The following is a 57,216-nucleotide window of genomic DNA, read 5'->3' as shown; positions in this document are numbered from 1 at the left end:
CCGCCGAGCTGCTTTGGCAGGGCAAGCTGGCCGGCCACCCGTCGGATTATCTTGAGCAACTGTCCGCTGCCATCGCGTGCCTGGATCGCACGCAGCTAAAAATGGCCGCCCAACGTCTGCTCGAGGCTGAAGGGCGATGGCATTGCCTGAGCAACGGAACCTGCCCGGGAGGACGCTGGCAAGCGGCGCAGTGATCATTGCAGACGCTGTAATGAGCTTTCTTCGAGAATCGCGGCGAACGAATAGGTCAGATTTAGTAACATAGGCGCCTAAGCATCTGAACATCTCCGAACGGAGGTGGACTATATGTATAGGTCTCAACCGTTCTGTCTAACGAAAGCATCCCAAAGGAGTATTCCCATGTCCTGGTCCAAACCCGCATATATCGACCTGCGTATCGGTTTCGAAGTCACCATGTACTTCGCCAGCCGTTGAATGCTGCAGGCGGTTAAGCACGCAGCACTACGCCTCGGTCAGCCGAGGCGTTTTTATTTCGGTTTGCAGATGGAGCAGCCATGTTCGTCCAGATTCTAGGTTCTGCCGCCGGTGGCGGTTTCCCCCAGTGGAACTGCAACTGCGCCAATTGCGCAGGTTTTCGCGACGGCAGCCTGCGGGCCCAGGCGCGCACCCAATCGTCCATCGCCCTGTCCGATGACGGTGTGAACTGGGTGTTGTGCAACGCCTCTCCGGACATTCGCGCCCAGCTCCAGGCGTTCGCCCCGATGCAGCCCGGCCGGGCCCTGCGTGACACCGGCATTGGCGCGATCATTCTGATGGACAGCCAGATCGACCACACCACCGGCCTGCTCAGCCTGCGCGAAGGTTGCCCACATCAAGTCTGGTGCACCGACATGGTCCATGAAGACCTGAGCACCGGCTTTCCGCTGTTCAACATGCTGACCCACTGGAACGGCGGGTTGAGCTGGAATCGCATCGAGCTCGACCAGAGCTTCACCATCGCCGCCTGCCCGAACCTGCGCTTCACCCCGCTGCCCCTGCGCAGCGCCGCGCCACCCTACTCACCGCATCGCTTCGACCCGCACCCGGGCGACAACATCGGGCTGATCGTCGAAGACCTGCGTACAGGTGGCAAGCTGTTCTATGCCCCAGGCCTGGGCAAGGTCGACGAGTCGTTGTTGGAGATCATGGCCGGCAGCGATTGCCTGTTGGTGGACGGTACGATGTGGGACGACGATGAAATGCAGCGCCGTGGCGTCGGCACCCGCACCGGCCGGGAAATGGGCCACCTGGCCCAGAATGGCCCCGGCGGCATGCTGGAAGTGCTGGAACAAGTGCCTGGGCCGCGCAAGGTCCTTATCCATATCAACAACACCAACCCGATCCTGGACGAAGATTCGCCTGAACGGGCTGAGCTTGTACGTCGAAAGATTGAAGTGTCTTACGACGGAATGAGTATTGAGTTGTAGGAAGGGCGGAACGATTGTGGGGGTGAGCCTGCGGTGCATCAGCCTAGTCGATGCTGGCTGGACTGGCCTCATCGCGAGCAAGCTCGCTCCCACAGTAGTTCGAGTCGCATTGGATACCTGATTCACAGCAAAACCAGTGTGGGAGCGAGCTCGCTCGCGATGGGGCCAGCCCTGACGCCACAAAACCCACGGGCATTTCCCGGAGAACCCAAATGACTGACACCCCCCTGTCCCCCGCCGAGTTCGAAGCCGCCCTGCGTGCCAAGGGTGCGTATTACCACATCCATCACCCGTATCATGTGGCGATGTATGAAGGCCGCGCGACTCGCGAGCAGATCCAGGGCTGGGTCGCGAACCGCTTTTACTACCAGGTGAATATCCCGCTCAAGGACGCCGCGATCCTGGCCAACTGCCCGGACCGGGAGATCCGCCGCGAGTGGATCCAGCGCTTGCTCGACCATGACGGCGCTCCCGGCGAAGATGGCGGCATCGAGGCCTGGCTGCGACTGGGCCAGGCCGTGGGGCTGGACCCCGATCAACTGCGCTCCCAGGAGCTGGTACTGCCAGGTGTGCGTTTCGCCGTGGACGCCTACGTCAACTTCGCCCGCCGGGCCTGCTGGCAGGAAGCCGCCAGCAGCTCGCTGACCGAACTGTTCGCCCCGCAGATCCACCAATCGCGCCTGGACAGTTGGCCCCAGCATTACCCATGGATCGACCCGACCGGCTATGAGTACTTCCGCACCCGCCTGGGCCAGGCCCGACGTGATGTGGAACATGGCTTGGCGATCACCTTGCAGCACTACACCACCCGTGCCGGGCAGGAGCGCATGCTGGAGATTCTCCAGTTCAAGCTGGACATCCTCTGGAGCATGCTCGACGCCATGAGCATGGCCTACGAATTGAACCGCCCGCCTTACCACAGCGTGACCGAGCAACGGGTGTGGCACAAAGGGATCACCTTATGAGTTTCGACCGCAGCAAAACCCCGAACTGGCGCCCCGGCTATCGCTTCCAGTACGAACCGGCCCAGAAAGGCCACGTGCTGCTCTATCCTGAAGGCATGATCAAGCTGAACGACAGCGCTGCGCTGATCGGTGGCCTGATCGATGGTAAACGGGATGTAGCGGCCATCATCGGCGAGTTGGCCAAGCAGTTTCCCGACGTGCCGGAACTCGATGACGACATCGAGCAATTCATGGAGGTCGCTCGTGCACAGCACTGGATCGAACTTGCCTGAGACCCCTGGCCTGCCGCCCAAACCTGAAGTCGGCTTGCCGCTGTGGTTGCTGGCGGAGCTGACTTATCGCTGCCCGCTGCAATGCCCGTACTGTTCCAACCCGCTGGACTTTGCCGAGCAGGGCCAGGAGTTGAGCACCGAGCAGTGGTTCAAGGTCTTTCGCGAAGCCCGCGAGATGGGTGCCGCGCAACTGGGGTTTTCCGGTGGCGAGCCGTTGGTGCGCCAGGACCTGGCCGAGTTAATCGGCGAGGCACGCAGGCTAGGCTTCTATACCAACCTGATCACCTCCGGCATCGGCCTGACCGAACAGAAAATCAGCGACTTCAAGAAGGCTGGCCTGGACCATATCCAGATCAGTTTCCAGGCCAGCGACGAGCAGGTGAACAACCTCCTGGCCGGCTCGAAGAAAGCCTTCGCGCAAAAACTGGAAATGGCCCGGGCGGTGAAGGCCCACGGTTATCCGATGGTGCTGAACTTCGTGACCCATCGGCACAACATCGACAAGATCGACCGCATCATCGAGCTATGCATCGCCCTGGAAGCCGACTTTGTCGAGCTCGCCACGTGCCAGTTCTACGGCTGGGCGCAGCTCAACCGCGTCGGCCTGCTGCCCACCCGCGAGCAACTGGTACGCGCCGAGCGTGTCACCAACGAATACCGCGCCAAGTTGCAAGCGCAAGGCAATCCGTGCAAGTTGATCTTCGTCACGCCGGACTACTATGAAGAACGCCCCAAGGGCTGCATGAACGGTTGGGGCAGTATTTTCCTCACCGTCACGCCGGACGGCACGGCGTTACCCTGTCATGGAGCCCGCCAGCTGCCGGTGCAATTTCCCAACGTGCGCGACCACAGCATGCAGCACATCTGGTACGACTCGTTCGGCTTCAACCGCTTCCGCGGTTATGACTGGATGCGCGAACCGTGCCGCTCCTGCGATGAAAAGGAAAAAGACTTCGGCGGCTGCCGCTGCCAGGCGTTCATGCTCACAGGCGACGCCAGCAACGCCGACCCGGTGTGCAGCAAGTCCGAACATCACGGGGTGATTCTCAGAGCGCGTGAAGACGCCGAGCACGCTACGCAAACCATCGAACAATTGGCCTTTCGCAATGAACGAAACTCGCGCCTCATCGCTAAAGGCTGAGCCTTTCAGCGCCGCCCAGGCCGTTGCCGCCGGCACTGACTTCGCCGAACTGCAGCTCGGGCCTTTGGGCCTGTTCTGGAATGAATACCGCCCCGCAGACGGCGCCTGCCGGATCTGGCATTGGCAAGACGGCATGCCCCGTTGCCTGACGCCGGACGGGTTCAGCGCGCGCAGCCGGGTCTATGAATACGGCGGCGGATCATTCTGCCTGAGCCGTGACGGCGTGCTGTTCGTCAATGAGGCCGACCAGCAGCTGTACCACCAATCCCTGAGTGACGAATGCCCCGTAGCGCTGACCTTAGGTGACTGCCGTTATGGGGATCTGAGCTTCGTCGACGGTCAGGTATTGGCCGTGGAAGAACAGGCCAACCAGCATCGACTGGTGTCGATCGGGCTGGCGGATCATCAGCGGCATCTGCTGGCCGAAGGCGCAGATTTCTATGCTTCGCCAACCGTGAGCCCGGACGGTCAGCGGCTCGCCTGGATTGAGTGGAGCCGTCCGCATCAACCCTGGACCGCAACGCGCTTGATGCTGGCCGAGCGCAACGCTGCGGGTTGGGGTGAGCCGCGCTGTGTCGCGGGCAACGGTGAAGAAGAGTCCATCCAGCAACCGCGCTTCGATGCGGCCAGTCGTCTTTATTGCCTGACAGATCGCGGGGGTTATTGGCAGCCTTGGATAGAGTCGGCCCAGGGCCTGCAACCGCTGCCTGCCGCCCAAGCCGATCACGCCCCAGCGCCATGGCAACTGGGTGGCTGCACCTGGCTGCCGCTGGGCAAACACACGTACCTGGCCAGTTGGACCGAAGCGGGTTTCGGCCGTCTGGGCCTGTGCCAAGATGACGATATCGATGAGGACTTCACCGGCCCCTACACCCGCTTTCGCAGCCTGGCGCTGGATGAGCGGTTCATCTACGCCGTTGCAGCCTCGCCGACCCACCCATCGACGGTCATTGCCATTGAGCGCCATAGCCACGAAGTGTCCGTGCTGGCCGGCGGCGTCACGCCATTGCTCGTCGAACAGATCAGCCGTCCTCGAACCCTGCGCTATCCATCCGCGTCAGGGGAGGCCCATGGGTTCTTTTACCCGGCCATGAACGCACCCGCGAAGCCGCCATTGGTGGTGTTCATTCACGGCGGCCCCACCTCGGCCTGTTATCCCCTGTTCGATCCGCGTATCCAGTATTGGACCCAGCGTGGTTTTGCCGTTGCCGATCTCAATTACCGCGGCAGCAGCGGCTATGGCCGGGCCTATCGGCAGGCGTTGCATTTGAATTGGGGCGTGGTGGATGTCGAGGATGCCTGCGCGGTGGTCGCTTATCTGGATGAACAAGGCCTGATCGACGGCCGTCATGCGTTCGTTCGAGGTGGCAGTGCCGGTGGCTACACGACGCTTTGCGCACTGGCATTCCATGATGTATTCCGCGCCGGCGCCAGCCTCTATGGCGTGAGCGACCCTGTCGCCCTCGGCCGTGCCACGCACAAGTTCGAAGGTGATTATCTGGACTGGCTGATCGGCGATCCGCAACAGGACGCCGAACGCTACCGCGCCCGCACCCCGCTGCTGCACGCCGGGAACATCCGCGTGCCGATGATCTTTTTCCAGGGTGAGCTGGACGCCGTGGTCGTGCCGCAGCAAACCCGCGACATGGTCAGTGCTTTACAGGCCAACGGCGTGGCGGTCGAGGCGCACTACTATCCCGATGAGCGCCACGGTTTTCGCAAGGCTGCGAACCAGGCCCATGCGCTGGAGCATGAGTGGTTGTTCTATCGCAAGGTGATGGACGCGCGCCTATAGGAAGTGGCGAACATTTGTGGCGAGGGGATTTATCCCCGCTGGGCTGCGTAGCAGCCCTGAAACCAGACACCGCGGTGTGTCAGATTCATTGAGTCCAACCTTCAAAGGGCCGCTGCGCAGCCAGCGGGCGAGCGCTTCCTCGCCACAGGTACGTCCAACAACAAAAGCTTCAGCGCTTGGCGATGATGTACACCGCATGCACGATGCCAGGGATATAACCCAGCAGCGTCAGCAGGATATTCAGCCAGAAAGCCCCGCCGAAGCCGACCTGTAGGAATACCCCGAGTGGCGGCAGCAGGATGGCGATAATGATGCGAATGAAATCCATGGGTGACTCCCTGATCGACGATGGCCAAATTGCCATATAGCTCATTGACCCCAGGCCGTTCGCCAGGGTTCAGTGAAACGTAACCAGAAGCAGCCCCGATGGCGGGCGCCTGCAAGAAACAAAAAACGCAGGCAAAAGAAAACCCCGCCGAAGCGGGGCTTTGCAGACTGTTTCCCTGACATCCATTTCACTCCGCCATCCTGGCAGAATCCTACGTATCCGTGTTGTTACTTTGCGCGTCCTGCGCTACATCCATGGAAGCTAGATTAGCCGTGGATCCAATCCGCCGATAGAGGGAAAACGCCAGCACGACGTGTAAGAGAATGCTTACACATCGTCATGATTTCAGAACTGGCCGGCTTCCAGCAGGAACAGCGACTCGCTGCCCGCCTTGACCGAAGCGCTCAAGGAATGAATACGCGGCAGCAGGCGGGCGAAATAGAACCGCGCCGTCCCCAGTTTGCTCGCGTAGAAATCATCCTGGCTTTCTTTGCCCAAGGCCGCCCTGGCCATCAGCGCCCACATGTAGGCATACGCGGTGTAGCCAAACGCCTGGAGATACTCCACCGACGCCGCGCCGATTTCGTTCGGGTTGCTTTTCGCCCGGTCCAGCAACCAATCGGTCAACGCGTCCAGTGTGTCGACAGCGCTGTTCAATGGCTTGATGAACTCCGCCAGGTCGCTGTTCGCGGTGGCCGTGAAGTGACGGATTTCATCAGCAAACAACTTGTAGAACGCACCGCCGCTGCCGACGATCTTGCGCCCCACCAGGTCCAGCGCCTGGATACCGTTGGTGCCTTCGTAGATCTGGGTGATACGCACGTCGCGCACCAGTTGCTCCTGGCCCCATTCACGAATGTAACCGTGGCCGCCGAACACCTGTTGACCATGGACGGTGGTTTCCAGGCCCAGGTCGGTCAGGAAGGCCTTGGCCACTGGCGTCAGCAACGCCACCAAGTCTTCGGCGCGCTTGCGGGTGACTGGGTCTTCGCTGAACTTGGCGGTATCGAGTTGCATCGCCACGTAGGTGGAAAATGCCCGGCCGCCCTCGTTCGAAGCCTTCATGGTCAGCAGCATCCGACGCACGTCGGGGTGGACGATGATCGGGTCAGCGACCTTGTCCTTGTTCTGCGCACCGGTTGGCGAACGGCTTTGCAGGCGGTCACGGGCATATTCGACGGCGTTCTGATAGGAGCGCTCGCCGGAGGCCAGGCCTTGGATGCCAACCCCCAGGCGCTCGTAGTTCATCATGGTGAACATCGCCGCCAGGCCTTTGTTCGGCTCGCCCACCAGGTAACCCACGGCGTCGTCGAAGTTCATCACGCAGGTGGCGGACGCCTGGATGCCCATCTTGTGTTCGATCGAGCCGCAGTTGGCCGCGTTGCGCGCGCCCAGGCTGCCGTCGGCATTGACCATGAACTTGGGCACCAGGAACAGCGAGATGCCCTTGGGACCTGCCGGCGCGTCCGGCAGTTTCGCCAGCACCAGGTGAATGATGTTCTCGGTGAGGTCGTGCTCACCGCCGGTGATGAAAATCTTCGTGCCGCTGACCTTGTAGGACCCGTCGGCCTGGGGTTCGGCCTTGGTGCGGATGATCCCTAGGTCCGTACCGGCGTGAGGCTCGGTCAGGCACATGGAACCGGCCCAGACGCCGGCGTACATGTTCGGCAGGTACGCCGCTTTCAGCTCTTCACTGGCGTGGGCATTGATCGACAGGCAGGCACCGGCGGTCAGCATCGGGTACAAGCCGAAAGACAGGCTGGCGGAGTTGACCATTTCCTCGACCTGAGCCGAAACGGCCTTGGGCATGCCCATGCCGCCGTATACCGGGTCACCGCCGACACCGACCCAACCGCCCTCAGCGTAAGTCTTGTAGGCCTGTGGGAAACCTGCCGGCGTGGTGACAACGCCGTCAGCCCAGTGGCAACCTTCTTCGTCAGCGGCGCGGCTGAGGGGCGCGATACTTTTGCTGGTGACTTTACCGGCTTCTTCAAGGATCGCTTCGACCGTTTCGGCATCCACGGTGTCGGCCAGCGCCGGCAATTGGGCCCAGAGTTTCGCCACCTCGAACACTTCATTGAGGACGAAGCGCATATCGCGCAGGGGCGCTTTGTAGTCAGCCATGGCAAACCTCGCAGGATCTAAACAGTTGGTTCGTAAAAGACGGTTTTCGCAATGGCCTGAGTGTACCTCAACAACTTTTGCGACACATAGGGTCAACCCATGACCGTTTTGTTATTTTTGGTCACCAAGAAAGATCGCAGGCTTCGCCAGCTCCTACAGGGAATACGCATTTCCATGTAGGAGCTGGCGAAGCCTGCGATCTATTGGCATTTCCTCTAAATCAAAGCGCAAACAACTCCGCCGGCAGCTTCATCAGACAATCACTCCCCGCCTCGACGGCAGCCCGATGGGCGGTCGTGCGCGGTAGCAGGCGCTTGAAGTAAAACTCACACGTCGCCAATTTACCCCGGCAAAAATCCCCATCACCCTGGCCGCTGTCGAGTTGCGCCTGGGCCACCAAGGCCATGCGCAGCCACAGGTAGGCCAGGATGATGTAGCCGCTGTACATCAGGTAATCCACCGAGGCGGCACCCACTTCATCCGGGTTCTTCATGGCCGCCATGCCGACCCGGGTGGTCAGTTCGCCCCATTGCTGGTTGAGCCCGTCGAGTTGCGCGACGTAATCGTTGAGCTGCGGATGTCCAGCGTTGGCAGCGCAAAATTCATGGACGATTTTGGTGAAGCCACGCAGCAACTTGCCTTGGCTGCCCAGCACCTTGCGCCCCAGTAGATCCAAGGCCTGGATGCCGTTGGTGCCCTCGTAGATCGGCGCAATGCGGCAATCTCGCACCAATTGCTCCATGCCCCACTCGCGAATGAAGCCGTGACCACCGAACACTTGCATGCCGTGGTTGGTCACCTCCAGCCCCGTGTCGGTCATGAAGGCCTTGCAGATCGGGGTGAGGAACGCCAGCAGGTCCTCGGCCTCCTGGCGGGCGGTTTCGTCCGGGCTCAGGTGCGCGGTGTCCAGCAGTTGCGCGGTGAAATATGTCAGCGCCCGGTTGCCTTCGTTGAAGGCTTTCATGGTCAGCAACATCCTGCGCACATCGGGATGGACAATGATCGGGTCGGCGACCTTTTCCGGTGCCTTGGGGCCGGTCAGCGCGCGCATCTGCAAACGGTCGTTGGCATATTTGATCGCGCCCTGGAAGCTCGCCTCACCCAGGCACAGGCCCTGCATGCCGGTGCCGAGCCGGGCGTGGTTCATCATGGTGAACATGCAATTGAGGCCCTTGTTCGGCTCGCCGATCAGGAACCCCTTGGCCCCGTCGAAATTCAGCACGCAGGTGGCTGATGCCTTGATGCCCATCTTGTGTTCGATCGAGCCACAGGACACGCCATTGCGCGCCCCTGCCTCACCCGTGGCGTCGGGCAGGAACTTGGGCACGATGAACAGCGAGATGCCCTTGGTCCCGGCCGGGGCGTCCGGCAACTTGGCCAGCACCAGGTGGATGATGTTATCGCTCATGTCGTGTTCGCCGGCGGAAATGAAGATCTTGCTGCCAGAGATCGCGTAGCTGCCGTCGGCCTGGGGCACAGCGCGGGTCTTGATGATGCCCAGGTCGGTGCCGCAGTGGGCTTCGGTCAGGCACATGGTGCCGGTCCACTGGCCGGCGGTGAGTTTGCTCAGGTAGGTCTGCTTCTGTTCTGCAGTGCCATGGGCGTGAATCGCCGACATGGCGCCGTGAGTCAGGCCGGGGTACATGCCCCAGGAGGTGTTGCTGGAGCCGATCATCTCGCTGATGACCAGGCCCAGGGAGCTGGGCAAGCCCTGGCCGCCATATGCCGGGTCCGCCGCCAGCCCATGCCAGCCGCCCTCCACATACTGGGCGAAAGCCTGCTTGAAGCCTGTCGGTGTGGTGACTACGCCGTTGTCGAAATGGCAACCTTCTTCATCACCGGAGCGATTGAGCGGCGCCAGCACGTTCTCGCAGAACCTGGCGCCTTCCTCGAGAATCGCGCTGATCATGTCCGGGCTGGCATCGCTGGCGCCCAGCTCGGCGTAGCGGCCATGGAAATCGAAGACGTGATCAATCAGAAAGCGCATGTCGCGCAGGGGGGCTTTGTACTCGGGCATGGTGGTTTTCTCCGGTAGCAGGTCGTTTCAACCTACTGCTGGCCACCCAGGCCCACAATAACAGTCCAGACGCTGAATGCGCCGTCATCACTCAACCCGCGGCGGCTTCCATGCGCACCGCGCCGCGGCGGTTCTGCCCGAAGGCAATCACACAGTTGCGCCCCGCTCCCTTGGCGTTATAAAGCGCCTGGTCGGCGGACTTGAGCACTTCTTCAGGCGTGCGTTGCTCGAGGCGCTCCGCGACGCCGATGCTGACCGTCACCGAGACGCTGGAGGCGCCTGCGCCGGAGCGACGCTGACGACCTTGTTGATCATCCTGGGGACGGCTGTCGGGATTGCGCAGCTGGATGGCATACGTTTCGATGGACTGACGGATGACCTCCAGATGGGGCATGCACTCGTCGATGGTCTTGCCTGCAAACACCAGGGCAAATTCCTCGCCGCCGTAGCGATACGCCCTACCGCCACCGCCGATCTTCGACAATTTGCTGGCGACCAGGCGCAGCACCTGGTCGCCCACGTCATGGCCGTGGGTGTCGTTGAATTTCTTGAAGTGGTCCACATCGCTCATCGCCAACACATAATTGCGCCCCAGGCGCTGCATGCGTTCATTCAACGCCCGGCGCCCAGGCAGGCCGGTGAGTTCGTCACGGAACGCCATTTGGTAGGCCTCGTGGGCGACCGCGGCGGCGATCATCAACATCACCTGGCTGCACATGATGTTCAGGGTGAACGGCAGGATGAAGGTTTTCGGCAACATCCAGAACAACCCCAGCAACCCCACCAATTGCGCAGCATGCAATGGCCGAGGGTGACGCCAGTATTGCCAGGCCAGCAACAGGAATGCGGCTGCGAACATCGGGTAAGACAATTGGATCAAGCTCATCCAGGCGCCGTGCAACGCCGGCCAGCGGATCTCCGAAAGCCACAACAGCAGGGCCTGGGGAAAGCGCTGCTCCAGGGCCAGCGCCACACTGCCGAAAACCAGCAGCACAGCGAACCGCGCCACCATGTCCTGGAACAGGTGGGTGCGCTCCTGCCACGCCGCGAACAAGCCGAACAACAGCGGCAGCAACAGGCAAACGAGATGGAACACCACCGCCGCGTCTTCGCGCACCTTGCCGTTATCGCGGTAGAAGTCAGTCTGGGTGTCCAAGAGGAAGTAGGCGATATACACCGTGACCATCAGAAACAGCTCACGTTGACGTCGGTAAACGGCGCAATACGCTCCGCCCAGCAATAACACCAGCGTCGGCAGGACGTTGAACAGCGAGGTGAAGAAAACGTTGAGATCCTTGACGTACGCAGCCGCAAGCCCCGCCAGCAATAGCAGTAATGACGGTAGGAAATGGCTTAGACGTACAGCGGAAGAACGCGGCAAGGGTAAAGCTCCGACCCGGCTAATCAAAGATGGCATTGTGCCTGCAACTGGCGCAGTAAGGCACGCCAGATGTGACAGATGTCACACTGCCATCCCTGTAACGGCAGGAGGGAATGTTTTCTTAGGGTTCTGTTTGATGAATGTTTTTTCGAAATATTTAGAGATCCGCTGTGTGCGGGCTTGCTCGCGAAAGCGGTGGGTCAGCTTGCATTGATGTTGGATGTGCCGCCTTCGCGAGCAGGCCCGCTCCCACAAGGGGATTTGCGACAGGCATGAAAAAGCCGCTGCTCCCGAAGAAGCAGCGGCTTTTAGAAGAAGCGCGTGAGGCTTAGTAGCCCAGCGCGAAGTCCTCTTCCTTCATGTCCATCAGGTTGTTGGCGCCCGACAGCATGGTTGCCACGTGGGTACGGGTACGCGGCAGGATGCGCTGGAAGTAGAAGCGCGCGGTCTGCAGCTTGGCGGTGTAGAAGGCTTCTTCAGTGGTGCCGGCAGCGAGTTTTTCCGCCGCCAGGCGCGCCATGTCGGCCCAGAAATAGGCCAGGCAGGCGTAACCGGAGTACATCAGGTAATCCACCGATGCTGCGCCGACTTCTTCGCGATCCTTCATGGCCGCCATGCCGACCTTCATGGTCAGCTCGCCCCACTCCTTGTTCAGCGCAGCCAGGGGCTCTACGAACTCCTTGATCGCCTCGTTGCCTTCGTTGCCCTGGCAAAACTTGTGGACGATCTTGGTGAAGCCCTTGAGTGCCTCGCCCTGGGTCATCAGCACTTTACGGCCCAGCAGGTCGAGGGCCTGGATGCCCGTGGTGCCTTCGTACAGCATCGAGATACGGCTGTCGCGAACGTTCTGCTCCATGCCCCACTCGGCGATGAAGCCGTGGCCGCCATAGATCTGCACGCCATGGTTGGCCGATTCGAAGCCGACTTCAGTCATGAACGCCTTGGCGATCGGCGTCATGAACGCCAGTAGCGCATCGGCCTTTTTCTTCTCTTCTTCATCCACGCCGTACTTGACGATGTCGACCTGCTTGGCGGTGAAGTAGACCATCGCCCGGTTACCTTCGGCGAAAGCCTTCATGGTCAGCAGCATGCGACGCACGTCAGGGTGGACGATGATCGGATCGGCAGCCTTGTCTGGCGCTTTCGGGCCAGTCAGGGAACGCATCTGCAGGCGATCGCGGGCATATTTCAGACCACCCTGGAAGCCGATCTCGGCGTGGGCCAAGCCTTGCAGCGCGGTACCCAGGCGTGCGGTGTTCATGAAGGTGAACATGCAGTTCAGGCCTTTGTTCGCCGGGCCGATCAGGAAACCGGTGGCCGCGTCGAAGTTCATCACGCAAGTGGCGTTGCCGTGGATGCCCATCTTGTGTTCCAGGGAACCGCAGCTCACCGCGTTGCGCTGGCCGATGGAGCCGTCGGCGTTAGGCAGGAACTTGGGAACGATGAACAGCGAGATGCCCTTGGTGCCAGCTGGTGCGTCCGGCAGGCGTGCCAGCACAATGTGGACAATGTTGTCGGCCATGTCGTGTTCGCCGGCCGAAATGAAGATCTTCGTACCGGAAACCTTGTAGGAACCGTCGGCCTGAGGCTCGGCCTTGGTGCGCAGCATGCCCAGGTCGGTGCCGCAGTGCGGTTCGGTCAGGCACATGGTGCCGGTCCATTCACCGGAAACCAGCTTGGTCAGGTAGGCCTCTTGCTGTTCGGGCGTACCGTGCTCGGAAATCGTGTTCATCGCGCCATGGGACAGGCCCGGGTACATGCCCCACGACCAGTTGGCTTCACCGACCATCTCGCTGACCGCCAGGCCCAGGGACTCCGGCAGGCCTTGACCACCATGCTCGACGTCGTGGGCCAGGCTTGGCCAGCCGCCTTCGACGAATTGCTTGTAGGCTTGCTTGAAACCCGTCGGGGTTTTCACGCCGGACTCGCTCCAGGTGCAACCTTCGATGTCGCCCACGCGGTTCAGCGGAGCCAGCACCTGCTCACAAAACTTGGCGCCTTCTTCGAGAATGGCGTCAACCATGTCCGGAGTTGCGTCCTGGCAAGCCGGAAGGCTTTGATAATGCGCTTCGTAGCCAAGCAGTTCGTCACGAACGAAGCGAATATCACGCAAGGGGGCCTTGTAGTCAGGCATAGCGATAAACCTCTGCTGTTATAACCGGGAATGAGCGACCGCGTGAATTTGTTGTAGCGGTCAAACAGTTGTTTGAAACATACGTTTACGCCCAAATCTTGTCAAGCGCCGATCTTTTGCCATTCGTCATCAGCCAGAGAAAAATGTCGGACACAGGAAATCCATCGCGCTGAAGAATTCAGCGATGCACGTAGGAAAAGATTAGTTGAGCAATAAGACGTTAGAGACAAGAACGCCGCGAATAATCGCGGCGTTTTCGTACAATCTGAAGCACAGGATCAAGCGAAGGTATCGATCAACGTACCAAGCATTTCATCGGATGCCTTGGCGACATTCACGCCCAGTTGCACCTGGAACTTGCCTTGGGCCATTTCGACCATGTTGCTGGCCGTGTCCGACTGCTGGCTGCGATCCACTGAACGCAGGCGATCGACCTGCAATTCAGACGACTGGCTGGTGACCGAACGCTCGATCGTGGTGTTGGCAATCTGGCCGGCCGCCTGATCGACACGGTTCTGCCCCGTCTGAATCGTGCTCAGACCGGCATAGAACGCGGTGTTTCCTGAGATTTCCATAGCAGAGCTCGTCTTCTTGAAGGGTCGACTGTGGCCATTGAATCAGAACCCCGAGGAAAAGACCCGACAAAAACACTAATGGCACAGTGCCTTGCCATAGTAAAAACCTTCCCTTGGATGATTAATCCAGTAGATCCAGGTGCAGATGCTCAGCCACGATATCGGCAGTGATGCCTTTGACCCTAGGCACGCGCCCCAGGCACGGCGCAGGGAGGCGTTCGGCCAGGGTGGCGAGATTTTCTTCCAGGCGCGAGGTCTTGGGATCGATGATATTCGCCACCCAGCCGGCCAGTTGCAGGCCGTCCCGGGCGATGGCCTCGGCGGTCAGCAGCGCATGGCTGATGCACCCCAGGCGCACGCCCACCACCAGGATCACCGGCAGGCCCAGGGCAATTGCCAGGTCCGAGAGATTGTCCTGATCGGCCAACGGCACGCGCCAACCGCCCGCGCCCTCTATCAAGGTGAAATCGGCCTTCAGGGCCAGCAACTCACGCATCGGTCCCAGCAAGGATTGCACCGTCAGCGCCACGCCGGCCTCCCGGGCGGCCAGATGCGGCGCTATTGCCGGTTCGAACGCCACCGGATTGACCTGTGCATAAGTCAGCGGTATCGAGCATTCGGCCAGCAAGGCCAAGGCATCGGCGTTGCGCAGCCCCTTGGGCGTTACGTCGCAACCCGAGGCCACGGGTTTTCCGGCAGCCGTGCTCATGCCAGCCTGCCGCGCAGCATGCAGCAGACCCGCCGCGACGGTGGTCTTGCCCACGTCGGTGTCAGTGCCGGTAATGAAATAGGCCTGGCTCATAGCGGTTTCTCCAAAACGGCGTAGACCACCTGGTAAGTCGCCGGCAGCCCCTGCACCTGACGAAACTGCTCATAGGCTTCGACCAGCGCCAGGATTCGCGCCCTGCCGGTCAAGCCGCCGGGACGGCCGGGGTTCAGATTGTGGGCGCCCAAGGCTTTCAATTCGTGAGTCAGGCTGCGCACGTCGGGGTAATGCAACACATGGGGACGGTTTTCAAGACTGACGACATTCAGCCCGCTGTCCGCGCAAAGGTGTTGATATGTCTCGAACGCCCGGAAACGGTTGACGTGCACCAAGCCATCCACCTGACGCCAACTATCACGCAATTCGTACAGAGTGCCCACGCAGAGGCTGGTGAAGGCAAACACCCCACCCGGTTTCAACACACGATGGGCCTCGCTCAGCACCGAGGCAAAATCCGCACACCACTGCACTGCCAGGCTGGAAAATACCAGGTCGCAGCTCGCCGCTTGCAAAGGCAACCGCTCCGCGTCGCCAGCAACAAAATGCGCGGCGCCACCTTGGGGACGAGCATGGTTGAGCATGCCTTCGGCAATGTCCAATGCCAGGCCGGAGGTCACGCCAAAACGCACGCCCAGGGCCCGGGTGAAATAGCCGGTGCCGCACCCCAGGTCCAGCCAACGCGGCGGGATGAACGAAGTCGGCAAGCGCCCGAGCAACTGTTGGCCCACGTCACGCTGCAGTTCGGCCACGCTGTCATAGCTGGTTGCCGCCCGGGAAAACGAAGCCGCCACCTGGCGCTTGTCGGGCAAGGCACCGGGCAATTTGGGAAGAGACAGATCAGTCATCGCCGGACTCATGCAAAAAAGCCTGGATCGCCCCCGCTACACCGTGCGGGTCCTCCAGAAGGAATCCGTGGCTGGCCTGTTCGATCAGACCGATTTCAACATCCGGCAGCAAAACCAGCAATTGAGTCGCGGCCTCAGCCGGCACCAGGGCATCGAGCCCGGCAAACAGATGCAGTTGCGGGCCACGAAAGCTTTGCAATGCGGCGCGCGTGTCCAATTGCGCCAGCAGTTCGAGCCCGGCCATCAAGACCTCGGGCGACGTACTCGGCGCCCCGGCCAATAACAACCGCGACAACCCGCGTGGATCGCTGCCGCCCTGGGCGCACAGCAAACTGAAGCGCTTGAGGGTCTGGCGAGGGTCGGCCGCACAGCTGGCGAGAAAGCCATCGAAGGTCTGGCCGTCCATCGCGCTCGGCCACTGTTCATGGGCGACAAACGACGGATTGCTCGCCAGGGTCAACAGGCCGCAGCAGCGCTCACCCCGACGCGCCGCCAACGCCGAGGCCAACATGCCGCCCAGGGACCAACCGCCCAACCAAGCGTCCTGGGGCACGGTGGCGTCCAATTCTTCGAGCCATTCACCCGGATCGTTCGAGACCAACGCCGGCAACGGTTCGATTTCCACTCGCAGGTGTTCGTCGAGCCCTTGCAACGCCGCCGCCAGCGGCTCCAGCGGTGAAACGCCCAAGCCCCAGCCCGGCAACAATATCAGTCGATCACGCATCGCTTGGCTCCGGTCCCAACAGGGCAAAACACTCGGCCAGTGCATTCAACAATAGCTGCACCTGGGCCTCGCTGTGGGCGGCGGTCAGGGTCACGCGCAAACGGGCGCTGCCGGCCGGCACGGTGGGCGGGCGGATCGCCGTGACCATCAACCCGCGCTCACGCAGCATCTGCGACAGGCGCATGGCCCGCCCCGCATCGCCAATCAGGATCGGCTGGATCGGCGTGAAGCTGTCCATCAAGTGCAGGCCGATCTGCTCGGCGCCCTGGCGGAACTGGCGGATCAGCAGCTGCAAATGCTCACGCCGCCAATGCTCGCTGCGCAGCAGTTCAAGGCTCTTGAGCGTGGCACAGGCCAGGGCCGGCGGTTGGCTGGTGGTGTAGATGTAGGGGCGAGCGAACTGGATCAGGCTCTCGATCAACTCTTCACTGCCGGCGACAAAAGCCCCGGCGGTACCAAAGGCCTTGCCCAGGGTGCCCACCAACACCGGCACGTCATCCTGGCTCAAGCCAAAATGCTCGACGATACCGCCGCCATGAGCCCCCAATGGACCGAAGCCGTGGGCATCGTCGACCATCAGCCAGGCGCCCTTGGCCTTGGCTTCACGGGCCAGGGCGGGCAGGTCGGCAATGTCGCCGTCCATGCTGAAGACGCCGTCGGTGACCACCAGGGTATTGCCGGTGGCTTTCTCCAGGCGGCTGGCCAGGCTCTGGGCATCGTTGTGCAGGTAACGGTTGAAACGCGCACCGGACAACAGCCCGGCGTCGAGCAGCGACGCATGATTGAGGCGGTCTTCCAGCACCGTGTCGCCCTGCCCCACCAGCGCGGTGACCGCGCCGAGGTTGGCCATGTAACCGGTGGTGAACAGCAACGCCCGCGGGCGGCCGGTCAGGTCGGCCAAGGCTTCTTCCAGGGCGTGATGAGGGCTGCTGTGGCCGATCACCAAATGAGAGGCGCCACCACCGACACCCCAACGCAGCGCCCCGGCGCGCCAAGCTTCGATCACTTGCGGGTGATTGGCCAAGCCCAGGTAATCGTTGTTGCAGAACGCCAGCAACGGCTGGCCGTCCACCACCACTTCCGGGCCCTGCGGGCTTTCGAGCAGCGGGCGCTGGCGATAGAGGTTGTCGGCACGACGGGCAGCCAGGCGTGCGGCGAGATCGAAGGGCATGCAGGCCTCAACTGTTTAAAGATTGGCCAAAGCCCCTTGCGGGAGCGAGCTTGCTCGCGATGAGGCCATTACATTCAACATTTCTGTCGGCTGTTATACCGCCATCGCGAGCAAGCTCGCTCCCACAGGGTCTTGCATTCCAATCCGGGAATCGGTGAGTGGTCAAACAGCGGCGTTATAGAACTGCTCGCTGCTCTTTTGCTCCACCAGCGCCTGTTCAATCGCTGCCTGGTGCACTTCGTCGGCATGTTCTTCGCGGGCTTCGGGCTGGATGCCCAGGCGTGCGAACAACTGCATGTCCTTGTCAGCTTGCGGGTTGGCGGTGGTCAACAGCTTGTCGCCATAGAAAATCGAGTTCGCACCGGCCAGGAACGCCAAGGACTGCATCTGCTCGTTCATCGCTTCACGGCCAGCGGACAGGCGCACATGGGACTGGGGCATCATGATTCGCGCCACGGCGAGCATGCGGATGAAGTCGAATGGATCGACGTCCTCGGCATTCTCCAGCGGCGTGCCGACGACTTTGACCAGCATGTTGATCGGCACCGATTCCGGGTGTTCCGGCAGGTTCGCCAGTTGGATCAGCAGGTTGGCGCGGTCGTCCAGGGATTCGCCCATGCCGAGGATGCCGCCGGAGCAGATCTTCATCCCCGAATCACGCACATAGGCCAGGGTTTGCAGGCGCTCGCTGTAGGTGCGCGTGGTGATGATGCTGCCGTAGAACTCCGGCGAGGTGTCGAGGTTGTGGTTGTAGTAATCCAGGCCGGCCTGGGCCAGCGCTTCGGTCTGTTCCTGGTCGAGGCGGCCCAGGGTCATGCAGGTTTCCAGGCCCATGGCCTTCACGCCTTTGACCATTTCCAGCACATAAGGCATGTCCTTGGCCGACGGGTGCTTCCAGGCCGCGCCCATGCAGAAACGGGTCGAACCGATGGCCTTGGCGCGCGCGGCCTCTTCGAGGACCTTCTGCACTTCGAGCAATTTCTCTTTATCCAGGCCGGTGTTGTAGTGACCGGACTGCGGACAATATTTGCAATCTTCCGGGCATGCGCCGGTCTTGATCGACAGCAGCGTGGAAACCTGGACGCGGTTGGCGTCGAAGTGCGCGCGGTGCACGGTCTGCGCCTGGAACAGCAAGTCATTGAATGGCTGGACGAAGAGTGCTTTGACTTCGGCCAAAGACCAGTCATGACGCAGGTTGGCAGTGGTGCTGGCGCTCATGGGCAATTCCTTGATTATGCTTGGCTGGCCCCTGGAGGATGGAATACCCACAGGGGCGACACGGATGTTCGGCATATTTAAGGAAGAGTCATGCGCTGTCAACCACGATACAAAGGACCGGTTTACATCTGGTTAAAAAACAAACAATTCTGTTTGCTGTGTGGCGAAAGCACCGATACGCCGCAGCCCATCTGCACGCCCTGTGAAAGCGAGCTGCCCTGGCTCGGCGATCAATGCAGCGTCTGCGCCCTGCCGCTGCCCATGGCCGGACTGCGTTGCGGACAATGCGCCTCACAGCCGCCGGCCTTCGAGCGGGTCCTGGCGCCCTGGGCCTACGACTTCCCGGTGGACAGCCTGATCACCCGCTTCAAGCATCAAGCGAAATGGCCCCTGGGCCGGCTGCTGGGCGAACTGCTGGCGCAGTCGCTGCAACATCATTTCGACGAAGGGCTGGAACGGCCCGACGCACTGGTACCGGTGCCACTGGCAACCCGACGTTTGCGCCAGCGCGGTTTCAACCAGGCGGCGCTGCTGGCCCGCTGGCTCAGTGGGCCGCTGGCGATCCCTTGCGAAGAACACCTGCTGCGACGCACCCAGGACACCCCCGCCCAACAGGCACTCGATGCCAGGGCCCGACGGCGAAACCTGCGTCAGGCCTTTGCCCTGGCACCCCAGGCTGCGTTGCGCAACCGTCACCTGGCGTTGGTCGACGACGTGCTCACCACGGGGGCCACCGCCCAGGCACTGGCCGCCCTGCTGCTCGATGCCGGCGCTGCGCGGGTCGATGTGTACTGCCTGGCCCGCACGCCGAAACCCGGTGACTTGGCTTGACGCGCCACGCCCGAGGCGCCAACGTCCATTCATCGACCTTTACACGCAGTTTTCCGTCATGTCCTTGCCCACGCTTTTGACCCAGCACATCGTTCGACGCCCGCAACGCATCGCCCTGTTGCAGCACATCGCCGAACAAGGCTCGATCACCCGCGCCGCCAAGAGCGCGGGCCTGAGCTACAAAGCGGCGTGGGACGCCATCGATGAATTGAACAACCTGGCGGACCAGCCGTTGGTGGAGCGCAGTGTCGGCGGCAAGGGCGGTGGCGGCGCCAAGCTGTCGGAGGAAGGCCAACGCGTACTGCGCCTGTATCTGCGCCTGCAAGCACTGCAGGCGCAACTGCTGGAAGCGAGCGAGGATGCCGGCGACCTGGGCCTGCTCAGTCGCCTGATGCTGCGCACCAGCGCCCGCAATCAATTGCACGGCAAGGTCCTGGGTATCGAGGCCCAGGGGCACAACGACCGGGTACGCCTGGAGCTGGCCCGGGGCCTGGTCATCGAAGCCCAGATCACCCACGACAGTACGCTGCGCCTGGAGCTGGATGTTGGCACCAACGTGGTGGCGCTGATCAAGGCCGGCTGGCTGCAATTGCACCCCGTCGAACAAGCGGAGAAAACGGGAGTGAATACGCTGCGCGGCGTGATCGAGCATATCGCCGCCGCCGAAGACGGCCCCAGTGAGGTGCGCATCGGCCTGCCCAACGGCCAGACGCTGTGCGCCCTGGCCGACGCGCTTGAGCTACAAAAGCAGCATCTGGAAGGCGGCTCACCGGTGCAAGTGACATTTTCAGCGACAAATGTGCTGCTCGGCACACCGCTGTAGCGCGCTGCAACAATAGTTTCATCGACCCGCTTTAAGGTGACTGCCAAAACCAGCAGGGAGCCTGATGATGAGCCTATTAGAAGAAAACCAATCCACCGACCTGGAAAAGATCGTCGGCCTGAGCCGTCGCAGTTTCATCAGCGCCGGCGCCCTGTGCGGCGCGGCGATGTTCCTGGGCGGCAACCTGCTGAGCCGCAGCGTGCTGGCCGCCGCCGTGAGCGAAGGCAACAGCCGGCTGCTGGGCTTCAACAGCATCGCCGCCGCCACGGCCGACACCATCACGTTGCCGCCAGACTATAAAGCCTCGGTGCTGATCAGTTGGGGCCAGCCGCTGCACAAAAATGCACCGGCCTTCGACCCCAGCGGCAACGGCACCGCCCGCGCACAGGAAATGCAGTTCGGCGACAACAACGACGGCATGAGCCTGTTCCCGTTCCCCGACGACAAGAACCGGGCGCTGATGGCGATCAACAACGAGTACACCAACTACCAATACCTGTTCCCTCATGGCGGCCAGCCGCAGTCGGCCGAGGACGTGCGCAAGGCCCAGGCCAGCGAAGGGGTGTCAGTGATCGAGATTCAGCGTCGTCGCGGCCAGTGGCAGTTTGTCCAGGAGTCGCGCTACAACCGCAGAATCCACGGCAACACGCCGATTCGCCTGCGTGGCCCAGCCGCCGGGCACGACCTGCTGAAAACCAGTGCTGACAAGAGTGGCAAGAAAGTGCTGGGGACTTTCCAGAACTGCGCCAACGGCATGACGCCTTGGGGTACTTACCTGACCTGCGAAGAAAACTTCACTGACTGCTTCGGCAGCAGCAAGTCAGACCTGCAGTTCGACGCTGCACAGAAACGCTATGGCGCCACTGTCACCAGCAGTGAAATCAACTGGCACTTGCACGACCCGCGCTTTGACCTGGCGAAAAACCCCAACGAACTCAATCGCCACGGCTGGGTGGTGGAAATAGACCCGTTCGATCCGCAATCCACTCCGGTAAAACGCACCGCCCTGGGCCGCTTCAAACACGAAAACGCCGCCCTGGCGCAGACTAATGACGGTCGCGCCGTGGTGTACATGGGCGATGACGAACGTGGCGAGTTCATTTACAAGTTCGTCAGCCGCGACCGTATCAATCACCGCAATGCCAAGGCCAATCGCAACCTGCTGGACCATGGCACTTTGTACGTAGCGCGGTTCGATGCCGGCGACGGCAATCCTGACCATCCCAAAGGCAAAGGCCAGTGGATCGAGCTGACCCATGGCAAGAACGGCCTCGACGCCAGCAGTGGTTTCGCCGACCAGGCCGAAGTGCTCATCCATGCGCGCCTGGCCGCCAGTGCCGTTGGCGCCACCCGCATGGACCGCCCGGAGTGGATCGTGGTCAGCCCCAAGGATGGCCAGGTCTATTGCACCCTGACCAACAACTCCAAGCGCGGCGACGCCGGCCAACCGGTGGACGGGCCGAACCCTCGGGCCAAGAACGTCTACGGGCAGATCCTGCGCTGGAAAACCGACCGCGACGATCACGCCTCCAAGACCTTCGCCTGGGACCTGTTCGTGGTCGCCGGCAACCCGACGGTACACGCCGGCACGCCGAAAGCCGGTTCGTCCAACATCAACCCGCAGAACATGTTCAACAGCCCTGATGGCCTGGGCTTCGACAAAGCCGGCCGGCTCTGGATTCTCACCGACGGCGACTCCAGCAACGCCGGGGACTTCGCAGGCATGGGCAACAACCAGATGCTCTGCGCCGACCCCAACAGCGGTGAAATCCGCCGTTTCATGGTCGGGCCGGTGGGCTGCGAAGTGACCGGAATCAGCTTCTCGCCGGACTACAAGGCTATGTTCGTCGGGATTCAGCATCCCAGCGGCGGCTCGACCTTCCCAGAGCACCTGCCCAACGGCAAGCCGCGGTCTTCGGTGATGGTGATTACCCGGGAAGATGGCGGGGTGATCGGGGCCTGACACTTTGTGGCGAGGGAGCTTGCTCCCGCTGGGTTGCGCAGCGACCCCATTTTTTATGGGCGCTTCGCACCCAAGCGGGAGCAAGCTCCCTCGCCACGAAGATCGATGCAAGTCTCACCGATCAATCCCGACTGCTTTGCGCTACCATGCTGGGCCGGACGCGGCAGCCCTGCCGCTGCGCAGGAGTCAGCATGTCCCATCCGTTTGAAACCCTCACGCCCGACCTGGTGCTCGATGCCGTTGAAAGCATTGGCTTTCTCAGCGACGCCCGCGTGTTGGCCCTCAACAGCTACGAGAATCGCGTCTACCAGGTGGGCATCGAAGACGCCGAGCCGCTGATCGCCAAGTTCTATCGCCCTCAGCGCTGGACCAACGAAGCGATCCTGGAAGAGCACAGCTTTACCTTCGAACTGGCCGAATACGAAGTGCCCGTGGTCGCACCGCTGATCCACAACGGCACCAGCCTGCACGAACATGCCGGGTTTCGTTTCACCCTGTTTCCCCGTCGTGGCGGCCGTGCACCGGAGCCGGGCAACCTCGATCAGCTCTATCGCCTGGGACAACTGCTCGGACGCCTGCACGCGGTCGGGGCGACCCGTCCGTTCGAACACCGTGAAGCCCTGGGCGTAAAGAACTTCGGCCACGATTCGCTGGCCACCGTGCTGGCAAGCGGCTTTGTACCCCGCAGCCTGCTGCCGGCCTACGAGTCGGTCGCCCGGGACCTGCTCAAGCGCGTCGAAGAGGTCTACGCTGCCACGCCCCACCAGAACATCCGCATGCACGGCGATTGCCACCCGGGCAACATGATGTGCCGCGACGAGGTGTTCCACATCGTCGACCTGGACGACTGTCGCATGGGCCCAGCGGTGCAGGACTTGTGGATGATGCTCGCCGGCGATCGCCAGGAATGCCTAGGGCAATTGTCGGAATTGATGGACGGCTACCGTGAGTTCCACGACTTCGACCCGCGTGAACTGGCGCTGATCGAGCCGCTGCGGGCCCTGCGCCTGATGCACTACAGCGCCTGGCTGGCGCGACGCTGGGACGACCCGGCGTTCCCACGCAGCTTCCCGTGGTTCGGCAGCGAACGCTACTGGGGCGACCAGGTATTGGCGTTGCGCGAACAACTGGCGGCGCTCAATGAAGAGCCGTTGAAGTTGTTCTGACTGGAACTGGCTCCAATAGCCACCGCAGGCCCGCTCCCACAAAGGGATTTGCTGTGAAACGCTCACAAAGGTTCACAGCACAACCAGACAAATCTCCTTACAATCATCCCTTTGTTAGCTGCCTAAGCAAGGATTCTGCATGCAAGCCGCCAACCCGCGTCGCGGGTACATCCTGGGCCTGAGTGCCTATATCATCTGGGGTCTGTTCCCGATCTACTTCAAAGCCATCGCCAGCGTGCCATCGGTGGAGATCATCATCCACCGGGTGCTGTGGTCGGCCTTGTTCGGCGCGGCGTTGCTGATGGTCTGGAAACACCCGGGCTGGTGGCGCGAGTTGCGGGACAATCCACAGCGCCTGGCAATCCTGGCCCTGAGCGGGACGCTGATCGCGGCCAACTGGCTGACATACGTCTGGGCAGTGAACAACGGCCGCATGCTCGAAGCCAGCCTGGGTTACTACATCAACCCGCTGGTGAACGTATTGCTGGGCATGTTGCTGTTGGGTGAGCGCCTGCGCCGCATGCAATGGCTGGCGGTGGGGTTGGCGGCGGTCGGCGTGGCCCAGCAGGTCTGGCAAGTGGGCAGCCTGCCTTGGGTGTCGCTGGTGCTGGCGCTGACCTTCGGTTTCTATGGGTTGATCCGCAAGCAGGCGCCGGTCAAGGCATTGCCGGGGCTGGTGGTGGAAACCTGGATGCTGGTGCCGATCGCCATCGCCTGGTTGCTGTTCAATCCCACGGCCACCAGTGCCCAGGCGGCATTCTGGACCACCTCCGAAGCCTGGTGGCTGGTGGCGGCCGGCCCCGTGACGTTGGTGCCGTTAGTGTGTTTCAACGCCGCAACACGGCATTTGCCCTACACCACCATCGGTTTTCTCCAGTACATCGCGCCGACGCTGGTGCTGCTGCTCGCCGTGATGCTGTTCGGTGAGCACCTGTCGTCCAGCACACTGGTGGCGTTCCTGTTCATCTGGGCCGGGCTGGCGGTGTACAGCGTCGATGCCGTGATCAGCATGCGCCGACGCAGCTGATCAAAAAACGCACAAATCTCTACAGGCCACGTCTGGCGTGGCCTGCGCTTATCCTTCCCAAGGTTATCCACAGCGTGATCCCCGCCGTTTGTGCACAAGCCCTTGAAAACTGGTGTTTTTTTGATCATTGACCGCTGAGCCCCGGCGGGCCTGGGCTGGCGCCGGGTCTCTACAGGTTATCCACAGGCAGGCGCAGTTTTTCCTTGGATAACCTTCGTCACGCTTCGTCGCTGAGCTTGAGCTCCACCATCAACTCATCGGCCAGGGTCTCCAGGCGTTCCTGCAACGTCTCCAGCGACAGGGTCAACGGCACCCCCAGGATCGCTTCGGCGTGGAACAGCAGCTCGCTGCTCATCGGCGCCGGTCGCACATCGGTCACCAAGCGCTCGACGTTCACCCCCTGCTCACTCAACAACCGCGTGATGTCCCGCACGATGCCGGGACGATCATTGCCCACCAGTTCCATGGCGATGGGTTTCCAGGTGCAGGACTCTTCAACGGCGCTTTCAGCGATCAACACGCGGATGCCGTGAGTCGATAGCCCCTGCAAGGCTTCGATCAGTTCCTCATGGGCCTCGGCCGGGGCGCTGAGGCGCAGGATCCCGGCAAACTGCCCGGCCAGGTGCGACATGCGGCTTTCCAGCCAGTTACCGCCGTGTTCGGCGATGCAATCGGCAATGCGCTCGACCTGCCCGGGTTTGTCCGGGGCGAAAACAGTGATGACGAGGTGGTCCATGGCGCAGTCCTCTTGTTGGGGAAGGGACAGTATAGGCAAGGCTGAAGCTCAACACGGTCGCGCTTTCGTGATGAGGGAGCTTGCTCCCGCTGGACTGTGTAGGAACTGTGTAGGAGCTGTCGAGTACAACGAGGCTGCGATCTTGCCCCTGTCAATTGAGTCTAAAGCGAAAGGTCAAAAGATCGCAGCCTTCGGCAGCTCCTACAAGGGAGTCTCTGCAGCGATATGTGTACGAACTACAGATTTATCTGGAACAATCTATCAGTTTTTTGAGAACATCCCGTGTCCCGACGTGACCGTAACACTTTAGTCGGTCGCGGAACGACGCAATTAGTCTAATTTTCACAACCGCAATTGATCATGTAGTATGCCGCAGCGAGCACTACATAGCGTTGTACCGATGTCTGCTTAAGGCGCAGTCGCATCCCTGAAAAGCCCCGTCAGCAAGGCTTACCACCCAGCCGCCAGCGATGGCATGTACTGGTTCCGGGGTTTGTGGTTTAAATGTCCCGAGGCTTCATTGTCAAAATCGAAGAGCTGAAAAGCGAAATAGCTGAGCAGAGTGAGGCAAGCAATGACTGAACACGTTCAAGTCGGTGGCCTGCAGGTCGCCAAAGTCCTGTTCGACTTCGTGAATAACGAAGCCATTCCCGGAACCGGCCTCACCGCCGACGCGTTCTGGGCCGGTGCCGACAAGGTCATTCACGACCTGGCGCCGAAGAACAAAGCCCTACTCGCCAAACGCGATGATCTCCAGGCGCGGATCGACGCCTGGCACCAGGCCCGTGCCGGCCAGGCCCACGACGCCGTGGCTTACAAAGCCTTCCTGCAAGACATTGGATACCTGCTGCCAGAAGCGGCGGATTTCCAGGCTACGACCCAAAACGTCGATGACGAAATCGCCCGCATGGCCGGCCCGCAGCTGGTGGTGCCGGTGATGAACGCCCGCTTCGCCCTCAACGCATCGAACGCCCGCTGGGGTTCGCTGTATGACGCGCTGTACGGCACCGATGCCATCAGCGAAGCCGATGGCGCGGAAAAGGGCAAAGGCTACAACAAGGTGCGCGGCGACAAGGTCATCGCCTTCGCGCGCGCCTTTCTCGACGAAGCCGCGCCCCTGGCGGCCGGCTCCCATGTCGACTCCACCGCTTACAAGATCGTCGACGGCAAACTGGTGGTCACCCTCAAGGGCGGCAGCAACAGCGGCCTGCGTGACGATGCCCAGTTGGTCGGCTTCCAGGGCGATGCCTCGGCACCGACCACCGTGCTGTTGAAACACAACGGCCTGCATTTCGAAATCCAGATCGATGCCAGCACCCCGGTCGGCCAGACCGACGCGGCCGGCGTCAAAGACATCCTGATGGAAGCCGCGCTGACCACCATCATGGACTGCGAAGACTCGGTCGCCGCCGTCGATGCCGATGACAAAGTGGTGATCTACCGCAACTGGCTCGGCCTGATGAAAGGCGACCTGGCTGAAGAAGTCGCCAAAGGCGGCCAGACGTTTACCCGCACCATGAACCCCGACCGTGTCTACACCGCCGTCGACGGTTCGAGCGTGACCCTGCACGGCCGCTCGCTGTTGTTCGTGCGTAACGTCGGCCACTTGATGACCATCGATGCGATCCTGGACAAGCATGGCAACGAAGTGCCCGAAGGCATTCTCGACGGCCTGATCACCAGCCTGGCAGCGATCCACAGCCTCAATGGCAACACCAGCCGCCGCAACAGCCGCACCGGTTCGGTGTATATCGTCAAGCCGAAGATGCACGGCCCGGAAGAAGCCGCGTTCACCAACGAGCTGTTCGGTCGCGTCGAGGACGTGCTGAACCTGCCGCGCAACACCCTCAAGGTCGGGATCATGGACGAGGAGCGCCGTACCACGGTCAACCTCAAGGCCTGCATCAAGGCTGCCAGCGAGCGCGTGGTGTTCATCAACACCGGCTTCCTCGACCGCACGGGCGATGAAATCCACACCTCCATGGAAGCCGGCCCGATGGTGCGTAAAGCTGACATGAAGGCTGAGAAGTGGATCGGTGCGTACGAGAACTGGAACGTCGATATCGGCTTGAGCACTGGCTTGCAAGGCCGTGCGCAAATCGGCAAGGGCATGTGGGCCATGCCGGACCTGATGGCCGCGATGCTCGAACAGAAAATCGCCCATCCAATGGCCGGTGCCAACACTGCATGGGTGCCATCGCCGACCGCCGCTGCCCTGCACGCGCTGCATTACCACAAGGTCGACGTGTTCGCCCGCCAGGCCGAACTGGCCAAGCGCACGCGTGCATCGGTGGACGACATCCTGACCATCCCGCTGGCCGTCAACCCGAACTGGACACCGGAGCAGATCAAGAACGAACTGGACAACAATGCCCAGGGCATCCTTGGCTACGTGGTGCGCTGGATCGACCAGGGCGTGGGCTGCTCCAAGGTGCCGGACATCAACGACATCGGCCTGATGGAAGACCGTGCGACGCTGCGTATCTCCAGCCAGCACATCGCCAACTGGCTGCGCCACGGCATCGTCACCCAAGACCAGGTAATGGAAAGCCTCAAGCGCATGGCGCCGGTGGTGGACCGCCAGAACGCCAGCGACCCGCTATACCGTCCGCTGGCACCGGACTTCGACCGCAACATCGCCTTCCAGGCAGCGGTCGAGCTGGTGATCGAAGGCACAAAGCAGCCTAACGGCTACACCGAGCCGGTACTGCACCGTCGTCGTCGCGAGTTCAAGGCAGCCAATGGGTTGTGATTGAGCGGTAGACGCGGCACAAAAAAAAGCCCTGATCGAAAGATCAGGGCTTTTTCATTTGCAACACCTGACTGCCTTTGTGGCGAGGGAGCTTGCTCCCGCTCGGTTGCGCAGCGACTGCAATACAGGTCAATGAGATTCCCAGGTCTGGAAAAGGGTCTGCTTCGCAGCCCAGCGGGAGCAAGCTCCCTCGCCACAAAAGCGATCTCGCCATGGTTTCGTTCCTGGAGGAAGACGATGGGCTAGAGATCCATCCCCAACTCACGCTTGACCAACCCCAGCAGCTTGTCGGTATCGATCGGCTTGAGCAAAAAGTCCACCACGCGCAGGTGCATGGCTTCGATGGCGTCCTTCACGTCAGCATCGCCCGACACGATGATGATCGGCAACTCCGCCCGCTCGGACTCGCGCACCAGGCGAACCAGTTCCAGGCCATCGACATTGCCCATGCGCAGGTCGGTGATCAACAGGCCGATCGATGGCCTGGTCTCCAGCATCTTGAGTGCCGTTTCGCCACTGGCGGCGGTCATGCAGTGAATGCCATCCAACGCCAGGATCTCCGACAGCAGCTCACGAGCGTCCTTGTCGTCATCGACGATCAAGACGCGCTGCGGCGGCAGGTCAGGTTCCAGCATGACGGCACTCAGCGCCTCGCGCTCGGCGTCACTCAAAATATCGTGGTCGGACATGGTGCTCTCTACGTTCTTTAAATCGATCCCCTGGCACAGTGGTCAGACATCGTTCTGCGTCGCTTCAATGTGCACTTCGTCGGATTTTTTTCCAAGTACATTCAACGAGGATTTTTCCGGCGCCTGGCGTAGGATTTTTCCGTAAGCCGACCCCTGCTCAGCGACCTAGACTTACGTCCAATGGGCACCCCGCGCTGAGGGGCCGACCATGGAACAGATCCGACCACAACAATTCAAAAAAAGACTGCGCAATGGTTATGAAAAAAGCGGACGCCTTCACCCAGGCAGGGAAAACCGCGGTGTTGCAGAACATCCAGGGGACGCTGCAGTTTCTCCAGCGCTTCCCCCCGTTCAACCAGATGGAAAATGCCCACCTGGCCTATCTGGTGGAGCAATGCCTGCTGCGTTTTTACGCGCCGGGCGAAACCATCATCAAACCGGCCGACGGCCCGGTGGAACACTTCTACATCGTCAAGCAAGGCCGGGTGATAGGCGAACGTCCGCATTCGGCCAAGGGTGGCACCGAAACCACCTTCGAAATCACCACCGGCGAATGCTTCCCCCTCGCCGCGCTGCTGGGCGAACGGGCCACGCGCACCGAACACCGGGCCGGCGAGGACACGTTCTGCCTGCAACTGAACAAGCAGGCCTTCATCAAGCTGTTTGCCCTGTCCGGCCCGTTTCGCGACTTCGCCCTGCGTGGGGTCAGCAGCCTGCTCGACCAAGTCAACCAACAGGTCCAGCAAAAGTCCGCACAAACCCTGGGTACCCAGTACTCCCTCAACACGCGGCTGGGTGAACTGGCGATGCGCCATCCGGTCAGTTGCAGCCCGGACACGCCGCTGCGCGAAGCCGTGAAGCTGATGCACGACCAGCAAGTGGGCAGCATCGTGGTGGTGAATGAACAGAAAGCCCCGGTGGGGATCTTCACCTTGCGCGACCTGCGGCACGTGGTGGCGGATGGGGCCGGGGATTTTTCCCAGGCCATTGTCGGACACATGACCCAGGCACCGTTTTTTCTCTCGCCGGACCACAGCGCCTTCGATGCGGCCATCGCCATGACCGAACGGCACATCGCCCATGTCTGCCTGGTCAAGGACCATCGCCTGTGTGGCGTGGTGTCGGAGCGCGATCTGTTTTCCCTGCAGCGCGTCGACCTGGTGCACCTGGCCCGGACCATTCGCAACGCGCCCAGGGTGGAAAACCTCGTGGCCCTGCGTGGCGAGATCGGCCAACTGGTGGAGCGCATGCTGGCCCACGGTGCGTCGTCGACCCAGATCACCCATATCATCACCCTGCTCAACGATCACACCGTGTGCCGCGTCATCGAACTGACCCTGGCCGAGAAAGGCGACCCGGGGGTGCCGTTCAGTTGGCTGTGTTTCGGCAGTGAAGGCCGGCGCGAGCAAACCCTGCACACCGATCAGGACAACGGCATTTTGTTCGAAGCCCGGGACGCCGCCCATGCCGCACAGATTCGTGGCTTGCTGCTGCCCATCGCCCAGCAGATCAACCAGAGCCTGGCCCTGTGCGGCTTCACGTTGTGCAAGGGCAACATCATGGCCGGCAACCCCGAGTTGTGCCTGTCCCGCGCTGAATGGGCCCGGCGCTTTTCGGCATTCATTCGCGAAGCGACTCCGGAAAACCTGCTGGGCTCGAGCATCTATTTCGACCTGCGGGTGGTCTGGGGCGATGAGCAAGGCTGCGAACAGTTGCGCCGGCAGATCCTCGATCAAGTGGCCGACAATCGTTTGTTCCAGCGCCTGATGGCCGAAAACGCCCTGCGCCACCGCCCGCCCGTGGGGCGCTTCAGGGATTTCGTACTGAGCCGCAAGAATGGCGAAAAGGCCACCCTCGACCTGAAAGTGCAAGGCCTGACGCCCTTCGTCGACGGCGCCCGCCTGCTGGCGCTGGCCAACGGCATCGAAGCCAACAATACCCTGGAGCGCTTGCGGCAATTGGTCGACAAGCAAGTGATCGAACCGCTCGATGGCGCGGCCTATGAAGAGGCCTATCACTTCATCCAGCAGACCCGCATGCAGCAGCACCAACTGCAAACCCGCGAGAACCTGCCCTACTCCAACCGCGTCGACCCCGACAGCCTCAACCATCTGGACCGGCGCATCCTGCGCGAGTCCCTGCGCCAGGCCCAACGCCTGCAAAGCAGCCTGACGCTGAGGTACCAGTTGTGAGCATTTTTTCCTGGTTGCGCCCAGCCCAGCCCATGTTGTCCGAAGACATGCAAAGGCGCCTGGAATGCCTGCCGACGGCTTCAGCCTTGGGTGAATGCGACCTGCGCGAACAACGCTGGGTCGTGCTGGACCTGGAGACCACCGGGTTGAACCTGAACAAAGACCAGGTGCTGTCCATCGGCGCGGTGGTCATCGAAGACGGCGCCATCGACTTCAGCCAACAGTTCGAACGAACCTTGCAATGCGATAAGCAGAAACTCGGGCCGAGTGTGTTGATCCATGGCCTGGCGCCCAGCGCCATTGCCGCCGGCAGCGACCCGGCCGAGGCGCTGCTGGCGTTCATGGAGTTCGTGGGCGACAGTCCGCTGCTGGCTTTTCACGCGCCGTTCGATTCCCACATGCTTGGGCGGGCCTTGAAAGACTACCTGGGCTATCGCCTGCAGCATTCGTTCCTCGACGTGGCTGACCTGGCACCGATGCTTTGCCCACAAGCCCATCTGCGCAAGTCAGGCCTGGATGAGTGGATTGACTGGTTCAAGCTGCAAGTCTTCGATCGCCACAACGCCAGTGCCGATGCCCTGGCCACGGCGGAACTGGCGCTGATCCTGTTCAGCCGCGCCCGCCAGCAACAGCTCCACAGCCCACTTGAGCTGCAACAACGCCTGAGCCAGTGGAAACGGCGGCAACAGGCGCCTTCGCTCTAAATCCCCTGCTCCAAGGGTGGTCACCTGTGGGAGCAAGGCTTGCCCGCGATGGCATCGCCGGGTTTGACAGGCAAATCGAGTCGCCTGCATCGCGGGCAAGCCTTGCTCCCACAGACCTCTTTGGCCCACAGACTTATTTGGCCCCACAAAATCGGGTCCCGACCAGCGCCAATTGCTTTCCCTCCCCACCCTCTGCCACAATCGCGAACAATTCTCGTTACTTAAAACATCGGTGATGCTTCGTGTCGTCAGTTCCTAGTGCCCGGTCTCACAGTGATTTGGTTGGTGCGTTGTACCGTGACCATCGCGCTTGGCTATTGGCATGGCTGCGACGCAACGTGGCGTGTGCGCACCGGGCCGAGGACCTGAGCCAGGACACCTTCGTGCGCTTGCTGGGTCGTGAGGAGCTGAAGGCGCCCCGCGAGCCGCGGGCGTTTCTGGTGGCCATCGCCAAGGGCCTGTTGTTCGATTATTTCCGTCGAGCGGCCCTGGAGCAGGCCTACCTCACCGAACTGATGCTGATCCCCGAGGCCGAGCAGCCCTCGGTGGAAGAACAGCAAATCATCCTCGAAGACCTCAAGGCCATTGACCGTCTGCTCGGCAAACTGTCGAGCAAGGCCCGCGCAGCCTTCCTCTATAACCGCCTCGACGGCCTCGGCCACGCCGAAATTGCCGAGCGCCTGGGGGTTTCGGTGCCACGTGTACGGCAGTATCTGGCCCAAGGCATCCGCCAGTGCTACATCGCACTTTATGGTGAACCGACATGAGCCAGGCCCATGCCAAACCGGTCTCGGCCAGCGTGCTGGATGCCGCCATTGCCTGGCAGTTGTCCCTGGACTCGAGCAGCGCCCAGGAACGTGAAGCCTTCGCCCGCTGGCATGCCGCCGACGAAGAACACGCCCGGGCCTGGCGGCAGTTGGGCATGCTTGACCAGCGCTTCAGTGTGGCCACCGGGCCGGCGCGCGCCGCGTTGCTGCAATCGCGGGTGAGCATTCGCCGCCGGATACGCAAGATCGGCAGCGGCCTGGCCAGTGTTGTCGCGGTCATCGGCCTGGCCTTGTTTGCCGGCGATCGTTACCTGCCGCTGGATTACTGGCTGGCCGATCAGCGCACCGCGACAGGCGAACAGCGCACCCTGCGCCTGGCCGATGGCATGCTGATCAACCTCAACACCCACAGTGCCCTGGATGTGCGTTTCGATGACAAGCAGCGACGCATCGTCCTGCAGGAAGGCGAGATCCTGGTGGAAACCGGTCACAACGACCCTCGCCCATTTATCGTCGAGACCCGCGAAGGCAGCCTGCGCGCCTTGGGCACACGGTTCCTGGTCAAGCGTGAAGACAAAGGCACGCGCCTGAGCGTGTTGAAATCCGCTGTGGCCGCCCATCCACAGGCCACGGACAAGGAACAGATCCTGCGCGAAGGCCAACAAGTGCTGATGCGCCGCGACGGCCTCGGCCCGACCCTTGCCTTGAAGCCCGGCGCCGATGCCTGGACCCGCGGCATGCTGGTGGTGGACAACGCGCGCCTTGAAGACCTGGTCCACGAACTGGGACGTTACCGGCGAGGCTACTTGGGGGTCGCGCCGCAAGTGGCAGACCTGCGCATCACCGGCAGTTTCCCGCTGCACGACACTGACCTGGCCTTGACCGCCCTGCTGCCGACCTTGCCGGTGCAGGTCGAGCATCACACGCGATGGTGGGTAGTGGTGGGGCCGAGCATGGCGCCGAAACCCTGATGTGAACGGCACGCCGTTGTAGGGGCTGCCGAAGGCTGCGATCTTTTGATTCTGATCTTTCGCTTGAGACTCAATGTCTGGAGAAAGATCGCAGCCTCGCTTCGCTCGGCAGCTCCTACAGAAGGGTTTTCCGCTTTATCTGAATCTAAATTATTTTCATCCAGCCCTATCACTTTTCGATTTTCATCCGGCACCCAGGCAATTGAGAAATATTTTCATTCAGGAGCCGCCGTATGTCCCGCCCGCTAGACACCCTGTTGCGCCCCAGCCTGTTGGCCATCGCCATTGCCCTCGCCACTCCCTTAGCCAGCGGCCCGTTGCTGGCCGCCGAACAGGCCTCCAGCGTGCGCACCTACAACCTGCCCGCCGCACCACTGGCCAGCACCTTGAACCAGATCGCCAGCCAGGCCGGCCTCGCCCTGAGCCTGAATCCGTCGCTGGCCTCGGGCAAGACCTCAGCCCCGGTCCAGGGCCAGTTCGACGCCACGGGCGCATTGCGCGAAGCCTTGCGCGGTACCGGCCTGCAACTGGAACAAAGCAGCGCCGGCACCTACAGCCTGGTGGCGGTGCCTGAAGGCGTCATGGCCTTGCCGGAAACCAGTGTGATCGGGTCCGGCCTCAGCGAAACCGCGTGGGGCCCGACCGAGGGCTACGTCGCCACCCGCACCGCCGCCGGAACCAAGACGGATACGCCGATTGTCGAACTGCCGCGTTCAGTCTCCGTGGTCACGCGCCAACAGATGGAAGACCGTTCGGTCCTCAACCTCAATGACGCCCTGCGCTACACCGCTGGCGTGCAGAGCAGCGGCTACGGTTCGGATTCGCGCAACGACTGGCTGCTGGTTCGCGGTTTCATACCGACCCAGTTCCTCGATGGCCTGCCGCTGCCCAAGGGCAACTACATCACGCCAAAAATCGAGCCCTGGAACCTTGAGCGCATCGCCGTGCTGCGTGGCCCGGCCTCCTCGGTCTACGGCCAGACACCACCCGGTGGCATGCTGGACATGGTCAGCCGTCGTCCACAGGCCGAAAGCAGCAATGAGGTCGAGTTGCAGGCCGGCAGCAACGAACACAAGCAGATCAACTTCGACAGCACCGGCAAAGTCGATGACGAAGGCCAGTTCCTCTATCGAGTCAGCGGTACCGTGCGCGACAGCAATGCCCAGGTCGATCACATCCCGGACAAGCGCTACAACCTCGCGCCGAGCCTGACCTGGAACATCAACGACGACACCCGCCTGACCTTCCTGTCCCAGTACACCCGCGACGACACCGGCATCACCGGGCAATTCTTGCCGCTGCAGGGCACCAAGCTGTCCTCGCCAGCGGGCAAGATTTCCCATCACAAGAACCTCGGCGACCCGGACTGGGAATTCTACGACCGTACCTACTACGCACTCGGCTATGCGTTTGAACATCGGCTGAACGACACCTGGCAGTTCCGCCAGAACCTGCGCTACACCAAGAGCGACCTGGAAACCCAAGGCATTTCCGCTGGCGGGCAATTCTGGCCAGCGGGGCCTGAGCAAGCAGTGAGCGCCGATGGCACCGTCAAGCGCAGCGCCAGCGTCATTGACGAAGACATCAGCCAGTTCGCCGTGGACAACAACTTCCAGGCCGACTTCCAGACCGGCGCCCTCAGCCACACCCTGCTGCTGGGCCTGGATCACCAGCGCTCCAACAGCAATTCGCGCTGGGATTGGGGTTCGACTGGCGTGCCGACCAGCAACATCCACAACCCGATCTACGGACAGGATTTCTCCAACGTCCAGTACTTCACCATGTACGACTACAACCAGAAAACCAATCAGACCGGCCTGTATGTCCAGGACCAGATCGCCCTGGACAACTGGCGCCTGACCCTCGGAGGTCGTGAAGACTGGATTCACACCGGCACCGTGTTCCACAACCTGAACAACGTCACCAACACCCAGCGTGACAAGAAATTCAGCGGCAACGCGGCGTTGAGCTACGTCTTCGATAACGGCGTGACGCCCTACATTTCCTTCGCCCAATCGTTCCAGGCGGCGGCAGGTTCAACCGTCAACAGCACCGAAGCGTTCAAGCCTACCGAAGGCGAACAGTACGAAGCAGGCATCAAGTACCAGCCACCCGGCACCAAGACCCTGCTGACCGCCGCGGTGTTCGACCTGACCCAGAAAAATAACTCTGTCACCGAAAACAACGTCACCCGCCAGGTGGGTGAAGTCCAGGTGCGTGGCCTGGAACTGGAAGCTTCGGGCGACGTGACCGACAACCTCAAGCTCATCGGCTCCTATACCTACAACGACAGCGAAATCACCAAGGGCACGGCGGCGGAAAAAGGCAAGCGCATGGCCCAGGTGCCGCGCAACCAGGCCACTGCCTGGGCGGATTACACCTGGCATAACGGCCCACTGGACGGCTTCGGCGTCGGCGCCGGTGTGCGTTACGTCGGCGACACCTACGGCAACACCACCAACACCGACTGGGGCCATGTCGGGTCCTACACCGTGTATGACGCCTCGGCCCATTACGACCTGGGTCGTCTGAACCAGACCCTCAAAGGGGTCACGGTGGCGGTGGATGCGAAGAACCTCTTCAACAAGGACTACCTGTCCACTTGCGACGGTTTCTACTGCTACTACGGTGACCAACGCAATGTCGTCGCCAGCGTGAATTACAAATGGTAAACGGTTAGCATTTGCAAAACCTTTTGAGGGCACCTCTAACTGAGATCCATCAGTCAGATGAAATCCCTGTGGGAGCGGGCTTGCTCGCGAAGACGGCGTAACAATCAACAATGATGTTGTCTGGCACACCGCTTTCGCGAGCAAGCCCGCTCCCACAGGTTTCTCGGCTGATATCAGGCATCGTGGCCCTCTTGCATTCGGATCGATCATGAAAAGCAAAACCATCCGCCGCTGGTCTTTCGTCCACACCTGGACCAGCCTGATCTGTACGGTGTTCCTGCTGATGCTGGCAATCACCGGGCTGCCGTTGATCTTCCACCATGAAATCGAACACCTGTTGGACGACGCCCCGCAGCTTCGGGAAATGCCGGCCGACACGCCGCCGCTGGACCTGCAACAACTGGTGGAAAAAGCCAAGGCTCACCGCCCGGGTGAAGTGGTCCAGTATTTTGGCTGGGACGATGACGAGCCCAACGGCGTCATCACCATCATGGCGCCGACGCCGGGCACCGAACCCAACTCGTCCCACACCTTCATGCTCGATGGGCGTACCGGCGAGGCCCTGGAAATGCCCTCGGCCAATGGCGGTTTCATGATGGTCATGCTGCGCCTGCACGTGGACATGTTCGCCGGGCTGCCGGGCAAGTTGTTGCTGGCGTTCATGGGCCTGCTGTTCGTGATCGCCATCGTCTCCGGGGTGGTCCTGTACCTGCCGTTCATGCGTCGCTTGAAGTTCGCCACGGTGCGCCAGGACAAATCCACGCGCCTGCGCTGGCTCGACCTGCACAACCTGATCGGCGTGGTCACGCTGGTCTGGGCACTGACCGTGGGCGTCACCGGCGTGATCGCCGCGTGCGCCGACCTGATCATCGCCGCGTGGCGCAACGACAGCCTCAGCGCCATGGTCGAACCCTACCGCAACGCCCCGCCACTGACCCAACTGGCGCCGGCCACCCGGCTACTGGACATCGCCAAGGACGTCGCTCCGGGCATGGAACCGAGTTTCATTGCCTTCCCCGGCACGTTGTTCTCCAGCGAGCACCACTACAGCGTCTTCATGAAGGGTGACACCCACCTGACCTCGCACCTGCTCACGCCCGTGCTGATCGATGCCACCACCCTGGACGTCACCGCCGTCGCCGAACGGCCGTGGTACATGGACATGATGAGCCTGTCCCTGCCGCTGCACTTCGGCGACTACGGTGGCCGGCCGATGCAGATCTTCTGGGCGACCCTCGATGTACTGACCATCATCGTCCTGGGCAGCGGCGTTTACTTGTGGTTGGTGCGGCGTAAAGCGGCCAGGCGGGCAACCGTTGGTACGGAGGTCGCCTCGTGAGGCCTCGGCAGTCGAGTTTCTGGAAGGTGTTTGGTATTCCCCTGATGATCGGTGCGCTTAGTGCGGCGGGGTTGTTCAGCGCGTTGCTCGGTGACGGAGCCTGGGATGCGGTGAGCTGGGTGGGTTTGGGGGTGCCGACGGTCCTGGGAACGTGGGGATTGATCAAGCGCGGATAACTCCAGACGGACGCTCCCACACTGGAACTCGCCAGTTGCCTTGGAACTGTCTAGGCTAAGCCCCTGGCCGTTTATCGAGGATGCCTGCATGTCCACTCCCAGCATGACGCTGTTCCACAACCCCGCTTCGCCCTTCGTTCGCAAAGTCCTGGTGCTGCTGCACGAAACCGGCCAGCAAGACCGCGTGGCGTTGCAGCTCAGCCAGCTCTCGCCGGTCAAGCCAGACCGGGCGCTCATCGATGACAACCCGTTGAGCAAGATCCCGGCCCTGCGCCTGGCCAACGGGACGGTGATCCACGACAGCCGCGTCATCCTCGACTACCTCGATCACCAGCACGTCGGCAACCCTCTGATCCCCCGGGACGGCGCGGCCCGCTGGCGGCGCCTGACCCTGGCCTCCCTGGCCGATGGAATCATGGATGCGGCTGTGATGATCCGCTACGAAACTGCGCTACGTCCTGTGGAAAAACACTGGGACCAATGGCTTGATGCGCAACGGGACAAGATTCGCCGGGCCCTGGGCATGCTCGAAGCCGAAGCGATTGCCGAACTGACCTGCCATTTCGACGTAGCCTCCATCAGCGTGGCCTGCGCCCTGGGCTACCTGGACCTGCGCCATCCGGACCTGGAATGGCGCAAGGCCAACCCGCAATTGGCAGCGTGGTTTGCCGAAGTGAGCTTGCGGCCGTCGATGCTCGAGACAGTGCCCAGGGTCTAGCTTTGCGTTAGCTGTACCGGCCTCATCGCGGGCAAGCCTTGCTCCCACATGGACCACCGCTCGACCTGTGGGAGCAGGTTGGCTCCCACATGGACCCGCTCGACCTGTGGGAGCAAGGCTTGCCCGCGATGGCAGCGCACCGGATCCAAAGGAAACAACCCGGCAATCTGCATCACCAACACCTCCCGCACCCGCTGATCCTCCCGCAACCCCAACGACCGGCTCATTTCACCTCTCCCAGCTCAAAGCTCATCGCCACCGCCGGCTTCGCCCCAACCCCATACCAGTCCAACTTGCGGGTCAGCACCATGAACACGCCCAGCAGGCCGAACAGCAACAGCGAGCCCATCAACAGCGCGTAGTCCTCGGCGCTCAACAGGCCGTAGAGCAAACCGTACAAGCCCGCCAGCCCTGCCGAGAATCCCAGGCCATGGCTGACGCTGCGCAGCACATGGCAGACATAGAAGCCGATCAGCAAGACACAGGCGCTGGCCGACACCAGGTACGCCAGGGTGAAGCCGATGTGCTCCGACAGCGACAACAGCAGCAGATAAAAGAACGCCAGCGCCACACCCACCAGGGCGTACTGGACCGGATGCACCGCCAGGCTCTTGAGCACTTCGAAGAGGAAGAAGCCGGCGAAGGTCAGGGCGACAAACAGCAGCGCATATTTGATCGCCCGGTCGCTCTTGAGGTACTGGTCCACCGGGTCGATGAAGCTCACGCCGAAGGCCCGGCTGCGGAACGCGTCACAACCATCGCTCGGTTCGCAGGCTTGTAGTGTTTCCAGCAGGTTGGTGGAAAAAAACGACGTCTGCCAGTCGGCACTGAAACCCTGTTCATTGATCTCACGCTGGCTGGGCAGGTAGTTGCCGATGAAGCTGGGGTGTGGCCAGTCGGCCGACAGGTGCACCTTGGTGGATTTGCCCACTGGCAGAATCTGGAACTCGCCAGTGCCTTGCAGGCGCAGGTCGAAACCGAAGGTCAGCTCAGGGCTGCCCTGGGCGGTGATCATCGGCAGCGGCACATGCACACCCTGCCCCAGCCAACCGAGCCGCGAGCCTGGCAGGAAGTCGACGGTCTGCTGGTTCAGCGTCAGGGTCAGCGCATTCTCGATGCCGCGAATATCGCTGATACCGACGCTCAGGTACGGTTCATCGAAGCGATAGTCGGCAAAGTCCTTGGCGGCGACACCGTAGCGCTCAGGCACCTTGAAGCGGCCATCGATCCGGTTATCGGCATGGAACAACCGCGCTTCGTAGATGCCCCGGGCACGGGTTTCGGTGCGGACCTGGCCGTCGAGTTCGAATTGCTCCGGCAAAAAATACAACTCGCCGGTTCGCTCGACGGTTTCCAGGAAACGCACACCGGTCTTCTCGTTGGTGTTCCAGACCTTCACGCTCTTGCGAAACGGCACCACGATCATCGGCCCGATCAGTTGCTGGCTGTAGCTGGAGCTGCGGGCGATGTCCTGCAGCACACCGTCGCGCAACTCCTGGCGCTCATCGATGAGGCCGTTGATCATCAACAGCGGGATCATCAGCAAGAGAATCAAGAGGGCGATCATGCCCAGTTTTATGGCGAGGCTGCGGTTCATGTGGGGCTCTCCCTGTTCGAATGCGGGAGAGTCTGGAATGGCTGTGTGAGGGATTTATGGGGAGAATATGGAGATTGTGTGGAGACTGGAATCCGCCTGATCAATGAAACCTGTGGCGAGGGAGCTCGCTCCCGTTGCGCCCTGTAGGAGCTGGCGAAGCCTGCGATCTTTTGATCTTTTGATCTTTTGATCTTTTGATCTTTTGATCTTTCGCTTGAGATTCAAGTGTCTGGGGAAAGATCGCAGCCTCGTTGCACTCGACAGCTCCTACGCAGCTCCTACGCAGTTCCTACGCAGCTCTTGCACAGTTTCTACAGGCGCAACCCAGCGGGAGCAAGCGCCTTCGCCACAATAGGGTTCCAGACCGAGTAACGGGGTGTTCAGGGCAACCGCAGAACCACTTCCACCCCGCCCTCGACATTGCCAATACTGAACTGCCCTCCATGCAACTGCACCACCTCCTCCACGAAGTTGAGCCCCAGGCCGGTGCTCTTGCGGCCGCTGTCCGGGCGCGGCAGAGAATAGAAACGCTCGCTCAAGCGCGGCAGCGCGTAGTCGGGGATCGGCGCGGCCTGATTGAACAGGCGGATCTCGACACGCTTCCCACGGCGCTCAGCGCTGACCCGTAGCAGGCCGTTGACGGGGGTAAAGTCCAGGGCGTTTTCCAGCAGATTGCCCAAGGCCTGGCGCAACAGGAACGGCTCTCCGGTCAACGTCAGGTCAGCAGCGATGCGCTGTTCGATCCTCAATTGCCGACTTTCAATCCAGCCGCCGCGGGCCTCCAGCAGCTCGTCCATCAACGCCGCCAGCGGCACCGCGACTTCTTCCTCCAGTCCCTGGCGCTGCTCGATCTGGGCCAGGTTGAGCAAGCGTTCGATCAACTGCTGCATGCGCGCACTTTCGTTGTCGATGTTGCTGACAAAGCGCTGATGCTGGGCGGCGGGCATGTCGCTTTGCAGCAGTTCGGCGGCGCCGCGAATCGCCGCCAGCGGGCTCTTGAGTTCGTGGGTCAACGTGTGCACGTAACGCTCGACGTAAGCCTTGCCTTCCAACTGAGTGCGCATGTGTTCCACCGCGCCCGCCAGTTGCTCGAACTCGCCGCCGCGATAATGCGGCACCTCCACCCGCCGCCCCTGGCTGACCGCCTGGGCATAGGCCGTCAACCGGCGCAATGCCGCGCTCAGCCACCACGACAGCAAGCCCCCCAGCAACAGGCCCAGGCCGATCAACCCGGCGCCATAGGCCAACAGCCGCCGCTCGGTGCGATCGACATAAGGCTGCAATGAACTGTTGGGCTTGGCGACGGTGACGACCCCGATGATGTGGCCGTTGTCGCGGATCGGCGCGCCGACGTGCATCACCGAAGACGTCGGATCATCCGGATCGCTGCGGCTCGAACGGGCGCCGTAGTGGCCGCGCAAGGTCAGGTAGACGTCGTTCCAGCGCGAATAATCCTGCCCCACCGCCACACCACTGGAATCGAGCACCACGATGCCATTGGCATCGGTGACGTAAATGCGGTGGCTGACCTGGTTTTTCGGCAAGCCCCAGATCGTCGCCGCCGGCTGACGCTCGCCATAGGCCTTGAGCAGCTGCGGCCAGCGATTCTGATTGAGGGTGCCGGCCTTGAAATCGTCCCGCAGGATCTCGGCCATCAGGTTGGCCGTGTCCACCAGGGTTTCTTCGGTGGACTGACGCACGCCGGGGCGGATCTCCTCCATGACCGTGTTGAGCACGAAATAGCCGGTCAAGGCGATAAACAGCACATACACCAGGAAAATCCGGATCCCCAGCGACATCAGCTGTGCCCCGGGCTGTAGCTATAGCCCAGGCCCCGATGCGTCTGGATCGGCTCGGCCTCGGCCCGAACCAGGCGCAGCTTGGCGCGCACGCTCTTGATGTGGCTGTCGATGCTGCGCTCGTAGCCGGCATCGCTGGGCACCCCCAGGGCATCGAGCAACTGTTCGCGGCTGAAGACCCGTTCGGGTTGCTCCAGCAGGCAATTGAGCAGGCGGAATTCGTGGCGGGTGAGGTTCAGCGGTTTGCCGCGATAGTTGATCTGCACACGCTCGGCATCGACCTGAAACAGCGCCATGCCCGGCTCCACCAACGGCCTCGGTGCCACGCGCTTGAGAATCGCCCGGACCCTGGCCGCCACCTCGCGGGGGCTGAAGGGTTTGACCACGTAATCGTCGGCACCGATCTCCAGGCCCACCACCCGGTCTATCTCGCCATCCCGTGCTGTCAGAAAGATGACCGGAACGTCGCTGAAACGTCTGAGATTTTTACATGTCTCGAATCCGCTAATATCCGGCAGCCCCACATCGAGGATGATCAGGTCCGCCGGGGTGCTTTTCTGGTGCTCGAGGGCCGCCGCGCCAAGGCTCAGCCACGTGGTGTCGAAACCCTCCCCTTGCAGGGCAAACACCAGCGTATCGGCGATGGCGGCTTCGTCTTCGACAATCAGGATATGAGGCATGGCTTGCGAGCCTGGCAGTAAAGTTGCCGGAACGGTGCCGCAAGCCTTGGGGTGAGTCAATCAGGGAAATCAGCAGTCAGGCTTATCCGCCGTAAACCGCCGCGCCGGGTTCACTGCCGCGCCGAATTCACGTAACGCCTTGGCGCCAATCAGCAGCGGGTAATTGAAACTGCTGCGGTCCGTCAGGTTGACCTCGACCGTGCGCTTGACGTTACCCAGGCACAACTCCAGATCGACCACCGGGCGCTTGGTGGGCGCGATCTTTTCATCGTCGTCTTCATCCTCCTCGGAGCGGGTCTTGATCTTGCTGATGCGCGCAATCTTGTGTTCGTAGACCTTGTTGCTCGCATCCTTGGTCGCCAGACGGAAGCGCACCCAATCATCGCCGTCGCGGGTGAAGGTTTCGATGTCCTTGGCTGACAGCGAGGCGGTCAAGGCACCGGTGTCCATCTTGGCCTTGAGCACCTCACCGCCGATTTCCGGCAGCGCGATGTATTCGTAGCGCCCGTACAGGGTCGGCTCGGCGGCCAACACTGGAAGGGCCACCAGGGAAAGCAGGGCGAGAAAGGATTTCATGCAATAGGGCTTCCTGTGTGGGTGGTTTTTTAGACCGTGGCTGATGAATTCGTTCGGTTGAACACACCTGTGGCCTGCTCGGACCTGTAGGAGCTGTCGCGTGACACGAGGCTGCGATCTTTCCCCAGCCACTTGAGTCTCAAGCGAAAGATCAAAAGATCGTCCGAACGCGGCCCGAGCCTTCGCCAGCTCCTACAGAGCCCAGCGGGAGCAAACTGTGGCCCACAAAAACCGACCCAGTTTAGCCAGGCCAAAGTGAAACTTTCGTTCCAGCCGATTTGGCCTGCTGCCCGAAGCTTGCTTATCATGGCCCGCCCATCTGTTTGCAAGAGTCATCTATGCGCCGCCTGCTCACCGGCTGTTTCGTCACGCTGCTGTTGTTGCTCAATACCCTGGTGCTGTTCGGACCGTTGATGGTGTTCGCGGTACTCAAACTGGTCCTGCCCGGGCGTTTTCGCGACTACGCCTCATGGGCGGTGATGTGGATCGCCGAAACCTGGGCCGAGATCGACAAGCTGATCTTTGCCCTGTGCATCCCCACGCGCTGGGACATCCGTGGCGGCGCCGACCTGCGCGGCGACACGTCTTATCTGGTAATCAGCAATCACCAATCCTGGGTAGACATCCCCGCCCTCATCCAGACCCTCAACCGGCGCACACCGTTCTTCAAATTCTTCCTCAAGAAAGAGCTGATCTGGGTGCCGTTCCTGGGCTTGGCCTGGTGGGCACTGGACTACCCGTTCATGAAGCGCTACACCAAGGCTTTCCTGGCAAAGAACCCGGAACTGGCCGGCAAGGACCTGGAAATCACCAAGGCCGCCTGCGAGCTGTTCAAGCGCCAACCGGTCACCGTGGTCAACTACCTCGAAGGCACCCGCTTCACCGCCACCAAAAGCCAACAACAGCAATCGCCCTTCACCCACCTGCTCAAGCCCAAGGCCGGCGGCGTGGCGTTCGTGCTGGCGGCCATGGGCGAACAGCTGGACGCGGTGCTGGACGTGACGGTGGTGTACCCGCAGGCACGCATTCCCGGTTTTTGGGATTTGATCAGCGGCGCGGTGCCCAGGGTCATCATCGACATCCAGACCCGCGAACTGGACCCGGCACTGTGGCAGGGCGACTACGAAAACGACCCGGTGTTCCGCCAGTACGTGCAGGACTGGGTCAACCGGCTCTGGACTGAAAAGGATCGGCGCATCGCGGCTTTACGCAACAAGGGGAGCTGATCAGGCTCCGGCTCCCCAAATACCCCCCAGGTTCTGCAGCAACGAACCCGCCACCCCCTGTTGGCCGAGGTACTGCAAGATGATCGGGGCAAACTGGCCGATCATGCCGCTGTCCATGCCCAACGCACTGAAGGCATTGTTCAGGTCATCGGTGTCCTTGACGTTACCCAGCAACCCGTCGAGCAGTGCGTTTTTGTCCGACCCGCCCCCGAGCAAACCGCCCAGGCCATTGAGCCCGCCGATGGCGCTGTTCCCGGCGATCTGATCCAGGCCCGGCACACTTTTGCTCAACTCGGAGAACTGCGGCTCGCTGAGTCGGTTCTTCGCCAGCCCCAGCATCGCACCGGCACCGCCGATGGCCTGTTCCGGCGTGATCTTGAGTTCCGATCCCAGCGTGTTGAGCAACCCGGCGGCTTTCGGCGCGGCGGCCACAACGCCCTCGCCCTGCTCGCCTTGGTTGCCCTGCATGGCCGACACCACATTGGCCGCATCATTGAGGCTGAACTGCGCGAAGGCTGGGCTGGCAGCCAGCGTCAACAGGCAAGACAGAGCAAAACCGCGTGAAACCTTCATCCTGGAGATCCTCTTGAGCATGAAAAAGCCGCCCATGAAGAGCGGCGTGAAGCGTGCGTTGGACTGGCGTGGACGGAGATTGTTCCTACATGTATTACATAAATGGCCGATAGCCATTACAGAAAAATCTTTCAAGGCCGTCAGAAACATCCGATTCAAGGAAAACTGCACTTTTTTATATAGCTAAAAGTTACCAAATATCCATATACAGTTCTGAATTGACATAAATAACTGTCAACATTGACAGTGGCCCGCCCGACCAAAGTCATGAAATCGTCGAACTGAGCCTTGGAGGTTGGTAAATGAAAAAAATACTGGCTGGAGGCGCGGCATTATTTTTGCTGCTCATTGGCCACGCCCATGCCGGTGAAATAACGTGCCCTGCCGTCACTGACATCCATAGAAACATTGAATCGGTGGAAGATGTTTTCTTCGTCGATGTACAGGACGGTCACGAATGGGAAAGCGAAAGCCTGGTGGACGTGGTCAACCCGACCTCGTTGCGATTCGAAGGTGCCGAGTACGTTATCCATGAGGCCGACGAGGACCAACAGGCAGCCACAACGGCGACCATCACGTGCCGGTACGGGGATATCAATCTGAATCTGGAGTATCAGCAGATCCTGGAACCGGCATTTTCAGGATGGGCGAATAGTCGCTGTGACAGCCCGGACATCAGAATGTGCAGGTTAATGGACAGCGACTACTTCAACCTGACTTTCTGATCGGCAATGGCAACCGCGTCACTGTTCCTGCACAACGTCTCAAGGCGTCCTGCCATCACCTGCTCCGTTACCGTACAGTGCGGCCTCCTCGCCGACGATGATCAGCCTGGCGTTCAGCTTCCTGGCCCTGACCTGGGCACAAAATGATTGCCGCGACCCGAACACCCAGGGTGTTCTGCCCGCAGTTCTGCGAGCGGGTCAGGATGGCAGTCGCTCGCGATTAACCGTAGCGAGCGTGGGTTCTGCAGGAACTGGCGAAGCCTGCGATCTGTTGACCTTTCGCTTGCATGACAGCTGCGCCAGTCATCCAACTATCAACGCAAAATCCGTTATTTCTTCTCGGTATTGCCTACTGTCAACTCTGACAGTAGGCAACTGGATATGGCGATTCTAATCTCCAGCCGAGACAGCGAAAAACAAGGCTCTGGGCAAACTACAGTCCCTGTGCCTTTCTTCATTCGGGCAAGCAGGACAATAAAAATGAACGACCGAATCAAAGGAACCGTTAAATGGTTTAACGATGCAAAAGGCTATGGTTTCATCACCTGCGGCAACGACGGCGAGGAACTGTTCGTTCATTATTCGGCGATAGCAGGTGAAGGTTATAAAACGTTAAAACAGAAGCAAATGGTCTCCTTCGAAATCGAGAAGGGGGATAAAGGCATGCAAGCCACGAGGGTGACGCCGGAATAACGTTCGGTCCGAGCTACCACGATCAGCGTGTGGCGCAACAACAGGGCCAGGGCAACGTTTTCGAAACATAAAAAAGGGCGACATCACTGTCGCCCTTCTCCCGTCTTGCTTCCAACCTTACGCCGCACTAAACAACTTATGCGGATCGATCACAAACTTCTTCGGCACGCCCGCATCGAACTCGCCATAGCCCTTCGGCGCGTCATCCAGGCTGATCACCTGCACGCCTACGATTTCAGCAATGTTGATACGGTCCCACATGATCGCCTGCATCAACTGGCGGTTGTACTTCATCACCGGGGTCTGGCCGGTGTGGAAGCTGTGGGATTTAGCCCAGCCCAAGCCGAAGCGAATGCTCAGGCTGCCCATTTTCGCCGCGGCATCGACAGCGCCCGGGTCTTCGGTGACGTAGAGGCCAGGGATGCCGATTTTGCCGGCCACGCGCACCACGCCCATCAACGAGTTGAGCACGGTGGCCGGGGCTTCGTGCTTGACGCCGTCATGACCGTGGCCGCGAGCTTCGAAGCCTACCGCATCGACGGCGCAATCGACTTCAGGCTCGCCCAGCAAGGCGGCGATCTGTTCGTGCAATGGGGTGTCCTGGGACAGGTCGGCGATTTCAAAACCCTGGGCCTTGGCATGGGCCAGGCGAACCGGGTTGACGTCGCCAATGATCACCACCGCCGCGCCCAGCAGGCGGGCGGAAGCAGCGGCCGCCAGGCCAACCGGGCCGGCACCGGCGATGTAGACGGTGCTGCCAGGACCAACGCCGGCGGTGACGGCGCCATGGTAGCCGGTCGGCAGGATGTCGGACAGGCAGGTCAGGTCGCGGATTTTCTCCATGGCCTTGTCGCGGTCCGGCAGTTTCAACAGGTTGAAGTCGGCGTACGGCACCAGTACGTATTCGGCCTGGCCGCCGGTCCAGTCACCCATGTCCACATAACCGTAGGCACCGCCGGCACGGGCCGGGTTGACGGTCAGGCACACGCCAGTGTGTTGCTCCTTGCAGGAACGGCAGCGCCCGCAAGCCACGTTGAACGGCACCGACACCAGATCACCGATTTTCAGGTTCTCGACGTCGCTGCCCTTTTCGATCACTTCACCGGTGATTTCGTGACCCAGGACCAGGCCGGTCTGGGCAGTGGTACGGCCGCGCACCATGTGCTGGTCGGAGCCGCAGATGTTGGTGGAGACCACGCGCAGGATGACACCGTGCTCAATCTTCCTGCCGCGCGGGTCCTGCATTTTTGGATAGTCGATTTTCTGTACTTCGACCTTGCCGTTGCCGAGATACACGACACCACGATTACCAGACATGCTTTCACCTCGCTGTTGTTTTTGTGGAACTGCGTTGCCCAGGCAGGCAGCGCGTTGATTGCTCGGGTTACAGATGCTGTTTTTTGCGTTGTTAGTAATGGCCTCTTCGCGAGCAAGCCCGCTCCCACATTCGAGTGCATTCCAAAGGTGGAACGCGCTCGAATGTGGGAGCGGGCTTGCTCGCGAAGGCGTCCATCACAGCACCACAGTACGATTGGCGTTCAAGAACACTCTTCGCTCGATGTGATACCCCACCGCCCGGGCCAGCGTCAGCCCTTCGATGTCCCGGCCCTTGGCGATCAGGTCTTCGGGATAGTGGCTGTGGTCCACCACTTCCACGCCCTGGGCGATGATCGGGCCTTCGTCCAGGTCGTTGTTGATGTAGTGCGCCGTGGCACCCACCAGTTTCACGCCTTTGTTGTAGGCCTGGTGGTACGGCTTGGCGCCCTTGAAGCCCGGCAGCAGCGAGTGGTGGATGTTGATCGCCTTGCCGTCGAGCTTGCGGCACAACTCCGGCGACAGCACTTGCATGTAGCGCGCAAGGATCACCAACTCGGCGCCGGTGTCTTCGATCACCTGCCACACCTGCCGCTCCTGGGAAGGCTTGTCGTTCGGGTCCAGGGGGAAGTGGTAGTAGGGAATCTGGTGCCAGTCGGCCAGCGGCTTGAGGTCCGGGTGGTTGGACACCACGGCCACCACGTCCATGGACAACTGGCCGATGCGCTGGCGGTAGAGCAAGTCGTTGAGGCAGTGATCGGCCTTGGAGACCATGATCACCACTTTGGGCCGGTAGTTGGGCGGCGTCAGTTCGAAAATCATGCCGAAGGCTTCGGCACGCTCGGCCAGGCCGGTGCGGAAATTCTGCTCGTCAAAACCTTCCGGTTGGCGAAACTCCACGCGAATGAAGAAGCGTCCGGAGAGGCGGTCGTCGAAGGAGTGGTGCTCGGTGACGTAGCAGCCCTGCTCGAACAGAAAGCGGGTCACCGCGTCCACCGTGCCGAGCACGCTGGGGCAGTCGGCAGTCAAGATCCATGTGTCTGGGGCGCGGCTCATTGCGGTGACTCCTGTTTGTTATGGATAACCCCCCCGCCGGACACAGAACCTGTGGCGGAGGATTTATCTGTGGGAGCAAAGCTTGCTCGCGATAAAAACAACGCGGTCTATCTGGAACTCAAGCGCCCGCATCGCGAGCAAGCTTTGCTCCCACAGTTTTGCTTCCACAAGGACTGCAGTGTTTCAGCCCTGCACGCTCAACCCATACTCAGCCGCGGCATCCTGCAACCACAGCCACCAGTAATCGGAGAAGCTGCGGCGGATCACCAGTTCCCAAGTGTCTTCGCCCGTGTGGCGGATCACCAGTTGCGACTTGGCAAACACCGTGCCCACGGCCTTGCCCACCGGAAAGTTGTTTGGGTGAACGTCGTAGCTGGTGGATTTCATCAGCACGTCGCGCACGTTCGGGCCGGACAGTTCGAGAATCTGCTGGCCGCCGCTGACGTTAACGATCTGGATATGCAGCTCGCCCAGGGCTTCGCGCAGTTTCTTCTCGGCGGCGAATTCTTCGCCAGTGGGCACCACCAGCAGCCACTCGTCCGGGCCGAGCCATTGCAGGCTGGTTTCACCCTTGACGATGACGGTCAGCGCACCTGGCAATTCCAGGCCCAAGGCCTTGTGCACGCCGGCGGCGAACGCCGGGTCGTGACCGTCGCCACGAAGGGTCAGGTGACCCAGGAGTTTTTTCTCGCGCACGGTCACGCCGGCGTTCTTGCGGCCCTTGCCCACCCTGCTTGCGAGGTCGGCATGGTGCAGCGACGACTCGGCCTTGGCCCCGGTGGTTGGGCGTTGTTGGTACACGTTGACTGCGGTCATATGGAGCACCTGTCTTGAATGCTTGCTCGACCTGCCGGTGCGTGGCGCTGCGGGAGCAAGCCTTGCTCCCACATGCCCCCACCACAGGGCTTGAATGTTAGATGTTCTGCCGATCCCCCTTCGGATCGAAGAACACCGAAGAAACAATCTCTGCCTCGATCACGCTGCCGTCGGCCAATGGTGCGAACACGCGCTCGCCCATCCGCTTGAGGCCGCCCTTGACCACGCCCATGGCAAATGAATAACCCAGGGAGTTGTGGGCATAGCTGGAGGTCACGTGGCCAACCATGGTCATCGGGATCGCCTGCTTGGTGTTGAACACCAGTTGCGCACCTTCCGGCAGCCAGACATTCGGGTCGATCGGCTTGAGGCCCACCAGTTGCTTGCGGTCTTCACGCACGCAATCCTCGCGATTCATGCCGCGCCAGCCGATCCACGAGAACGGTTTGGTCCGGCCTACGCACCAGCCCATGTTCAGGTCGTCCGGGGTCATCGAGCTGTCAGTATCCTGACCGACGATGATGAAGCCCTTCTCGGCCCGCAACACGTGCATGGTCTCGGTGCCATACGGGGTCAGGTTGTACTTCTTGCCGGCCTCGACGATCTGCTCGAGCACGCCCATGGCGTAGTCGGCCTGCACGTTGATTTCGTACGACAGTTCACCGGTGAACGAGATCCGGAACACCCGCGCCGGCACGCCGCCCACCAGGCCTTCTTTCCAGGTCATGAACGGGAAAGCGTCCTTGTCCAGGTCGATGTCGGTGACTTCGCTCAGCAGCTTACGGCTGTTGGGGCCCGACAAGGTCATGGTCGCCCAGTGGTCGGTGACCGAGGTGAAGTACACCTTCAGGTCCGGCCATTCGGTCTGGTGATAGATCTCCAGCCATTGCAGCACGCGCGCCGCGCCGCCCGTGGTGGTGGTCATCAGGAAGTGGTTGTCCGCCAGACAGGCCGTCACGCCGTCGTCGAAGACCATGCCGTCTTCCTTGCACATCAGGCCGTAGCGGGCCTTGCCCACGTCGAGTTTGGTCCAGGCGTTGGTGTAGACGCGGTTGAGGAACTCACGGGCGTCCGGGCCCTGGATGTCGATCTTGCCCAGGGTCGAGGCGTCCAGCAGGCCAACGCTGTCGCGCACGGCCTTGCATTCGCGCTTGACCGCGGCATGCATGTCTTCGCCGTTCTTCGGGAAGTACCAAGGGCGCTTCCATTGGCCGACGTCCTCGAATTCGGCACCGTTCTTCACATGCCAGGCATGCAGTGCGGTGTAACGCACCGGCTCGAAGATGTGCCCACAGTGCCGGCCAGCCACCGCGCCGAAGGTCACCGGCGTGTAGTTCGGACGGAACATGGTGGTGCCCATCTGCGGGATGCTCACGTTCAGCGAACGGGCCGCGATGGCCAGGCCGTTGACGTTGCCCAGCTTGCCCTGGTCGGTGCCGAAGCCCAGTGCGGTGTAGCGCTTGACGTGTTCCACCGATTCGAAGCCTTCGCGGGTGGCGAGTTCGATGGCGGCGGCGGTGACGTCGTTCTGCAGGTCGACGAATTGCTTCGGCGCTCGTGCAGTGGATTTTTCGTGGGGCACCTGGAACAGCGCCAGGGTTGGCTCTTCATGACGGCTCAAAGCTTTGGGCAACACGCCCTCAACCGCTTTGAAGCCGGCTTCGCTGGCCGCGCGCACGCCGCCTTCGAAACCGTCGGCCAAGCTGTCGCCGAGGCTGTAGACGCCGTTCACACCACCGACACACACACGTTTTTGCGGTGCTTCGCCCGGTACGAAACCGAGGATGTCTTCACGCCAGATCGGCTTGCCACCCAGGTGCGAAGCCAGGTGAACCACCGGGCTGTAGCCGCCGGAGCTGGCCACCAGGTCGCAGTCCAGCCATTCGCCGGGGCTGGTGACTTTGTGGGCGCGAACGTCGATCGCGGCAACACGTGCCCCGGTGACGCGCTTGCTGCCACGGGCCTCGATCACGGCGCTGCCGGTGAGGATGCGGATGCCCTTGGCGCGGGCTTCTTCCACCAGCGCACCACGCGGATTGCTACGGGCATCGGCCACGGCCACCACTTGCAGGCCAGCGTCGAACCAGTCCAGGGCCACGCGGTAGGCGTGGTCGTTGTTGGTGCTCAGCACCAGTTTCTTGCCCGGTGCCACGCCGTAGCGACGCACGTAGGTGGACACCGCACCGGCCAGCATGTTGCCCGGCACGTCGTTGTTGCCGTAGACCAGCGGACGCTCGCAGGCGCCGGTCGCCAGGACCACGCGCTTGGCGCGAACGCGGTTGATGCGCTGGCGGACCTGGCCGATCGGTGCGCGGTCGCCGAGGTGGTCGGTGAGGCGCTCGTGGATGGTCAGGAAGTTATGGTCGTGGTAACCGTTCACCGTGGCGCGAGGCAGCAGCACCACGTCCGGCATCGATTTGAGTTCAGCCACGACAGCAGCCACCCATTCGGTCGCAGGCTTGCCGTCCAGGCTCTCGCGGGAGTCAAGCAGGCTGCCGCCAAACTCTTCCTGCTCATCGGCCAGGATGACACGCGCACCGCTGCGGGCCGCGGCCAGTGCGGCGGCCAGGCCAGCAGGGCCGGCGCCGACGATCAGCACGTCGCAGTGACGGTTCATGTAGTCGTAGGTGTCCGGATCGTTCTCGGTCGGCGAGCGACCCAGGCCTGCGGCCTTGCGGATGTACTTCTCGTAGGTCATCCAGAACGATTGCGGGTACATGAAGGTTTTGTAGTAGAAGCCCGGCGGCATCAGTTTGCCACCGACCTTGCCGAGGATGCCCATCATGTCGTTGTTCACGTTCGGCCAGCCGTTGGTGCTGGTGGCGACCAGACCTTGGTACAGCGCCTGTTGCGTGGCACGCACGTTAGGGATTTGCGTGGCTTCGGTGGCACCGATCTGCAGCACAGCGTTCGGCTCTTCGGCACCGGCGGCGTAGATGCCGCGCGGCCGGGAATACTTGAAGCTGCGGCCGATGATGTCGACACCGTTGGCCAGCAGCGCAGCGGCCAGGGAATCGCCCTCGAAGCCTTTGTAAGTCTGGCCGTTGAAGGTGAAGCTCAGCACTTTGTTGCGGTCGATCCGTCCGCCGTTGGACAGGCGATTGATCTGGCTCATACCTTCTCTCCCAGAGCCTGTGCAGCCGCTTTCGGACTGTCAGCCTTGTCGGTGAACTGCGGCTTTTGGCCGATCTTGTAGGTTTCGAGAATTTCGTAGGTCACGGTGTCACGGGTCACGTTGAAGTACTGGCGGCAACCGGCGACGTGATCCCACAGTTCATGGTGCAACCCGCGTGGGTTGTCACGGAAGAACATGTAGTCGCCCCACTGCTCGTCGGTGCAGGCATTCGGATCCAGCGGACGCGGGATATGCGCCTGGCCGGATGCATGGAATTCCTCTTCGGAGCGCAGTTCGCCGCAGTGAGGACAGAAGATGTGCAACATGGGGATTTCTCCTGTTAGTGGGCAACCGCAGCAGCGCCGTGTTCATCGATCAACGCACCGTTATGGAAACGGTCGATGGAGAAAGGTGCAGCCAATGGGTGCATTTCACCCTTGGCCAGGCTCGCGGCAAATACGTTGCCCGAGCCAGGTGTTGCCTTGAAGCCACCGGTGCCCCAACCGCAGTTGAAGAACATGTTCGGCACCGGGGTCTTGGAGATGATCGGGCAGGCGTCCGGCGTGGTGTCGACGATGCCGCCCCACTGGCGGTTCATGCGTACGCGGGAGAGCACCGGGAACATCTCGACGATGGCCTGGACCGTGTGTTCGATCACCGGGTACGAGCCGCGCTGGCCGTAGCCGTTGTAGCCGTCGATACCGGCGCCGATCACCAGGTCGCCCTTGTCGGACTGGCTGATGTAACCGTGCACGGCGTTGGACATGATCACGCTGTCGATGATTGGCTTGATCGGCTCCGACACCAGCGCTTGCAGCGGGTGGGATTCGATCGGCAGGCGGAAGCCCGCGAGCTTGGCCATGTGCCCGGAGTTACCGGCCGTCACCACGCCGACACGCTTGGCGCCGATGAAGCCCTTGTTGGTTTCCACGCCGATGCATACGCCGTTTTCCTTGCGGAAACCGATCACTTCGGTCTGCTGGATCAGGTCCACGCCCAACGCGTCCGCCGCCCGGGCAAAGCCCCAGGCCACGGCATCGTGACGGGCCACGCCGCCGCGACGCTGGACGGTGGCACCCATCACCGGGTAGCGGGTGTTCTTCGAGCAATCCAGGTACGGGATCTCGTCGGCCACTTGCTTGGCGTCGAGCAGCTCGCCGTCCACGCCGTTGAGGCGGTTGGCGCTGACACGACGCTCGGAATCACGGATGTCCTGCAGGGTGTGGCACAGGTTGTAGACGCCACGCTGGGAGAACATCACGTTGTAGTTCAGGTCCTGGGACAGGCCTTCCCACAATTTCATCGCGTGTTCGTACAGGTGGGCCGATTCGTCCCACAGGTAGTTGGAGCGCACGATGGTGGTGTTGCGCGCGGTGTTGCCGCCGCCCAACCAGCCCTTCTCGACCACGGCCACGTTGGTGATGCCGTGCTCCTTGGCCAGGTAGTAGGCGGTCGCCAGGCCATGCCCGCCACCGCCGACGATGACCACGTCATAGACCTTTTTCGGGGTCGGCGTGCGCCACATCCGCTGCCAGTTTTCGTGATGGCTGAGAGAGTGCTTGAAGAGGCCGAAGCCCGAATAGCGTTGCATAGTCATTACTCCAAAACCGACTCAGCGATAAACCGGGAAGTCCGCGCACAGGGCCGCCACTTGCTGCGCGACATTGGCCTCGACATCGGCATCGCCGAGGTTGTCGAGAATGTCGCAGATCCAGCCGGCCAGCGTGACGCACTGGGTCACCTTGAAACCGCGCGTGGTCACCGCCGGGGTGCCGATGCGCAGGCCCGAGGTCACGAACGGCGATTGCGGGTCGTTCGGCACGGCGTTCTTGTTGACGGTGATGTGGGCACGGCCCAGGGCAGCATCGGCGTCCTTGCCGGTCAGGCCCTGACGGATCAGGCTGACCAGGAACAGGTGGTTATCGGTTCCACCGGACACTACATCGTAGCCGCGCTTGATGAACACGCCAGCCATGGCCTGGGCGTTGTCGATCACTTGCTGCTGGTAAGCCTTGAAGCCTGGCTCCGCCGCTTCCTTGAAGCACACTGCCTTGCCGGCGATCACGTGCATCAGCGGGCCGCCCTGGGCGCCCGGGAATACGGCAGCGTTGAGCTTCTTCTCGATCTCTTCGTTGGCCTTGGCCAGGATCAGGCCGCCACGTGGACCGCGCAGGGTCTTGTGGGTGGTGGTGGTGACCACGTCGGCGTACGGCAGTGGATTCGGGTACAGACCGGCAGCGACCAGGCCCGCCACGTGGGCCATGTCGACGAACAACAGGGCACCGACCTTGTCGGCGATCTGGCGGAAACGTGGGAAATCCAGGGTCTTGGAGTAAGCCGAGAAACCGGCCACGATCATCTTCGGCTTGTGCTCGACCGCCAGGCGCTCGACTTCGTCGTAGTCGATCAGGCCGGTGGTGGTGTCGATGCCGTATTGCACCGCGTTGTAGAGCTTGCCCGAGGACGACACCTTGGCACCGTGGGTCAGGTGACCGCCGTGGGCCAGGCTCATGCCCAGGATGGTGTCGCCAGCCTGCAGCAGGGCCAGGTACACGGCGCTGTTGGCTGAAGAGCCGGAGTGCGGCTGGACGTTGGCGTAATCGGCACCGAACAACTGCTTGGCGCGTTCGATGGCCAGGGCTTCGACTTTGTCGACGTGCTCGCAGCCACCGTAGTAGCGCTTGCCCGGATAGCCTTCGGCGTACTTGTTGGTCAGGCCGCTGCCCTGGGCCTCCATTACGCGTTTGCTGGTGTAGTTCTCTGACGCGATCAGCTCGATGTGATCTTCCTGGCGTTGCTCTTCGGCATTCATCGCCGCCAGCAGTGCATCATCGTAGCCTTGGATTTGGTCTTGCTTGCTGAACATCGCGTCTCTCCCAGCGGCGGCGGTGCGCCTTTCGTCTCGGTGAGGCACGGACCGTTCGGTCGTGCCCTTTGGATGCGATGGTATGGCTGGCGCAGGCAGGTCAAATGCCTATGGACGCCACGCAAAGGTGCGTTTACGACATGGGATCAAAGAGTCGCAGAGCAAGGCCTGCGCGATAGCACTGTGGGAGCAAAGCTTGCTCGCGATCCAGGCGCCTCGGTCCATGGGAGAGCGCGGCGCTTTCATCGCGGGCAAGCCTTGCTCCCACTGGCTTTGCTCCCAAAATGCTGCTCCCATAGGATTAGGCGACGATCTGGCGAACCACGAGCAAGACCAGGAAATGCGCGGGATAAAGGCCATAGGCCCAACGCCGCATCGCCGGTGGATGAAAACGACCAGCCTGTCGCAAAAGCATCAGCCCAAGCCATGGCGCGATCAGGCAAGCCACCAACCCGCCGATCGCCACCGCATCCCCCAGCCATGCCGCGCCATACAACACCCGCCATTGGTTGGCCGCCACGCACACCAACCCCGGCAACCACGCGAAATACCAGGGCCGACGAAACACCAGCAGCATCGCCAGCGGCAGCAGCACGCCGAAGAACCCGAACATCAGCCGCGACGAAAACAGCGCCGCCATAAGCAGCGCCCCCGCGGCCAGGCTGCGCGCCTCCAGGGACGATGCCTGCCAGCCGCGCGCCACCAGCAAGCCCAGGACCAGGGTCGGCATGACATTCAAAGTGGCCGGGGCAGGAAAGAACAGTCGATAGGCTATTTCGCTCACGGCACTGAACAACAGCAACCAACCCAGGTAGCGCCAGGGGGCTGCACTGGCGCCGTTTCGCGCCAGGTTCGCCGCCATCGCCAGACAGAACCAGGGGAACGCCAACCGTCCTGGCACATAGAGCCAATCGACGGAAAAACCAACATATCGAAGATGATCGAGGACCATCGACAAAAGAGCCAGCCACTTGAGCAGGTCCAGCGCACCGTCGCGCCGGTTCATGTGCAAAACGGCTCGATGACTTTGATACTTTCCGACAGAAACATCCGGTGTGTTCCCCCGCTAATCTTGGGTAAAGTGCGCACGAGTATCGACCACGGCGCTGTGGACCCAAACACGCCGAAAACCAAGGAACGCCCCACCCGGGCATTCCACCAGGGATCTCTTTACCCAGGACTCTCTATTCAAGGAGCAAGGCCATGACCGACAAGAGTCAACAGTTTGCCAGCGACAATTATTCCGGCATTTGCCCCGAAGCCTGGGCGGCCATGGAAGAAGCCAACCAGGGTCACCAACGCGCCTACGGCGACGACGAGTGGACCCACCGCGCGGCGGACGATTTCCGGGCCTTGTTCGAAACCGACTGCGAAGTGTTCTTCGCGTTCAACGGCACGGCGGCCAACTCTTTGGCGTTGTCCTCACTGTGCCAGAGTTACCACAGCGTGATCTGCTCGGAAACCGCCCACGTCGAAACCGACGAATGCGGCGCCCCGGAATTCTTTTCCAATGGTTCCAAGCTGCTGGTGGCGCGCACCGAAAACGGCAAACTGACCCCCGAGTCGATCCGTGAGATCGCCCTCAAGCGCCAGGACATCCACTACCCCAAGCCCCGGGTCGTGACCCTGACCCAGGCCACGGAAGTCGGCAGCGTCTACACCCCGGAAGAAATCCGCGCCATCAGCGTCACCTGCAAGGAACTGGGGCTGAACCTGCACATGGACGGCGCGCGGTTTTCCAACGCTTGCGCCTTCCTCGGCTGCTCCCCGG

The 57,216-nt window shown here is 61.5% G+C and carries 52 protein-coding genes (2 of these 52 running past the window's edge); 25 read left to right on the top strand and 27 right to left on the bottom strand.

Translation table 11 applies throughout. The annotated features are described in order from the left end of the window. The 7 genes from pqqF to AC09SL_RS21040 form a co-directional block, all read left to right on the top strand. Positions 1-194, top strand: partial view of a pyrroloquinoline quinone biosynthesis protein PqqF gene (gene pqqF / locus AC09SL_RS21070; protein ID WP_058542865.1) — the end only. The gene continues 2,239 nt to the left of window position 1, outside the view; only the last 194 of its 2,433 coding nucleotides appear in the window; its start codon lies off the left edge, out of view; its stop codon occupies positions 192-194. 166 nt (positions 195-360) lie between these two features. Continuing rightward, complete coding sequence (gene pqqA, locus AC09SL_RS21065; protein WP_003177660.1) at positions 361-435, top strand: pyrroloquinoline quinone precursor peptide PqqA; 75 nt, start codon at positions 361-363, stop codon at positions 433-435. 80 nt (positions 436-515) lie between these two features. Beyond that, complete coding sequence (gene pqqB / locus AC09SL_RS21060) at positions 516-1,427, top strand: pyrroloquinoline quinone biosynthesis protein PqqB (protein WP_003206215.1); 912 nt, start codon at positions 516-518, stop codon at positions 1,425-1,427. Positions 1,428-1,639: 212 nt separating this feature from the next. Then, on the top strand, positions 1,640-2,392 hold the full coding sequence (gene pqqC, locus AC09SL_RS21055) for a pyrroloquinoline-quinone synthase PqqC (protein WP_057449638.1): 753 nt from the start codon (positions 1,640-1,642) through the stop codon (positions 2,390-2,392). Beyond that, complete coding sequence (gene pqqD, locus AC09SL_RS21050) at positions 2,389-2,664, top strand: pyrroloquinoline quinone biosynthesis peptide chaperone PqqD (protein ID WP_058542866.1); 276 nt, start codon at positions 2,389-2,391, stop codon at positions 2,662-2,664. Before pqqC ends, pqqD begins: the two co-directional genes overlap by 4 nt. Continuing rightward, entirely contained in the window at positions 2,636-3,805 is a 1,170-nt protein-coding gene (pqqE, locus tag AC09SL_RS21045) for a pyrroloquinoline quinone biosynthesis protein PqqE (protein ID WP_058542867.1), read from the top strand. The genes pqqD and pqqE overlap by 29 nt, the downstream gene beginning before the upstream one ends. Then, complete coding sequence (locus AC09SL_RS21040; RefSeq protein ID WP_058542868.1) at positions 3,771-5,600, top strand: S9 family peptidase; 1,830 nt, start codon at positions 3,771-3,773, stop codon at positions 5,598-5,600. The genes pqqE and AC09SL_RS21040 overlap by 35 nt, the downstream gene beginning before the upstream one ends. Before the next feature lie 169 nt (positions 5,601-5,769). Here the strand turns inward: AC09SL_RS21040 and AC09SL_RS21035 are convergent, their stop codons facing one another. The 11 genes from AC09SL_RS21035 to bioB all read right to left on the bottom strand — a co-directional run bounded on the left by AC09SL_RS21035 (position 5,770) and on the right by bioB (position 18,883). Beyond that, positions 5,770-5,928, bottom strand: coding sequence for a YqaE/Pmp3 family membrane protein (locus tag AC09SL_RS21035; RefSeq protein WP_003177654.1), 159 nt, complete (start codon positions 5,926-5,928; stop codon positions 5,770-5,772). A gap of 345 nt (positions 5,929-6,273) precedes the next feature. After that, positions 6,274-8,052, bottom strand: a complete 1,779-nt coding sequence (locus AC09SL_RS21030) for an acyl-CoA dehydrogenase C-terminal domain-containing protein (RefSeq protein ID WP_064106872.1) — start codon at positions 8,050-8,052, stop codon at positions 6,274-6,276. Between the two features lie 220 nt (positions 8,053-8,272). Further along, positions 8,273-10,069 carry an acyl-CoA dehydrogenase C-terminal domain-containing protein gene (locus AC09SL_RS21025; RefSeq protein WP_058543497.1) on the bottom strand — a complete coding sequence of 599 codons (1,797 nt, stop codon included), beginning with the start codon at positions 10,067-10,069 and terminating at the stop codon, positions 8,273-8,275. Positions 10,070-10,160: 91 nt separating this feature from the next. Beyond that, the gene (locus tag AC09SL_RS21020) at positions 10,161-11,450 is read right to left on the bottom strand and encodes a GGDEF domain-containing protein (RefSeq protein ID WP_058543498.1); all 1,290 of its coding nucleotides are present in this window, start codon (positions 11,448-11,450) and stop codon (positions 10,161-10,163) included. Between the two features lie 328 nt (positions 11,451-11,778). Continuing rightward, the gene (locus AC09SL_RS21015; RefSeq protein WP_058543499.1) at positions 11,779-13,584 is read right to left on the bottom strand and encodes a phenylacyl-CoA dehydrogenase; all 1,806 of its coding nucleotides are present in this window, start codon (positions 13,582-13,584) and stop codon (positions 11,779-11,781) included. A gap of 278 nt (positions 13,585-13,862) precedes the next feature. Beyond that, positions 13,863-14,159 (bottom strand): hypothetical protein, encoded by a 297-nt coding sequence (locus AC09SL_RS21010; RefSeq protein ID WP_058543500.1) that lies wholly within the window; start codon positions 14,157-14,159, stop codon positions 13,863-13,865. 121 nt (positions 14,160-14,280) lie between these two features. Next, on the bottom strand, positions 14,281-14,961 hold the full coding sequence (bioD, locus tag AC09SL_RS21005) for a dethiobiotin synthase (RefSeq protein WP_058543501.1): 681 nt from the start codon (positions 14,959-14,961) through the stop codon (positions 14,281-14,283). Then, a complete protein-coding gene (gene bioC, locus AC09SL_RS21000; RefSeq protein ID WP_058543502.1) occupies positions 14,958-15,770 on the bottom strand; it encodes a malonyl-ACP O-methyltransferase BioC in 813 nt (270 codons plus the stop codon). The genes bioD and bioC overlap by 4 nt, the downstream gene beginning before the upstream one ends. Then, the gene (locus tag AC09SL_RS20995; RefSeq protein WP_058543503.1) at positions 15,763-16,494 is read right to left on the bottom strand and encodes an alpha/beta fold hydrolase; all 732 of its coding nucleotides are present in this window, start codon (positions 16,492-16,494) and stop codon (positions 15,763-15,765) included. The genes bioC and AC09SL_RS20995 overlap by 8 nt, the downstream gene beginning before the upstream one ends. Beyond that, positions 16,487-17,665: an 8-amino-7-oxononanoate synthase gene (gene bioF / locus AC09SL_RS20990; protein ID WP_064106873.1), complete on the bottom strand. Its 1,179-nt coding sequence runs from the start codon at positions 17,663-17,665 to the stop codon at positions 16,487-16,489. Before bioF ends, AC09SL_RS20995 begins: the two co-directional genes overlap by 8 nt. Before the next feature lie 162 nt (positions 17,666-17,827). Further along, a complete protein-coding gene (bioB, locus tag AC09SL_RS20985) occupies positions 17,828-18,883 on the bottom strand; it encodes a biotin synthase BioB (protein ID WP_058543409.1) in 1,056 nt (351 codons plus the stop codon). Between the two features lie 90 nt (positions 18,884-18,973). Here bioB and AC09SL_RS20980 point away from each other — a divergent pair, with 90 nt between their 5' ends. The 5 genes from AC09SL_RS20980 to rarD all read left to right on the top strand — a co-directional run bounded on the left by AC09SL_RS20980 (position 18,974) and on the right by rarD (position 24,693). Further along, positions 18,974-19,714: a ComF family protein gene (locus AC09SL_RS20980; RefSeq protein WP_058543408.1), complete on the top strand. Its 741-nt coding sequence runs from the start codon at positions 18,974-18,976 to the stop codon at positions 19,712-19,714. Between the two features lie 58 nt (positions 19,715-19,772). Beyond that, a complete protein-coding gene (locus AC09SL_RS20975) occupies positions 19,773-20,537 on the top strand; it encodes a TOBE domain-containing protein (RefSeq protein ID WP_058543407.1) in 765 nt (254 codons plus the stop codon). 67 nt (positions 20,538-20,604) lie between these two features. Next, positions 20,605-22,500 carry a PhoX family protein gene (locus AC09SL_RS20970; protein WP_058543406.1) on the top strand — a complete coding sequence of 632 codons (1,896 nt, stop codon included), beginning with the start codon at positions 20,605-20,607 and terminating at the stop codon, positions 22,498-22,500. A 191-nt stretch (positions 22,501-22,691) separates the two neighbouring features. Next, entirely contained in the window at positions 22,692-23,666 is a 975-nt protein-coding gene (locus AC09SL_RS20965) for a serine/threonine protein kinase (protein ID WP_013694391.1), read from the top strand. A 139-nt stretch (positions 23,667-23,805) separates the two neighbouring features. Further along, positions 23,806-24,693, top strand: a complete 888-nt coding sequence (gene rarD, locus AC09SL_RS20960) for an EamA family transporter RarD (protein ID WP_058543405.1) — start codon at positions 23,806-23,808, stop codon at positions 24,691-24,693. A 217-nt stretch (positions 24,694-24,910) separates the two neighbouring features. On the opposite strand, the gene AC09SL_RS20955 is transcribed toward rarD, so the two are convergent. After that, positions 24,911-25,429 (bottom strand): glycine cleavage system transcriptional repressor, encoded by a 519-nt coding sequence (locus AC09SL_RS20955; protein WP_058543404.1) that lies wholly within the window; start codon positions 25,427-25,429, stop codon positions 24,911-24,913. Between the two features lie 574 nt (positions 25,430-26,003). Between AC09SL_RS20955 and AC09SL_RS20950 the strand changes: the two genes are divergently transcribed. Further along, the gene (locus tag AC09SL_RS20950; RefSeq protein WP_058543403.1) at positions 26,004-28,181 is read left to right on the top strand and encodes a malate synthase G; all 2,178 of its coding nucleotides are present in this window, start codon (positions 26,004-26,006) and stop codon (positions 28,179-28,181) included. A 242-nt stretch (positions 28,182-28,423) separates the two neighbouring features. On the opposite strand, the gene AC09SL_RS20945 is transcribed toward AC09SL_RS20950, so the two are convergent. Further along, positions 28,424-28,870 carry a response regulator gene (locus AC09SL_RS20945; RefSeq protein ID WP_058543402.1) on the bottom strand — a complete coding sequence of 149 codons (447 nt, stop codon included), beginning with the start codon at positions 28,868-28,870 and terminating at the stop codon, positions 28,424-28,426. A 257-nt stretch (positions 28,871-29,127) separates the two neighbouring features. Between AC09SL_RS20945 and AC09SL_RS20940 the strand changes: the two genes are divergently transcribed. From AC09SL_RS20940 to AC09SL_RS20905, 8 genes are all read left to right on the top strand, one after another. Further along, positions 29,128-31,062: a putative nucleotidyltransferase substrate binding domain-containing protein gene (locus AC09SL_RS20940; protein ID WP_302850196.1), complete on the top strand. Its 1,935-nt coding sequence runs from the start codon at positions 29,128-29,130 to the stop codon at positions 31,060-31,062. After that, positions 31,059-31,766 (top strand): 3'-5' exonuclease, encoded by a 708-nt coding sequence (locus AC09SL_RS20935; protein WP_058543400.1) that lies wholly within the window; start codon positions 31,059-31,061, stop codon positions 31,764-31,766. The genes AC09SL_RS20940 and AC09SL_RS20935 overlap by 4 nt, the downstream gene beginning before the upstream one ends. 242 nt (positions 31,767-32,008) lie before the next feature. Further along, complete coding sequence (locus tag AC09SL_RS20930) at positions 32,009-32,533, top strand: RNA polymerase sigma factor (RefSeq protein WP_058543399.1); 525 nt, start codon at positions 32,009-32,011, stop codon at positions 32,531-32,533. Further along, on the top strand, positions 32,530-33,504 hold the full coding sequence (locus AC09SL_RS20925; protein WP_058543398.1) for a FecR domain-containing protein: 975 nt from the start codon (positions 32,530-32,532) through the stop codon (positions 33,502-33,504). The genes AC09SL_RS20930 and AC09SL_RS20925 overlap by 4 nt, the downstream gene beginning before the upstream one ends. Positions 33,505-33,737: 233 nt before the next feature. Beyond that, positions 33,738-36,176 carry a TonB-dependent siderophore receptor gene (locus AC09SL_RS20920; RefSeq protein ID WP_058543397.1) on the top strand — a complete coding sequence of 813 codons (2,439 nt, stop codon included), beginning with the start codon at positions 33,738-33,740 and terminating at the stop codon, positions 36,174-36,176. Positions 36,177-36,384: 208 nt separating this feature from the next. Then, positions 36,385-37,515: a PepSY-associated TM helix domain-containing protein gene (locus AC09SL_RS20915; protein WP_058543396.1), complete on the top strand. Its 1,131-nt coding sequence runs from the start codon at positions 36,385-36,387 to the stop codon at positions 37,513-37,515. After that, on the top strand, positions 37,512-37,691 hold the full coding sequence (locus AC09SL_RS20910) for a hypothetical protein (protein ID WP_058543395.1): 180 nt from the start codon (positions 37,512-37,514) through the stop codon (positions 37,689-37,691). Before AC09SL_RS20915 ends, AC09SL_RS20910 begins: the two co-directional genes overlap by 4 nt. An 88-nt stretch (positions 37,692-37,779) precedes the next feature. After that, positions 37,780-38,409: a glutathione S-transferase gene (locus AC09SL_RS20905; RefSeq protein WP_058543394.1), complete on the top strand. Its 630-nt coding sequence runs from the start codon at positions 37,780-37,782 to the stop codon at positions 38,407-38,409. On the opposite strand, the gene AC09SL_RS20900 is transcribed toward AC09SL_RS20905, so the two are convergent. The 5 genes from AC09SL_RS20900 to rloA2 form a co-directional block, all read right to left on the bottom strand. Next, positions 38,406-38,636: a hypothetical protein gene (locus AC09SL_RS20900; protein ID WP_058543393.1), complete on the bottom strand. Its 231-nt coding sequence runs from the start codon at positions 38,634-38,636 to the stop codon at positions 38,406-38,408. The two genes, AC09SL_RS20905 and AC09SL_RS20900, sit on opposite strands and share 4 nt — an antisense overlap. Continuing rightward, positions 38,633-40,006: a cell envelope integrity protein CreD gene (creD, locus tag AC09SL_RS20895; protein WP_058543392.1), complete on the bottom strand. Its 1,374-nt coding sequence runs from the start codon at positions 40,004-40,006 to the stop codon at positions 38,633-38,635. The genes AC09SL_RS20900 and creD overlap by 4 nt, the downstream gene beginning before the upstream one ends. A gap of 380 nt (positions 40,007-40,386) precedes the next feature. Then, complete coding sequence (gene creC, locus AC09SL_RS20890) at positions 40,387-41,805, bottom strand: two-component system sensor histidine kinase CreC (protein WP_058543391.1); 1,419 nt, start codon at positions 41,803-41,805, stop codon at positions 40,387-40,389. Further along, positions 41,805-42,485: a two-component system response regulator CreB gene (creB, locus tag AC09SL_RS20885; protein ID WP_058543390.1), complete on the bottom strand. Its 681-nt coding sequence runs from the start codon at positions 42,483-42,485 to the stop codon at positions 41,805-41,807. Before creB ends, creC begins: the two co-directional genes overlap by 1 nt. 69 nt (positions 42,486-42,554) lie before the next feature. Further along, positions 42,555-43,061 carry a retropepsin-like aspartic peptidase RloA2 gene (gene rloA2 / locus AC09SL_RS20880; RefSeq protein ID WP_058543389.1) on the bottom strand — a complete coding sequence of 169 codons (507 nt, stop codon included), beginning with the start codon at positions 43,059-43,061 and terminating at the stop codon, positions 42,555-42,557. 338 nt (positions 43,062-43,399) lie between these two features. Here rloA2 and AC09SL_RS20875 point away from each other — a divergent pair, with 338 nt between their 5' ends. Next, positions 43,400-44,287 (top strand): acyltransferase, encoded by an 888-nt coding sequence (locus AC09SL_RS20875; RefSeq protein ID WP_058543388.1) that lies wholly within the window; start codon positions 43,400-43,402, stop codon positions 44,285-44,287. Here the strand turns inward: AC09SL_RS20875 and AC09SL_RS20870 are convergent, their stop codons facing one another. Continuing rightward, positions 44,288-44,860: a DUF2780 domain-containing protein gene (locus tag AC09SL_RS20870; RefSeq protein ID WP_058543387.1), complete on the bottom strand. Its 573-nt coding sequence runs from the start codon at positions 44,858-44,860 to the stop codon at positions 44,288-44,290. It lies immediately after the preceding gene. Positions 44,861-45,162: 302 nt separating this feature from the next. Here AC09SL_RS20870 and AC09SL_RS20865 point away from each other — a divergent pair, with 302 nt between their 5' ends. Both AC09SL_RS20865 and AC09SL_RS20860 read left to right on the top strand, forming a co-directional pair. Next, entirely contained in the window at positions 45,163-45,585 is a 423-nt protein-coding gene (locus tag AC09SL_RS20865) for a DUF3757 domain-containing protein (protein ID WP_058543386.1), read from the top strand. A gap of 480 nt (positions 45,586-46,065) precedes the next feature. Further along, positions 46,066-46,278 carry a cold-shock protein gene (locus AC09SL_RS20860; RefSeq protein ID WP_058543385.1) on the top strand — a complete coding sequence of 71 codons (213 nt, stop codon included), beginning with the start codon at positions 46,066-46,068 and terminating at the stop codon, positions 46,276-46,278. A 117-nt stretch (positions 46,279-46,395) separates the two neighbouring features. Here the strand turns inward: AC09SL_RS20860 and fdhA are convergent, their stop codons facing one another. The 8 genes from fdhA to AC09SL_RS20820 form a co-directional block, all read right to left on the bottom strand. Further along, positions 46,396-47,595: a formaldehyde dehydrogenase, glutathione-independent gene (fdhA, locus tag AC09SL_RS20855; RefSeq protein WP_003206297.1), complete on the bottom strand. Its 1,200-nt coding sequence runs from the start codon at positions 47,593-47,595 to the stop codon at positions 46,396-46,398. 195 nt (positions 47,596-47,790) lie between these two features. After that, positions 47,791-48,648 carry a formyltetrahydrofolate deformylase gene (gene purU / locus AC09SL_RS20850; RefSeq protein WP_058543384.1) on the bottom strand — a complete coding sequence of 286 codons (858 nt, stop codon included), beginning with the start codon at positions 48,646-48,648 and terminating at the stop codon, positions 47,791-47,793. A gap of 183 nt (positions 48,649-48,831) precedes the next feature. After that, positions 48,832-49,464, bottom strand: coding sequence for a sarcosine oxidase subunit gamma (locus tag AC09SL_RS20845; RefSeq protein ID WP_058543383.1), 633 nt, complete (start codon positions 49,462-49,464; stop codon positions 48,832-48,834). Between the two features lie 97 nt (positions 49,465-49,561). Continuing rightward, complete coding sequence (locus tag AC09SL_RS20840; protein ID WP_058543382.1) at positions 49,562-52,579, bottom strand: sarcosine oxidase subunit alpha; 3,018 nt, start codon at positions 52,577-52,579, stop codon at positions 49,562-49,564. Beyond that, a complete protein-coding gene (locus tag AC09SL_RS20835; RefSeq protein WP_003206305.1) occupies positions 52,576-52,905 on the bottom strand; it encodes a sarcosine oxidase subunit delta in 330 nt (109 codons plus the stop codon). The genes AC09SL_RS20840 and AC09SL_RS20835 overlap by 4 nt, the downstream gene beginning before the upstream one ends. Before the next feature lie 14 nt (positions 52,906-52,919). Further along, positions 52,920-54,170, bottom strand: a complete 1,251-nt coding sequence (locus AC09SL_RS20830) for a sarcosine oxidase subunit beta (RefSeq protein WP_008057117.1) — start codon at positions 54,168-54,170, stop codon at positions 52,920-52,922. A gap of 21 nt (positions 54,171-54,191) precedes the next feature. After that, entirely contained in the window at positions 54,192-55,445 is a 1,254-nt protein-coding gene (gene glyA, locus AC09SL_RS20825; RefSeq protein WP_003206308.1) for a serine hydroxymethyltransferase, read from the bottom strand. Between the two features lie 301 nt (positions 55,446-55,746). Continuing rightward, a complete protein-coding gene (locus AC09SL_RS20820) occupies positions 55,747-56,451 on the bottom strand; it encodes a TraX family protein (protein WP_081264434.1) in 705 nt (234 codons plus the stop codon). Between the two features lie 197 nt (positions 56,452-56,648). Between AC09SL_RS20820 and AC09SL_RS20815 the strand changes: the two genes are divergently transcribed. Further along, positions 56,649-57,216 carry the 5' portion of a threonine aldolase family protein gene (locus AC09SL_RS20815; RefSeq protein WP_058543380.1) on the top strand. 473 nt of this gene lie beyond the right edge of the window, so 568 of the gene's 1,041 nt are visible here — the first part of the coding sequence; the start codon lies at positions 56,649-56,651; the stop codon falls past the right edge of the window.

It is taken from the genome of Pseudomonas sp. PF05, from assembly GCF_056521845.1.
The sequence above is the reverse complement of the archived record's forward strand: the minus strand, read 5'-3'. Positions and strand labels throughout refer to the sequence as shown.

Excerpts from the sequence above, each read along its gene's own strand:
- pqqB (WP_003206215.1), top strand. The coding sequence starts at position 516 with ATGTTCGTCCAGATTCTAGGTTCTGCCGCCGGTGGCGGTTTCCCCCAG.
- pqqC (WP_057449638.1), top strand. The coding sequence starts at position 1,640 with ATGACTGACACCCCCCTGTCCCCCGCCGAGTTCGAAGCCGCCCTGCGT.
- pqqD (WP_058542866.1), top strand. The coding sequence starts at position 2,389 with ATGAGTTTCGACCGCAGCAAAACCCCGAACTGGCGCCCCGGCTATCGC.
- AC09SL_RS21040 (WP_058542868.1), top strand. The coding sequence starts at position 3,771 with ATGAACGAAACTCGCGCCTCATCGCTAAAGGCTGAGCCTTTCAGCGCC.
- AC09SL_RS21035 (WP_003177654.1), bottom strand. The coding sequence starts at position 5,928 with ATGGATTTCATTCGCATCATTATCGCCATCCTGCTGCCGCCACTCGGG.
- AC09SL_RS21030 (WP_064106872.1), bottom strand. The coding sequence starts at position 8,052 with ATGGCTGACTACAAAGCGCCCCTGCGCGATATGCGCTTCGTCCTCAAT.
- AC09SL_RS21025 (WP_058543497.1), bottom strand. The coding sequence starts at position 10,069 with ATGCCCGAGTACAAAGCCCCCCTGCGCGACATGCGCTTTCTGATTGAT.
- AC09SL_RS21015 (WP_058543499.1), bottom strand. The coding sequence starts at position 13,584 with ATGCCTGACTACAAGGCCCCCTTGCGTGATATTCGCTTCGTTCGTGAC.
- AC09SL_RS21010 (WP_058543500.1), bottom strand. The coding sequence starts at position 14,159 with ATGGAAATCTCAGGAAACACCGCGTTCTATGCCGGTCTGAGCACGATT.
- bioD (WP_058543501.1), bottom strand. The coding sequence starts at position 14,961 with ATGAGCCAGGCCTATTTCATTACCGGCACTGACACCGACGTGGGCAAG.
- bioC (WP_058543502.1), bottom strand. The coding sequence starts at position 15,770 with ATGACTGATCTGTCTCTTCCCAAATTGCCCGGTGCCTTGCCCGACAAG.
- AC09SL_RS20995 (WP_058543503.1), bottom strand. The coding sequence starts at position 16,494 with ATGCGTGATCGACTGATATTGTTGCCGGGCTGGGGCTTGGGCGTTTCA.
- bioF (WP_064106873.1), bottom strand. The coding sequence starts at position 17,665 with ATGCCCTTCGATCTCGCCGCACGCCTGGCTGCCCGTCGTGCCGACAAC.
- bioB (WP_058543409.1), bottom strand. The coding sequence starts at position 18,883 with ATGAGCGCCAGCACCACTGCCAACCTGCGTCATGACTGGTCTTTGGCC.
- AC09SL_RS20980 (WP_058543408.1), top strand. The coding sequence starts at position 18,974 with ATGCGCTGTCAACCACGATACAAAGGACCGGTTTACATCTGGTTAAAA.
- AC09SL_RS20975 (WP_058543407.1), top strand. The coding sequence starts at position 19,773 with ATGTCCTTGCCCACGCTTTTGACCCAGCACATCGTTCGACGCCCGCAA.
- AC09SL_RS20970 (WP_058543406.1), top strand. The coding sequence starts at position 20,605 with ATGAGCCTATTAGAAGAAAACCAATCCACCGACCTGGAAAAGATCGTC.
- AC09SL_RS20965 (WP_013694391.1), top strand. The coding sequence starts at position 22,692 with ATGTCCCATCCGTTTGAAACCCTCACGCCCGACCTGGTGCTCGATGCC.
- rarD (WP_058543405.1), top strand. The coding sequence starts at position 23,806 with ATGCAAGCCGCCAACCCGCGTCGCGGGTACATCCTGGGCCTGAGTGCC.
- AC09SL_RS20955 (WP_058543404.1), bottom strand. The coding sequence starts at position 25,429 with ATGGACCACCTCGTCATCACTGTTTTCGCCCCGGACAAACCCGGGCAG.
- AC09SL_RS20950 (WP_058543403.1), top strand. The coding sequence starts at position 26,004 with ATGACTGAACACGTTCAAGTCGGTGGCCTGCAGGTCGCCAAAGTCCTG.
- AC09SL_RS20945 (WP_058543402.1), bottom strand. The coding sequence starts at position 28,870 with ATGTCCGACCACGATATTTTGAGTGACGCCGAGCGCGAGGCGCTGAGT.
- AC09SL_RS20940 (WP_302850196.1), top strand. The coding sequence starts at position 29,128 with ATGAAAAAAGCGGACGCCTTCACCCAGGCAGGGAAAACCGCGGTGTTG.
- AC09SL_RS20925 (WP_058543398.1), top strand. The coding sequence starts at position 32,530 with ATGAGCCAGGCCCATGCCAAACCGGTCTCGGCCAGCGTGCTGGATGCC.
- AC09SL_RS20920 (WP_058543397.1), top strand. The coding sequence starts at position 33,738 with ATGTCCCGCCCGCTAGACACCCTGTTGCGCCCCAGCCTGTTGGCCATC.
- AC09SL_RS20915 (WP_058543396.1), top strand. The coding sequence starts at position 36,385 with ATGAAAAGCAAAACCATCCGCCGCTGGTCTTTCGTCCACACCTGGACC.
- AC09SL_RS20905 (WP_058543394.1), top strand. The coding sequence starts at position 37,780 with ATGTCCACTCCCAGCATGACGCTGTTCCACAACCCCGCTTCGCCCTTC.
- AC09SL_RS20900 (WP_058543393.1), bottom strand. The coding sequence starts at position 38,636 with ATGAGCCGGTCGTTGGGGTTGCGGGAGGATCAGCGGGTGCGGGAGGTG.
- creD (WP_058543392.1), bottom strand. The coding sequence starts at position 40,006 with ATGAACCGCAGCCTCGCCATAAAACTGGGCATGATCGCCCTCTTGATT.
- creC (WP_058543391.1), bottom strand. The coding sequence starts at position 41,805 with ATGTCGCTGGGGATCCGGATTTTCCTGGTGTATGTGCTGTTTATCGCC.
- creB (WP_058543390.1), bottom strand. The coding sequence starts at position 42,485 with ATGCCTCATATCCTGATTGTCGAAGACGAAGCCGCCATCGCCGATACG.
- rloA2 (WP_058543389.1), bottom strand. The coding sequence starts at position 43,061 with ATGAAATCCTTTCTCGCCCTGCTTTCCCTGGTGGCCCTTCCAGTGTTG.
- AC09SL_RS20875 (WP_058543388.1), top strand. The coding sequence starts at position 43,400 with ATGCGCCGCCTGCTCACCGGCTGTTTCGTCACGCTGCTGTTGTTGCTC.
- AC09SL_RS20870 (WP_058543387.1), bottom strand. The coding sequence starts at position 44,860 with ATGAAGGTTTCACGCGGTTTTGCTCTGTCTTGCCTGTTGACGCTGGCT.
- AC09SL_RS20865 (WP_058543386.1), top strand. The coding sequence starts at position 45,163 with ATGAAAAAAATACTGGCTGGAGGCGCGGCATTATTTTTGCTGCTCATT.
- AC09SL_RS20860 (WP_058543385.1), top strand. The coding sequence starts at position 46,066 with ATGAACGACCGAATCAAAGGAACCGTTAAATGGTTTAACGATGCAAAA.
- fdhA (WP_003206297.1), bottom strand. The coding sequence starts at position 47,595 with ATGTCTGGTAATCGTGGTGTCGTGTATCTCGGCAACGGCAAGGTCGAA.
- purU (WP_058543384.1), bottom strand. The coding sequence starts at position 48,648 with ATGAGCCGCGCCCCAGACACATGGATCTTGACTGCCGACTGCCCCAGC.
- AC09SL_RS20845 (WP_058543383.1), bottom strand. The coding sequence starts at position 49,464 with ATGACCGCAGTCAACGTGTACCAACAACGCCCAACCACCGGGGCCAAG.
- AC09SL_RS20840 (WP_058543382.1), bottom strand. The coding sequence starts at position 52,579 with ATGAGCCAGATCAATCGCCTGTCCAACGGCGGACGGATCGACCGCAAC.
- AC09SL_RS20835 (WP_003206305.1), bottom strand. The coding sequence starts at position 52,905 with ATGTTGCACATCTTCTGTCCTCACTGCGGCGAACTGCGCTCCGAAGAG.
- AC09SL_RS20830 (WP_008057117.1), bottom strand. The coding sequence starts at position 54,170 with ATGCAACGCTATTCGGGCTTCGGCCTCTTCAAGCACTCTCTCAGCCAT.
- glyA (WP_003206308.1), bottom strand. The coding sequence starts at position 55,445 with ATGTTCAGCAAGCAAGACCAAATCCAAGGCTACGATGATGCACTGCTG.
- AC09SL_RS20820 (WP_081264434.1), bottom strand. The coding sequence starts at position 56,451 with ATGAACCGGCGCGACGGTGCGCTGGACCTGCTCAAGTGGCTGGCTCTT.